This is a genomic window from Enterobacter sp. T1-1, from assembly GCF_000710795.1.
Lineage (GTDB): Bacteria > Pseudomonadota > Gammaproteobacteria > Enterobacterales > Enterobacteriaceae > Enterobacter > Enterobacter cloacae.
Genome location: NZ_JALW01000040.1, coordinates 1 through 57,671 on the forward strand (window position 1 = coordinate 1; position 57,671 = coordinate 57,671).

A 57,671-nucleotide genomic window follows, 5' to 3' on the forward strand; every position below is an offset into this window, starting at 1 on the left:
TTACAGGGACGTTACATCCGCCCGTCCCCGATAAGCCGGAAGGAATAAGCCGAAGGCACCGCGAAGCGGCGATTTACCGCCGGGAGCCCTGGCACGTTCACGGGTCATGTTGTTACAGAGTAGCAAGGAACATAAAGTGAACGGAATGACCTCCACAGCCGTATGTTCCCCCTCACCCCCGCCCTCTCCCAAAGGGAGAGGGAGCCGTCTGTGCAGGCATTATTTATGGGGATCCCTCAGCCCACAGGGAGAGGGTGGTTAAGAAGGAAATTACTTCTTGCTAATCTTATCCAGATACCCCATCACAAACGCCGAAAGCACAAACGTCAGATGGATAATGACATACCACATCAGTTTGTTGTCCGGGACATTCTTTGCGTCCATGAACACGCGTAACAGGTGGATGGAGGAGATCGCCACAATCGAGGCGGCCACTTTATTCTTCAGCGACGTGGCATCCATTTTGCCCAGCCAGCTCAGCTTTTCTTTACGCGCGTCGATATCAAGCTGGGAGACAAAATTCTCATAGCCAGAGAACATCACCATCACCAGTAAGCCCCCCACCAGCGTCATATCCACCAGTGACAGCAGAACCAGAATCAAATCTGCTTCGGCAATGGAAAAGATGTTCGGCAGAACATGCAAGATTTCCTGGAAGAACTTAATCGTGAGCGCAATCAGCGCCAGCGAAAGGCCAAAATAGACGGGTGCCAGTATCCAGCGCGAGGCGTACATAGCGTTTTCAAAGAAGCGTTCCATAAAGTCCTGTCTGCAAACGAAACCAGCACTCAGTATATCGCAACGGCGCTGACTGTTTGCAACAACTAACCATTACACGTTGTCAGGATCCACCTCAGGGCGCGCATACTCCGGCCAGACCAGCACCACCAGCTCCGGATAGGCTTCCAGGCTGAACTCGCGAAAGCACTGACGCAGGTTTAATACGTCTAAATCGGAATACGAGACCTTCTCACCATTCAGACAGCGCTTTTTGATATTGTCGTAATATTTATAGACCGCTGAATTCAGGTCACTGCAGCGACGCTGCGCTTCAAACAGGCCCGGCGTGTCATTAATTTCCGACATTTTCATCCGCTTTATTGTCGCGTGCAAAAAGTCGATATATTCATGGTTCACCCGCCAGTACCAAACCGGCGTCACCGAGTTCATCAAAACAGAGAAATGGTCTTCACCTTCCTCTTTAGTCATCAGTTCAGGCTGTGGGGTTTCACTGGTGTCTTTCGACTCTTTCGTTTTATTGAACTCCTGCATCAATAAAAGAACACCAGCGGTCAGTAATAGTAATGTAATGACCGTAAAAAAGATGCTGTTCATGGGTTGGCTCCATTTTTTTTGATTTTAAAATTGCCTCATGATATTGTCAACGAATCTCACGCCTTTATCTTCCCCACCTTGTTGAAATTAAAGGAAATTAAAAAATGTTGCCCGACTATCTCGTCCCGGCTAAGTACCACATCACGCCTGTGGAACAGCAACCGACGGAAGCAGAAAAAGAGGCTAATTTCACTCAGGGAAAAAGAAAGCTCGCTGATTTTGAACCAGACATATTAATTGGTGTTTCCCGTAGCGGCAAATCCCGTAATATGTTGCTGGAAGAGCACGATCGTCATATAAAGGATCGGTTATTTCGCGCCATCAAAATTGAAGCCTTGGTCCACCTGTTGAATGACCTGCAGGCAGAAGGCGAAATAGATGCCCAGAAACTAAGCCAAATAATGGCCGAAAAGACCAAAGAAATAAATGAAGCGGGCAATGAAATTTGGCTTAATCTAATTACGCGAGAAAAAAACAACCCAATTTTTTATAACCTGGGGGAAGATTAATGTGAAAGACGTTAAAGATAACGATGTTTATTTGACTTTAGATGAGAAAAAAAGTGACGAATTTATCTTAAAGCAAAATCTCGAGGCTTTGCGTAACACCAAAAACGCCGAGATGACGCGTATTACCCAGGATCTGGTTTCCATTCCGGCGACGCTGGTGCGCCTGAAATGGCAGAACCGCCGCGAGATTTATCCCTTACAGGTCAAGGAAGAGATTTACGGCGCCGTGATGAATGCCATCATCGAACAACGGCCCGAGCTGAAAGAGAAGCTTCTGGGGCGTCTGGAGGCCAATTATCAGTATCTGCTGGCCAGAGAAACCGCGACCCTGCGCCTGACGCGCAAACTGTCCGACGGCGAGTATCGTACCTCAAACGTCACCAGCGTCGCGCTTGACGAGGACGCGCTGGCAGCCCTCTCTCCCGCGTCGACGGATAACAAACACGAATAACCCGACAGGCATAAAAAAAGCCGGCTTTCGCCAGCTTCTTCGTTATTTCGCGGCCGCTTTCTCTTCGCCGACCAGCCCAATCTTCAGATAACCCGCCTGATGCAGCGTATCCATGACCTTCATCATGGTCTCGTAATCAACGGTTTTATCCGCACGGAAGAAGACCGTCGTGTCTTTCTTACCGCCAGTGAGCTGATCCAGCACCGGGATGACAGAGTCAGCCGTCACCGGGTCGTTGCCGAGGAACATCGATTTATCTGCTTTCACCGACAGATAGATGGGCTTTTCCGGGCGCGGCTGCGGCTGGCTGGACGAGGCAGGCAGGTTTACCTTCACGTCGACCGTCGCCAGCGGCGCAGCAACCATGAAGATAATCAGCAGAACCAGCATAACGTCGATAAACGGCGTCACGTTGATTTCATGCATTTCGCCGTTATCGTCCAGATTTTCATTAAGACGCATTGCCATAATTCATTAACCTACGCGCAGTTTGGACGCCGCGTGCACCGGTTTAGCGGCACTGGCATTCAGATCAAGATCGCGGCTTTGCAGCAGCAGAACCTGCGCGGCGACGTCACCGAGGGTGGCTTTATAGCTGCCAATCATGCGCGCGAAGACGTTATAGATAACCACCGCAGGGATCGCCGCAACCAGACCGATAGCGGTCGCCAGCAGCGCTTCGGCGATACCCGGTGCAACTACCGCCAGGTTCGTCGTTTGGGTTTGCGCAATCCCGATAAAGCTGTTCATGATGCCCCAGACCGTACCGAACAGCCCCACGAACGGCGAGATGGCCCCGATGGTCGCCAGATAACCATTGCCCCGGCCCATATGGCGACCCACGGCGGCGACGCGACGCTCCAGACGGAAGCCGGTACGTTCTTTAATACCTTCGTTATCTTCACTGCCTGCGGAGAGTTCCAGCTCGTTTTGCGCTTCGTTAACTAACAGGGTGGTCAGGCTTTTCGCGTGGAAGGATGAGGTCATGTCAGACGCCTGATCCAGAGAGCGGGCTTCAGCCAGCTGCTGTTGCTCACGCTTGAGGCGGCGCTTCTGAGAAATCAGCTCGGCGCTCTTGCCAAAGAAGATAGCCCACGTGATCACGGACGCCAGAATCAGGCCGATCATCACAATCTTAACCACGATGTCAGCATGATGATACATGCCCCAAACGGAGAGATCCGTCTGCATCAAATTATTACCCACTCTGTATCTCCAGGACGCAAATCACAAAATCTGAACGTAATAATATCAAAACATCGTCGAATTGATAGTCGTTCTCATTACTATTTACATAGTGCCGCAATTTTCGCTCATATTCCTTGCGCTTACGCAGTAAAAATTTCTTATGCGGTTTTTTGCTAATATTTTCTGCTTATTCGATAAGCATCCGGGTGCAGATTTTCACATTCGTGGTAGTCTGGACGTCCAGACGTATAAAAACAGGGTTAGCGAACATGACCAAGAAGCATCTTGATACCACGCTGGTACAGGCCGGGCGCAGCAAGAAATATACTCAGGGTTCGGTGAACAGCGTGATCCAACGGGCCTCCTCGCTGGTGTTTGATACCGTAGAGGACAAAAAAATCGCCACGCGTAACCGCGCCAAAGGCGGGCTGTTTTACGGACGTCGTGGCACGCTAACCCACTTCTCACTGCAGGAAGCCATGTGCGAGCTGGAAGGCGGCGCAGGCTGCGCGCTGTTTCCGTGCGGTGCGGCGGCAGTCGCCAACACCATTCTGGCGTTCGTGGAACAGGGCGACCATATTCTGATGACCAACACCGCCTATGAACCGAGTCAGGATTTCTGCACCAAAATCCTCTCCCGACTCGGCGTAACCACGGGCTGGTTCGATCCGCTGATTGGCGAAGGCATCGCAGAGCTTATTCAGCCCAACACGCGCATTGTGTTCCTGGAATCTCCGGGTTCGATCACCATGGAAGTACACGACGTGCCGGCCATTGTGAAAGCCGTGCGCAGCAAAGCGCCAGAGGCGATTATCATGATCGACAACACCTGGGCGGCGGGCGTGCTGTTTAAAGCGCTGGAATTCGACATTGATATCTCCATTCAGGCGGCGACCAAATATCTGATTGGCCACTCAGACGGGATGATCGGCACGGCCGTGTCTAACGCCCGCTGCTGGGATCAACTGCGGGAAAATGCCTACCTGATGGGGCAGATGGTCGATGCCGATACCGCCTACATGACCAGCCGAGGCATCCGCACGCTGGGGGTGCGCCTGCGTCAGCATCACGAAAGCAGCCTGAAGATAGCTGAGTGGCTGGCGCAGCACCCGCAGGTTGAGCGCGTCAACCATCCGGCACTGCCGGGCAGTAAAGGGCATGAATTCTGGCAACGAGACTTTACGGGCAGCAGCGGTTTGTTCTCATTCGTTCTAAAAAAACGGCTGAATAATGACGAGCTGGCAAGCTATCTGGATAATTTTACCCTCTTCAGCATGGCCTACTCCTGGGGCGGGTTTGAATCCCTGATCCTGCCTAATCAGCCGGAGCAGATTGCGGCCCTGCGCCCTGGCGGTGAAGTGGACTTCAGCGGCACCCTGATTCGCCTGCATATCGGTTTAGAAAACGCGGACGATTTAATTGCCGATTTAGCAGCAGGGTTTGCGCGTATCGTGTAGAGTGCTGGCAAACATGTACTCCATGGATGCTTTTGTGGACACCGCCACCAGAAAAGTCTGCATTAGTTGCGCCCGCGATCAACCCCATCGGGCAAATAAGGGAGTACAATAGTGCTATATCTGTTGTTCCACAGGAAAGTCCATGGCTGTTATTCAAGATATTATCGCGGCGCTCTGGCAACACGACTTCGCCGCACTGACCGATCCTCACGTTGTAGGTATCGTCTATTTCGTGATGTTCGCGACCCTGTTTCTGGAAAATGGATTACTGCCAGCCTCATTTTTACCCGGTGATAGCCTCCTTTTGCTTGCGGGGGCGTTAATCGGTAAAGGTGTCATGGACTTCGCGCCGACCATGGTGATCCTCACCTCCGCGGCAAGCCTGGGCTGCTGGCTGAGCTATCTGCAGGGCCGCTGGCTCGGCAACACGCGCGTCGTGAAGGGCTGGCTGGCGCAGCTACCGCATAAATACCATCAGCGTGCGACCTGCATGTTTGACAGGCATGGCCTGCTGGCCTTGCTGGCCGGGCGTTTTCTGGCCTTTGTTCGCACCCTGCTGCCCACCATGGCAGGCATTTCCGGCCTGTCGAACCGCCGCTTCCAGTTCTTCAACTGGCTGAGCGCGTTGTTATGGGTGGGTGTCGTTACCACTCTCGGCTACGCGCTGAACATGATCCCGTTTGTGAAGCACCATGAAGACCAGGTAATGACCTTCCTGATGGTGCTGCCGATGTTCCTGCTGGTGGCTGGACTGGTGGGAACGATTGCGGTGGTGATTAAGAAGAAGTACTGCAGTGCATAAATAAAAGCCGGGTGGCGCTATCGCTTACCCGGCCTACGTTTGCCGTCAGACTCCCTGCATGGTTCGGATGCGTGACGCATCCTCTCCCGGCGTGACGCCGAAGTAGCGCTTAAACTCCCGACTAAACTGCGACGCACTCTCATACCCGACCCGCATCGCCGCCGCGCTGGCCTTCATGCCGTCGTGGATCATCAGCATCCGCGCCTTATGCAGCCGGTAGGTTTTGAGGTATTGCAGCGGCGAGGTGCTGGTCACCGACTTAAAGTTGTGGTGAAACGCCGAGACGCTCATGTTCGCTTCCGCCGCCAGCTGGTCAACGCTGAGGTTTTCCGTGTACTGGCTTTCGATGCGCTTGAGCACGCGGCTTATCAGGCTGAAGTGGGTCTGCCGACTGACCAGCGCCAGTAGTGCCCCGCCACCCGGCCCCAGCAGCACATGATAGAGAATTTCGCGGATGATTTGCTTACCCAGAATACGCGCATCCAGCGGCCTCTCCATCACGTCCAGCAGACGCTCAATGGCACAGAGGATCTCCTCTGACAGCGTGGCTGAGTTAATGCCGCTCGCCGCCATCGACGGCTGGAAAAGCTCGTCTTCGCCAATGTCCATCAGCAGCTCCTGTAGCTGAAGAATATCGACATTCACGCGGATCCCCGCCAGCGGTACCTCCTCTGTCGCGAAGGTTTCACATTCGAAGGGTAAAGGTACTGTCAGCAGCAGATATTCATTGGTGTCATAACGGAACACGCGTTCATTGATATAACCAATTTTATGGCCGGAAAAGAGAAAAACGATGCCCGGCTGATACATCACCGGCGTCCGCGTTCCCGGCTGCGTCCCGTAGAGCAGGCGAATATCCGGCAGCAGTTCGCCTGGGTTATTTTGCTTATCAATCAGTCTCTTAATCTGCGAAGTGAGCTGAAGACAGATGGCTTCACGGTTCATTTAGCGTTACTCCGGGTACGGTTTGCGACCCTCACAGTCTGCGCATTTTCCTGACGTTTCTCCAGTGCTCTGTAGAAATGGGCAAGACATCGGCAGGAATGTGCATTGAGAGGATATCCCCGGGCAGCCACAATGTGCAGCATCAGGTAGCCATCCGCGCCGCCACGATTTTTCACCCACGATAGGGAACGAGCCATGAATAATTTTAATCTCCACACCCCAACCCGCATCCTGTTTGGTAAAGGCGCTATCGCCGATCTGCGTGCACAGATCCCCGCTGACGCCCGCGTGCTGATCACCTACGGTGGCGGCAGCGTGAAAAAAACAGGCGTGCTGGATCAGGTTTACAGCGCACTGGAAGGTCTGGACGTGCGCGAGTTTGGCGGTATCGAGCCAAACCCTTCTTATGAAACGCTGATGAACGCGGTGAAAATCGCCCGCGAAGAAAACATCACCTTCCTGCTGGCTGTCGGCGGGGGGTCCGTGCTGGACGGCACGAAGTTCATCGCCGCGGCAGCACACTACGCCGACGGTATCGATCCATGGCATATCCTGGAAACCCGCGGCAGCGACATTAAAAGCGCGATCCCGATGGGCTCCGTGCTGACCCTGCCAGCCACCGGTTCTGAATCCAACAAAGGCGCGGTGATCTCCCGTAAAACCACCGGAGACAAACAGGCCTTTATGAACGAGCACGTTCAGCCCGTATTCGCGATCCTCGATCCGGTGTACACCTACACCCTGCCCGCGCGTCAGGTCGCGAACGGCGTGGTCGACGCCTTTGTTCACACCGTTGAGCAGTACGTGACTTATCCGGTGGATGCCAAAATTCAGGATCGTTTTGCGGAAGGCATTCTGCTGACGCTGGTCGAAGAGGGTCCGAAGGCGCTGAAAGAGCCAGAAAACTACGACGTGCGTGCCAACGTGATGTGGGCTGCAACGCAGGCCCTGAACGGGCTGATTGGCGCAGGCGTGCCGCAGGACTGGGCAACCCACATGCTGGGCCATGAACTGACGGCGATGCACGGTCTGGATCACGCCCAGACGCTGGCGGTGGTTCTGCCGGCCCTGTGGAACGAAAAACGTGATACCAAACGCGCCAAACTGCTGCAGTACGCGGAACGCGTCTGGAACATCACCGAAGGTTCTGACGACGCGCGTATCGATGCGGCAATCGAAGCGACCCGCAACTTCTTTGAAGGCCTGGGCGTGCCGACGCGTCTGTCCGGCTATGGTCTGGATGGCAGCTCTATCCCTGCCCTGCTGGCTAAACTTGAAGAACACGGCATGACTCAGCTGGGCGAACATGGCGACATTACGCTGGACGTTAGCCGTCGTATCTACGAGGCGGCGCGCTAAGCGTTTTTGGCATCCTGCCTTTCGTTTTTTGACATTTCGTCCAGACTTAATGCACACCCCATCGCCGGAGTCCCCCTCCGGCGATGCGCACCTGAAGGAGGAAAAATGGCAAACCAAACCGTAATCAAGCTGCAGGACGGCAACGTGATGCCCCAGTTGGGGCTAGGTGTATGGAAAGCCGGTAACGACGAGGTCGTCTCCGCCATTCATAAAGCACTGGAAGTCGGCTATCGGTCCATTGATACCGCCGCCGCCTACAAAAACGAGGACGGCGTGGGGAAAGCACTGGCCAGCGCCGGTATGCCCCGCGACGACCTTTTTATCACCACCAAACTGTGGAACGACGACCAAAAGCGCCCGCGCGAAGCGCTGCAGGAGAGCCTGGATAAACTCCAGCTCGATTTCGTCGATCTGTATCTGATGCACTGGCCGGTTCCGGCTATCGACCATTATGTTGATGCCTGGAAAGGGATGATTGAACTGCAAAAAGAGGGGCTGGTGAAAAGCATCGGCGTCTGTAACTTCCAGGTTCATCACCTGCAGCGTCTGATTGACGAAACGGGCGTTGTGCCGGTGATTAATCAGATTGAACTGCACCCGCTGATGCAGCAGCGCCAGCTTCACGCCTGGAACGCCACGCACAAAATCCAGACCGAATCCTGGAGCCCGCTGGCTCAGGGCGGTGAAGGGGTGTTCGACCAGAAAATTATCCGCGATCTGGCGGATAAATATGGCAAAACCCCGGCGCAGATTGTCATTCGCTGGCACCTGGACAACGGCCTGGTGGTGATCCCGAAATCGGTCACGCCATCGCGCATCGCCGAGAACTTCGACGTCTGGGATTTCCGCCTGGATAAAGATGAGCTGGGCGAGATTGCGAAACTGGATCAGGGCAAGCGTTTAGGGCCCGATCCGGATCAGTTTGGCGGTTAATCCCCTCACCCTGCCCTCTCCCCGAAGGGGAGAGGGTGTTCAAGTTCCCTCTCCCCTTCGGGGAGAGGGTTAGGGTGAGGGGTGAGGGCATCATCGTTATCCGATCTTACGTTTTCCCGCTTTTTTCGTCCCCGTAGCCCTACCATTCGAACGCTGATGCACAATCGGCGTATGCTTGGTCAGCGCCGGGCGCGTATGGCGGTTCTGGCGACGCGCTTCGCGCATCTCATCCAGCGTTGGTGCCGGCACCAGACAGTCGCGACGCGAGCCAATCAGATGCTTTTTCCCCATCTCTTCCAGCGCCTGGCGGATCAGCGGCCAGTTAGCCGGATCGTGGTAGCGCAGCAGCGCTTTGTGCAGACGACGCTGTTTATCCCCTTTCGGCACCACCACGTCTTCACTCTTGTAACCAATTTTACTCAGCGGGTTTTTGCCGGTGTAGTACATGGTTGTGGAGTTGGCGAGCGGTGACGGATAGAAGTTCTGCACCTGATCCAGACGGAAGCGACGCTGTTTCAGCCACAGCGCCAGGTTCACCATGTCTTCATCGCGCGTACCCGGGTGGGCGGAGATGAAGTACGGGATCAGGTACTGCTCTTTCCCTGCCTGCTTTGAGTAGGTATCGAACAGCTGTTTAAAGCGATCGTAGCTGCCCATCCCCGGCTTCATCATTTTCGACAGCGGGCCTTCTTCGGTGTGCTCCGGCGCAATCTTCAGATAGCCACCGACGTGGTGCGTCGCCAGCTCTTTGATGTAACGCGGATCTTCCACAGCGATGTCGTAACGTACCCCGGAGGCAATCAGGATTTTCTTGATGCCCTTCAAATCACGCGCGCGGCGATAGAGGTTGATCGTCGGCTCGTGGTTGGTGTCCATATGTTCGCAAATGCTCGGATAGACACAGGAGAGACGGCGGCAGGTTTGCTCCGCGCGCGGCGATTTACAGCGCAGCATGTACATATTGGCCGTTGGGCCGCCGAGGTCGGAGATCACCCCGGTAAAGCCAGGCACGGTATCGCGAATGGCTTCGATCTCGTTGATGATCGAATCTTCAGAACGGCTCTGAATAATGCGCCCCTCGTGCTCGGTAATGGAGCAGAAGGAGCAGCCGCCGAAGCAGCCGCGCATGATGTTGATCGAGAAGCGGATCATCTCATACGCCGGGATACGGGCGTTGCCGTACGCCGGGTGCGGCACGCGTTTGTACGGCAGCGCAAAGACGCTGTCCATCTCTTCGGTGGAGAGCGGGATCGCCGGAGGGTTGATCCAGATAAAACGCTCGCCGTGCTTCTGCATCAACGCACGCGCACAGCCGGGGTTGGTTTCATGGTGCAGAATACGGGACGCGTGGGCGTAGAGCACCTTATCGGCTTTCACCTTCTCGTAGGACGGCAGCAGCACATAGGTCTTTTCCCACGGTTTCGGGCGCGGCGGCTGCACGACGATAGCCTTCGCTTCCGCTTTCTTTGGCTCAACCGGTTTGTTATCGGCGCACGGCAGATCTTCGCCATACGGGTGCGGGATAGGATCGATTTTGCCCGGCATATCGATGATGCGGGAATCCACCCCGCGCCAGCCCGGCAGCGCTTCTTTCACCATGATGGCGGTGTTGCGCACGTCGCGGATGCTGCTTACCGGCTCGCCCTGCGACAGACGGTGCGCCACTTCTACCAGTGGGCGCTCGCCGTTACCGTAAATCAGCATGTCGGCTTTGGAGTCCACCAGCACCGAGCGGCGCACGGTATCAGACCAGTAATCATAGTGCGCGGTACGACGCAGGCTCGCCTCGATGCCGCCCAGGATCACCGGCACATCTTTCCAGGCTTCTTTACAGCGCTGGGTGTAGACCAGCGTGGCGCGGTCAGGGCGTTTACCCGCCACGTTATCCGGTGTGTACGCATCGTCATGGCGCAGCTTACGGTCGGCGGTATAACGGTTGATCATCGAGTCCATGTTGCCGGCGGTCACGCCGAAGAACAGGTTCGGTTTACCCAGACGCATAAAGTCGTCTTTGCTGTTCCAGTCTGGCTGGGAGATGATCCCCACGCGGAAGCCCTGCGCTTCAAGCATGCGGCCGCAGATGGCCATACCGAAGCTCGGGTGGTCAACGTAGGCATCGCCCGTGACCAGAATGATATCGCAGCTATCCCAGCCCAGTTGGTCCATCTCTTCCCGGGACATCGGCAGGAACGGCGCCGGTCCAAAGCAGGCCGCCCAGTACTGGGGCCACGAGAAAAGGTCACGATCCGGCTGGATCAGGGAAATTGCGCTCATAATGCTTCCGAAGAAAAAATAGACAAAAGGAGCCGGATTATACGCTGTTCATCCGCCAGATTTGAAGAAAAGGATGCAAGAGGCAGACAGATATTCACAGAAGTCGTTAAAATACAGCGCCCTGATTATTTTGGCTCATAATATTCACTCTAACTTCCGGTGATTTTCCCCCGGAACAGGTTCTTGCGCGGAGTTCTGTTGTGAAGTTCAACGATTCGTTACATGTCTCCCAGCTGCGGGTTGTGCTTCATCTCTGCGGGTTTCTGGTTCTTCTGTACAGCCTGTCTATGCTGCCGCCGATGGTTATCGCTCTGCTGAATAAAGAGCGAACCTATTTTGCTTTTTTGACCACCTTTTTGACCTTTTTCAGCCTCGGCGGCCTGGCCTGGCGGGCAACCCGTCACGCCGGTATACAGCTACGCACCCGCGACGGATTCGTGATTATCGTCCTGTTCTGGCTGCTGTTCTCATTAATCAGCGCCATGCCGCTCTGGATGGACGATGGTCTGCAACTCTCCTTTGCTGACGCACTTTTTGAAGGCGTTTCCGGGATCACCACCACGGGCGCAACGGTGATCGGCGACGTTAGCGCCCTGCCCAAATCGTACCTCTATTATCGCGCGCAGCTCAATTTCATTGGCGGGCTGGGCGTCATCGTGCTGGCCGTCGCGGTCCTGCCGCTGCTGGGCATCGGTGGTATGAAGCTGTACCAGTCAGAAATGCCCGGCCCGTTTAAAGAGGAGCGTCTGACGCCCCGGCTCGCCGATACCGCACGCACCCTGTGGGTCACCTATCTGGCGCTGGGCATAACCTGCACGCTGGCGTACTGGCTGGCGGGGATGCCCTTTTTTGATGCCGTTTGTCACGGGCTCTCCACCGTATCCCTGGGCGGCTTTTCAACCCGCAGCGAGAGCATCGGTTTTTATGACAGCCACGCGATTGAGCTTGTCGCCGGCACCTTTTCGCTGCTTTCGGCGTTTAACTTTACCCTCTGGTATGTCGCCCTTGTAAGACGCACGCTGAAGCCGATTCGCCGCAGCCCGGAGGTGAGATTCTTTCTGGCCGCTGCCGCGGTGCTTATCGCCATTACCGCCTGGCAGGTCTGGCACGCGGGAATGTATAACCCTCTCGACAGCCTGGTGCACGCCTTCTTCCTGGCAAGCTCAATGATGACCGATAACGGCCTTTCAACGGCCGATTACGCCCACTGGCCTGCCCACACCATATTCCTGCTGCTGAGCGCCAGCTTCTTTGGTGGCTGCGTGGGTTCGACCTGCGGTGGGATTAAGGCCCTGCGTTTTCTGATGATGTTCAAGCAGAGTATTCAGGAGATGAATCAGCTGGCGCATCCGCGGGCGCTGCTGACCATCAAGGTTGGCAACAGCGTGGTGAATGAGCGCGTCCTGCGTTCAGTATGGAGCTTCTTCTTTCTCTACGTGATGATCACAGGCTTTTTCGTCTGGGCGCTCAATCTGATGGGCTATGACCTGTTTACATCATTCGCGACGGTAGCTGCCTGTATCAACAATATGGGGCTGGGCTTTGGCGAAACGGCATCAACCTTCGGGACGTTAAAGGAAGAAGCCAAGCTGTTGATGTGCGCGGCGATGATCTTAGGACGTCTGGAAATTTATCCGGTGTTGATCCTGTGCTCGCGCTTTTTCTGGCGGGCATAACGCATTCCCGGCGCACCGGGAATGCTGTGCTTACGGCGCCGGGTTAACCAGCATTTGCCCTACGGAGCCCCTGTCCATCATCTCCAGCGTCTGGCTGTGGAACAGGAACGGGAAGTGCGGCCAGGAAGGCTGGCCGTAGTAGACAAGCAGTTCAACCTGACCATCCACCCAGACGGTGTCTTTCCAGCCCCTGTCTTCCGGGAACGGCATCGCGCCGTTCACGTTGCGGATCAGGAATGACACACCTTCAATATGGAACGACTGCGGCATGTCGGAGCGAACGGTCCAGCGCTCCCAGGTGCCCTGCTGGGCGGTAATGTCGATACGGTTAACGTCCCACAGCGCGCCGTTGATGCCCGGGTCGTCGCCGAGGCTGATATCACGGCTGCGTACCGGCGAACCGCTCATGATCTCCTGCGGCAGCAGGCGCATGGGCAGGCTGTCGGTCACCAGCGGCAGGAGACCGGTTGGGCGCAGGGTCAGCACCAGCGTGGAGACCAGAATGCTCGACGGCTCAAAGAAGCCACGAATGCGATCCACAATGCTCGCCGCTTCGCCGCAGGTCACCGAGACTTCATCGCCGTTGGTCATATCCACGAGGATTTCACGGCGTTCACCCGGGGCAAGCGCCAGCTGTTTAACGGACACCGGCGCGGGTAAAAAGCCCTGGTCGCCAGAGATCACATGCAGCGGGCGGCCATCGCTCATCTGCAACAGATAGCGGCGCGAGTTAGAGGCGTTCAGCAGACGCAGGCGAACCCAGCCGCGCGAGACTTCGACATACGGACTTTGCGCGCCGTTGACCAGCAGCGTGTCGCCAACAAAGCCACCGCTACCCGGCTCGCTGTATTCCGGTGTGCCAAAGTTATCCAGACGCTTGTCCTGGATAATGACCGGGAAATCATCCACGCCGTAGTGGTTTGGAATGGGCAGAGATTTACTGACCTCGTCTTCTATCAGCCACATCCCGGCCAGGCCGTTATAAACCTGCTGGGCAGTGCGGTTAGGGGTATTAGCGTGATACCACAGCGTCGCCGCGCTCTGACGGATCGGCAGCACGGGAGCCCAGTCGGCGTTAGGCGACATCATGCGCGCGGCCCCGCCAATCAACGGGCCGGGAACCTGCAACCCGCTGATGGTCATCGCCACATTTTCAGGCGTGCGGTTGCTGTAGATGAGCTTTACGTCATCGCCATTCCACACGCGGATGGTCGGCCCAAGGTAGCGCCCGTTAATGCCCCAGACCGGTGCGCGGGTTCCCTGGGTAAACGACCAGTGGCTTCGCTGTAGCGTCAGGAATAGCGGCTGCCCGCGACGGGATTCAATCAACGGCGGAATGGGCAGCGGCTGTTGCTGCCCGGCGGCGCTGGCTGTCAGCGGCATCGCACCCGCACAAAGGGCGATCCCTGAAGCCTGAATAAACTGACGCCGACTGAGTGACATATAAGCTCCATCTGAAACGACTAACAACGCGGGAATTCGTTTTCCCTTTTAACGCCGGATTAGATCTTCCCGGCGGCTTCTCTCTCTGCGACTTCTTTGTCGAGCTGAGCAATATGCTGAACCATCAGTTCACGGCAGTGCGCTGCCAGCTCGCGGACCTGATCTTTACCGTATTTGCTGGTATCGACCGGCGGCAGCATCTCGACAATCACCAGCCCGTTATTCAGGCGGTTAAGATTAATCTTATTCGATGTATTGGAAACACACACGGGAATAATTGGAACGCCCGCCGCAATTGCGGCATGAAACGCCCCGGTTTTAAACGGCAGCAGACCGCGACCGCGGCTGCGCGTGCCTTCCGGGAACATCCAGATAGAAATGCGGCGCTTTTTGAAGTGGTTCACCACTTCCGCAATGGTACCGTGCGCTTTTGCGCGGTTATTACGGTCAATCAGCAGGTTACCCGTCAGCCAGTAGAGCTGGCCGAAAAAGGGGATCCACAGCAGGCTCTTCTTACCCACCGTCACGGTCGGCGGCAGCACGATGTTAGAGGCGGTCACCATATCGTAGTTATTTTGATGGTTTGCGATATAGATGGCGTTACCGAAATTCTCCGCCCCTTCCGGCAGACGCTTTTCAACCTTCAGGCCAAACAGCGGCGCAAGACGACCAAACATGTGGCCGAAGGTGGCGACATGCTTCGGGTTACGCGGGCTGAACAGGCAATAGATGCAGCCGAAAACACAGACCAGAATGCAGTAGATAACGGTAAGAATAAGACGAACAATGTATAGCATAGCGACCTCTGAAGCCCTGACAGCTGACAATTATACTTCACCTGTGGCCAGGTAAGGACTTTATTACGAGCGCGTATTGTTAATCGCAACGCACGAATTAACAACGGTTTTACGGGAAATTTTATTGGATATCCCCCTCCGGAACAGAGGGGGATCGAAACGCGTTACTCTTCGCTGTCGCCCGCGCTGCTGCGTGCAGGAGAATCGATCTCCACGCGGTCGATACGCTGCAGGCCGCGCATCAGCGAACCGCGGCGTCCGCGCTCGCCCACCACCTTCTGCAACTCTTCCGGACGCAGCTTGATTTTACGCTTGCCGACATGAATGGTCAGCGTGCTCTGCGGCGGCAGAATGAAGAGATGCGCCAGGCCATCTTCACCTTTCGCGGCTTCCGCCGACGGGATGTTGATGATCTTATTGCCCTTCCCTTTCGACAACTCCGGCAGGTCACTGACCGGGAACATCAGCATGCGCCCGGCAGACGTGATGGCCAGCAGCATGTCGCTCTCGTTCTCAACCACCAGCGGCGGCATAACGTGCGCGTTATCCGGCAGGCTGATCATGGCTTTACCGGCACGGTTACGTGACACGAGATCGTTAAAGGTACAGATAAAGCCGTAACCCGCATCAGAGGCCAACAGCAGTTTCTGGTCGTCGGCTTCCATCAGCATGTGGTCAACCGTCGCCCCCGGCGGCAGCGTCAGCTTGCCGGTCAGCGGTTCGCCCTGACCACGCGCGGAAGGCAGCGTGATCGGATCGATGGCGTAACTGCGGCCCGTGGAGTCAATAAACGCCACCGGCTGGTTGCTCTTGCCTTTCACGGCCGCCTTGAAGCTGTCGCCCGCTTTGTAGCTCAGCCCCGGCGCATCGATATCATGGCCTTTGGCGCTACGCACCCAGCCGCTCTGGGACAGGACGATGGTGACCGGCTCTGAAGGCTGCATGTCATGCTCGTTCATCGCCTTCGCTTCTTCGCGCTCATGCAGCGGAGAACGGCGGTCGTCGCCGAAGGCATCGGCATCGGCCTGCAACTCTTTCTTCAGCAGGGTGTTCATTTTGCGTTCGGACGCGAGGATCGCCTGCAGCTGATCGCGCTCTTTTTCCAGCTCGTTCTGCTCACCGCGGATCTTCATCTCTTCCAGCTTAGCGAGATGGCGCAGCTTCAGTTCGAGGATCGCTTCGGCCTGGGTTTCACTGATACCAAAGCGCGACATTAACGCGGGCTTCGGCTCGTCCTCGGTACGGATGATCTCAATGACTTCATCGATATTGAGGAACGCCACCAGCAAACCTTCGAGAATATGCAGGCGCTTAAGCACTTTCTCCAGACGGTGGTTCAGACGACGGCGCACCGTATCGCGACGGAAGGTCAGCCATTCGGAGAGGATCTCCAGCAGGTTTTTCACCGCCGGGCGTCCGTCCAGACCGATCATGTTCAGGTTGATGCGGTAGCTTTTTTCCAGGTCGGTGGTGGCGAACAGGTGGTTCATCACCTGCTCCATGTCCACGCGGTTAGAGCGCGGCACGATCACCAGTCGGGTTGGGTTCTCGTGGTCGGATTCATCGCGCAGGTCGTCCACCATCGGCAGCTTTTTATTGCGCATCTGGGAGGCGATCTGCTCCAGCACCTTGGCACCAGAGACCTGATGCGGCAGCGCGGTGATCACCACGGCTCCATCCTCTTTGGTCCACACCGCGCGCATGCGCACGGAGCCACGGCCATTCTGGTAGATTTTGCGGATTTCCGCACGCGAGGTGATGATCTCAGCTTCGGTCGGGAAGTCCGGCCCCTGAACGATATCCAGCAGCTCGTCCAGCGAGGTTTTCGGCTGTTCAATCAGGGTGATGGCGGCTTTCGCCACTTCACGCAGGTTGTGTGGCGGGATGTCTGTCGCCATACCGACCGCGATACCGGTGGTGCCGTTGAGCAGGATATTCGGCAGACGCGCAGGCAGCATTTTCGGCTCCTGCAGCGTGCCGTCGAAGTTTGGCACCCAGTCCACCGTCCCCTGGCCGAGTTCGCCCAGCAGCACTTCGGCATATTTAGACAGGCGGGATTCGGTATAACGCATCGCCGCGAAGGATTTCGGATCGTCCGGAGCCCCCCAGTTCCCCTGACCGTCCACCAGCGGGTAACGATAAGAGAACGGCTGGGCCATCAGCACCATCGCTTCATAGCAGGCGCTGTCGCCGTGCGGATGGTATTTACCCAGTACGTCACCGACGGTACGGGCGGATTTCTTGAACTTGGCGGTGGCGTTCAGCCCCAGCTCGGACATCGCATAGACGATGCGACGCTGAACGGGCTTCAGGCCATCCCCGATAAACGGCAATGCCCTGTCCATGATGACGTACATGGAGTAGTTCAGGTAGGCGTTTTCCGTGAATTCATGTAGCGCGAGGCGCTCTGCCATATCGCTCATTACGTGTGATTCCTCAACTCAGAAACCGATGGGTTTCAGGCAATATTGCCGCAGATACTACCCTATCTGGCGAGTTGAGTCACAAAGAAAAAGGGCCGGATAAGCGGCCCTTTCTGGGTTATTTCGTCAGCTTGATAACCTGCTTCACGTCGATTTCAAATTCGTTCCAGTCTTTATCGACCTTACCCTGCAGCTCGACTTTATCTTGCGGGGACACGGTCACACCGTTCCAGCGCTTATGATCAATCTCAACCACCACCGTGCCAGTCTCGTCGCGGAAGGTGTAGCGGTCATCGGACAGGCGTTCGGTGATGTTCCCGCGCAGCTTCACCCAGGCGTCGTCCTTCAGATCTTTGACTTTCGCGGCCGTTGTCAGGTTGGCGTTGTTATCAACAAAACCGCCTGCCTGCGTCTGAGTCTGGGGTTGGGTAGCTGATGGGCCCGTAAAACCGCCCTGAGCAGCGAAGACCGGTGCGGTGGTCATCATCATGATAGCAGCCATTGCAGCGAATTTTTTCATATTCATCTCTCCCTTTAATGTGGTGTCGCAATCCATTAAACAGGGTAATCCTTAACAACTTCTTAAGGGGAAAATTTATATTTTTTTACTGTACAGCAGGCGGATCCAGAGGGTTTACTGACGCCATCAAGGAGGGGATATGCGCATTTTACTGGTAGAAGACGACAAGCTGATTGGCGATGGCATCAAAGCGGGCTTAAGCAAAATGGGCTTCAGCGTGGACTGGTTCACCGACGGAAAAACCGGCCAGGCGGCGCTCTGTTCTGCCCCTTACGATGCGGTGGTGCTTGACCTGACGCTACCGGAGATCGACGGTCTGGCAATCCTGCGCGCCTGGCGCGAAAGCGGGCGCAGCGAGCCGGTGCTTATCCTGACCGCGCGGGATGCGCTGAATCAGCGCGTCGAGGGGTTACGCCTGGGGGCCGATGATTACCTCTGCAAACCCTTCGCGCTGATCGAAGTGGCCGCCCGCCTTGAGGCGCTGGTGCGTCGCAGCCACGGTCAGACGCGCAGCGAGCTGCGTCATGGCAAAGTGACGCTCGACCCGACAAGCCTCGTCGCCACGCTGGCGGGGGAAACGCTGGCCCTCAAGCCCAAAGAGTTCGCCCTGCTGGAGTTACTGATGCGCAATGCGGGCCGCGTCCTGCCGCGTAAAGCGATCGAAGAGAAGCTCTATACGTGGGACGATGACGTCTCCAGTAACGCCGTGGAAGTTCACGTCCATCATCTGCGGCGTAAGCTGGGCAGCGAATTTATCCGCACGGTTCATGGTATCGGCTATACCCTGGGTGACGCATGAAACTGAGCCTGAAACTCCGTCTGACGCTTCTTTTTCTGCTGCTGTCGCTGACGGCCTGGTTTGCCGCAAGCCTTGTCGCCTGGCAGCAGACGACCCACAAGCTCGATAAGCTGTTTGATACCCAGCAGATGCTGTTTGCTAAACGGCTGCTGACGATGGATCTGGATGAAATACGCGCTCCGGAGCGGATGCGCGAGATCCCCAAAAAAGTGAAGCACGGTCGCCTGGACGACGATGCTCTGGCCTTCGCCATTTACGCTACCGACGGCACGATGATCCTCAATGACGGGGAAAACGGCCGCGACATCCCGTATCACTATCGCCGCGATGGGTTTGATGACGGCAGGCTCAAAGACGACAACGATGACTGGCGTTTCTTATGGCTGTCCTCGCCGGACGGGAAGTACCGCGTGGTGGTCGGTCAGGAGTGGGAATACCGGCAGGAGATGGCGCTGGATGTGGTCAGCTCGCAGCTGACGCCGTGGCTGGTGGCGCTACCGGTGATGCTGCTGTTGCTGATTGTCCTGCTGAGCCGGGAGCTTAAGCCATTGAAAAAACTGGCGCAGACGTTGCGCCTTCGCTCACCGGATGCCACCGACACTCTGCCGACACAGGGCGTGCCATCAGAAGTGCGCCCCCTTCTGGATTCCCTGAACCACCTCTTTACCCGAACCCAGGAAATGATGAGCCGCGAGCGCCGCTTTACCTCCGATGCCGCGCACGAATTACGTAGCCCGCTGGCGGCCCTGAAGGTGCAAACCGACGTGGCGCAACTCTCTCTGGACGACCCGCAGGCGCAGGAAAAAGCGCTCTCGCAGCTCCACGCGGGGATCGACCGGGCATCCCGGCTGGTGGATCAACTCCTCACTCTCTCGCGTCTGGATTCTCTGGAAAATCTCGACGATGTCGAACCGATAAAGATGGCCGATTTGCTGCAATCAGCGGTTCTGGACATCTGGCATCCGGCGCAGCAGGCGGGTATCGATGTTCGCCTGAACATCAACGCCCCGCAGGCTGAACGCACGGGTCAGCCGCTGCTGTTGAGCCTGCTGGTGCGTAACCTGCTGGATAACGCCGTGCGTTACAGCCCGCGCGGCAGCGTGGTTGACGTTACGCTGGACGCCCGTTGCTTCTCCGTACGCGACAACGGACCAGGGATCGCCCCCGAGGCGTTGGCCCGTATTGGCGAGCGTTTTTATCGTCCACCCGGCCAGGATGCCACGGGCAGCGGGCTGGGGTTATCGATTGTAAAACGCATTGCTGCCCTGCACGGTATGCGCGTTTCACTGGATAATGCTGCGGAAGGCGGCGTTGACGTGAAGGTGTGCTGGTAAGGGATTATTGCATTTAACGCAAAAGACTTTGCACATTTTGCTCATTTTACCGTATCGCCCTCGCGCGTAGAATACTCGCCATACTCTCATCGACGAGGACAAATAATGAGCAACATTCTGATTATCAACGGTGCGAAAGAATTCGCCCACTCTAAAGGCCAGTTGAATGACACCCTGACCGAGGTCGCGGACGGCTTCCTGCGCGACGCCGGGCATGATGTTAAGGTTGTGCGCGCAGACAGCCATTACGACGTGAAAGCCGAAGTGCAGAACTTCCTGTGGGCTGACGTGGTTATCTGGCAAATGCCGGGGTGGTGGATGGGCGCACCGTGGACCGTGAAAAAATACATGGATGACGTGTTCACTGAGGGCCACGGTTCACTGTATGCCAGCGACGGCCGTACCCGTTCCGACGCGTCTAAAAAATATGGTTCAGGCGGCCTGATTCAGGGTAAGAAATATATGCTCTCCCTGACCTGGAACGCCCCGCTGGACGCGTTCACCGATAAAGATCAGTTCTTTGAAGGCGTAGGGGTAGACGGCGCATACCTGCCGTTCCACAAGGCTAACCAGTTCCTCGGCATGGACCCGCTGCCGACCTTTATCGTCAACGACGTGATTAAAATGCCTGACGTCCCGCGCTATATCGCAGAATATCGCAAGCATCTGGCTGAAATTTTTGCTTAACTGGTAACCTGGAATTAGAAGGAGTTAATTATGCTTACCGTTATTGCTGAAATCCGTACGCGTCCTGGCCAACATCACCGCCAGGCGGTGCTGGATCAGTTCGCGAAAATTATCCCCACCGTACTGCAAGAAGAAGGCTGCCACGGCTATGCGCCGATGGTTGACGCCGCAACCAGCGCCAGCTTCCAGGCCACCGCGCCGGACTCCATCATCATGGTTGAGCAGTGGGAAACCGTGGCGCATCTCGAAGCGCACCTGCAGACAGCACACATGAAAGCGTGGAGCGATGCGGTAAAAGGTGACGTGCTGGAAACCCACATCCGTATTCTGGAGCAAGGGGTGTAAAACCTGCCTTCCCTCTCCTTTCGGAGAGGGAAATATCTCTGACCTGCTATGCTTATTCTGACTTCATGATTAACAGGAGGATGGAATGGGACTTTTTAACTTCGTAAAAGAAGCAGGCGAAAAGCTGTGGGACAACCTGACCGATCATAAAGGCCAGAGCGACAAAATCACCGAGCATCTCAAGAAACTCAACATTCCCGGCGCGGATAAAGTGCAGGTCAACGTTACCGACGGTAAAGCCAGCGTAACGGGCGACGGGCTGACCCAAGAGCAGAAAGAAAAAATCCAGGTCGCCGTCGGCAATATTGCGGGCGTCAGCGAGGTGGAAAACAACATCACCGCCACTGATGCCAAAGATGAAGCCACCTACTATACGGTGAAATCAGGCGACACCCTCAGCGCCATCTCCAAAACCGTGTACGGGGATGCCAACCAGTACAACAAGATTTTTGAAGCGAACCGCCCGATGCTCTCCAGCCCGGACAAGATTTATCCCGGCCAGACGCTGCGTATCCCTAAGGCGTAACCCACACGTCGGGGGCGTGCCCCCGACCTTTTACCAGTACGGCTTCCAGCTCTGGGTGAACCGCACCAGTGCCTCAACGTAGAAGTAATCGCCCCAGCTCGCACACTCATCCACGCCTTTGTTGCTCGCCAGGTGATAGACAGCGTGCTTAAGCAGCCCGCTCCCCTTCTCGTCTTTGCCCATCAGATAGTGCTTTGTCAGCGACGACATAATCCCTTTAGCCCAGTCCAGATAACGTTCACGATCCGGATCCGTGACCGGCAACTGTTTTACCAGCTCCAGCAGCCCGCAGACGGCAATGGCCGCCGAGGAGGAATCCCGCAGTGCATCTGTCCCCAGCAGCGCCAGATCCCAGTGGCAGACATAATCCTCCGGCAGACGATTAAGAAAGTAGTTTGCCAGGCGTTTTGACAGCACAATCATCGTCTTATCGCCGGTATAGAGATAGCTCAGCATAAAACCGTAGATCCCCCACGCCTGCCCGCGGGACCAGCAGGAGTCGTCCGCGTATCCTTGCTGCGTGTTGCCGTAACGAGGCGCGCCGGTAACCACATCCATGTAGTAGGTGTGGAACGTCGAGGCATCTTCACGAATCAGGTACCTGGCGGCCTGCATCACGTGGGCTTTTGCGGCGTCAGCAAAGCGCGCGTCGCCGGTTTGTTCCGTCGCCCAGTAGAGCAGCGGCAGATTCATGTTGCAGTCGATTATCATCCGTCCGGCCTGCTCCGGGTCTGACAGATCGCCCCAGGCCTGAATAATCTTCGCCTTCGGGTGAAAGCGCTCCAGCAGGGCTTCAGCCGCCAGCAGGGCGAACCCGCGCGCCTCGCGGTTGCCGGTCAGTCGCCAGGCCGCCACGCAGGAGAGCGTATACAGGAACCCCAAATCATGAGTGTTGGTATCATTACGCCCGGCGATGCGCAGGCCAAACGAGCGCACGTGTTTTTCAGCCATCTCGCGGAACGTTGTCTCACCGCTCATCTCCCACGCCAGCCATAGCTGACCGGTCCAGAAGCTGGTGGTCCACTCCACATTCTCCGTCAGCGGATAAACCCCGTTCTGGCAGGTTTCTGCCGGGAATCGGTCACCAAACGCCACCAAATGACGGCTAATCAGCTCAAGCACGTGGCTGCGGGCAGAGCTGAGTTCATCACGTAATGTCCGCGATTCAACGGGGACAGGAATAGCCTGCAGGTGTTCCTCTTTGATACGACTTAACATGTTTCGGGTCCTTTAAATTACCGGGATGAGGGTTCTGCTGCGTTCAGCGAGCGGGTACCGCGCCATTTGCTCTGGCAGGCGGATAACGTAAAGGCAGAGATAAACGTAAAGGTCAGCGCCGTGGCCCCCATAATGATATAGGTGTGCTCAAAGCCGATGCGGTCATACAGATAGCCGGCAGGCGAAGAGACAACCACGTTGCCCACGTAGAGCATGGCCTGATAGCCCAGCAGATACATGGTGGCGTTAACGCGTTTATCGAAATGCTCAGCAATATATTTAAAGACCGATACCAGCAGCAGACATATTTCCAGGCCATACAGCGGTTTCAGTACGGAAATTAACAGATGGGAATCGCACAGGCCGGAAATAATCAGTCGCGCACCGACCACCAGCCCGACAATTAACAGCCCACGCTTGGCACCAATACTATTCACCAACAGCGGGATCACCATATACATCACAAATTCCATACCCGACTGTACGGTTCCCAGATAACCGAACACCGCGTTACCCTGGTGAATATCATCAAAGAACGTGACGAAATAGCGTGAGAACTGCTGCTCGGCAATAAACATCATCCACGCCACGCCCGCCACATACAGGCAGAACGCCCAGAACTTGCGGTTACGCAGCAGAGCATAGACATCCGCAGGGGCGATTTTCTCTTTGGTCAGCACCTCGCTGGCGTGAGCGGAGTTAGTGTTCACTTTCAGGCTCACAAGGACGATCAGCATGATGATGGATGCGACGCTGCCCAGAATAAAGTTATACGCCGGAGAGAGATTAAACAGCAGACCGGAGAACGAGGACGCCACGGCCCAGCCAAGCGATCCCCACATGCGAATTTGCCCGAACTCCATACCGTTTAAACGGCTAAAGCGGTCAGAATAGGATTCACACGCCGCCACGCCCGCGTACCAGGCAAAGCTTAAATAGAGCGCGCCAATGATGATCCCCACCAGAGTATTGGACATCAGCAGCGGCTGATAAACATAAATAAAGAACGGCGCCATCAGTGCGGACATGGCAACCACAAAATAGAGCAGATATTTACTCATGCCGATCTTATCGAGAATATAGCCGTAGATCGGTTTAAGAATGACTGAGAAGACACCGTTGACCGCAAAGACAGTGCCAATTACCGAGCCGCTGAGATTCGCCTTTTGGCCGAGCCAGATGGCTAATAGCCCAATACTGGCAGACCAGGTAAAGAAATAGAGAAATATAAAGCTGCTGATTTTATAATATTCGGTTCTGTTCGTTGTAGATGCACTTTTCATATCATCCTCGCCGACGTGTAGGGTCAGATTTTTTATAATGTGAACGACAGCTTACGTTCGCCTCCGGGTTCGCGGATCGCGACCTGGTCAGGGGTCATCTTCAGTTCAGGTGCCAATGCCGCGGGGGGTTTCTCGCTGGCCACGACGGCGCAACAGAGCCAGCTCTCTCCCTGAGGGAGATCGGTTTTTAACAGCGGAATGGATGCGCATTCCGGGAACATAATGCTGCTGTTCGGCGGCGTGACGATGCTGTCTGGCTCCCGGGCAATGGCCGGGGAGAGATCGACAATCACGCTGCTGCCGTTGCTGGCCGTCAGGTAACAGCCACGCTCATGAATGTGGTGTTCGGTTTTCATCACCGCAAAACCGCCCTCCACTGCCTGAAGGGTGCGAGCGCTGTTAATGCGGTGCAGACGCACGTGCCACTCGCCAAAGGGAATTTGCCAGGTTTCGACATGGACATCATGCCAGGGTGACCAGCGTGAATAGAGGTAGTTCTCATCCACCCGCACCTCCGCGCATTCGCGACGCCCGCGGAAGTAGTTATCCCCCTCCGCCAGCAGTAACATCGAGTCGCAGGCGGCATGTTTCAGGCCAAAGCGCCCCCGCTCGAGGGTGAAGCCAAAGCGGCTTGAGTACGCAAATTTGGTGTATTTGGCTTCGGTGTTGACGTAGTTATTCAGCTCAAGCTGACCGGCAGTGAGCATCGTGACGTGCTGTGAGTTATCCGCATGCATCAGGATGTGCTGCGCTGGGTGGACCACGCGTTTTTCCGCCAGCGAGGGGAGCGGCTGCTCTTCTGCCTGCCAGAACGGGTGTGACTCCGGCAAGGCCAGCATCAGGTACGTTTTCAGCGCCCAGTACGGTGAGCCGGGGGCGTTATAATCCTCGCACATCACCAGGTTGGGATAAGTAAAACCGAGGGTCAAAATACCGTCGCGATCGGTCATCGGCTGCCGCTGCCACCAGCGAAGATGGCGCAGTACAATGCCCTTCACGATGCCCGGCGAGAAGACATTCAGCCCGGAAAAGGCCACGGCGCTCCAGAAAGCGACCATCGCGAAGCGATAGGTGAGGCTCCGGCCAAACGGTACCGACGCGCCGTCGGCGGCAGACCAGTAAATAAAATCTTCGGCGAACTGACGGGCACGCTCGCGTAACACCTCCGCCCTTTTTTCATCACCGCCGAGGGTGGCATAAATCAGGCCGTAGAAGTGGAACGCCATTGAGATGTAGTAATCCTTCGGGCGGCCCGGACCGTCAGAATACCAGCCGTCACCCAGATAATACGCCTCCATCATCGCAAACCGACGGTCGATGGCGCGCGGATCATACGGCAGCCCGGCACATTTGAAGCCAAGCTGCACCATAATCGCAAAGTAGTTCCAGTTGCTGTCCGGCATCTGCGCATCGGTGATCTGGTTGAGCCACGCGTGCAGGTTCATTACCTCACGTTCACTGAAGCGGCAGGTAAGCTTATCCCCCAGCAGCGCCAGCCCCAGGCCGTAAGCCGCCATCTCCACCAGACGCTGGTCGTACGGGCCGGTTTTCCCCCAATAGCCCGGGCTCTGCGGATCGGTGCCGAGCTTAATGGCGGTCAGGTACTTCTCACTAAACGGCTCGTCCCCGCCGCCCGCCATCAGCGGAAACAGACCCCACAGCGCGCGGGATAGCCCTTCCATCTGCGCAATCTCCGTGGGGTAATGCGCACAGGTTTCTCCCAGCGAGAACCGGGAACAATCCTGCGGAAAGGACTTATCCAGCGCGCCCAGCAGGTCATGTAACGACGCCACTACCTCCTGGCGCGAAGACAATGGATTTGATTTTTTAGACATACGCTCGCCCTCGTCATCAACTGCGACGAAGGATAGTGAATCCGCAAGGGGGATAAATGTTAGCCACGTCACAGCCGTGAAGGCTAAATAAACCTCCAGTTGAGAAAATTTAAAAAGGTGGTTTATAACGAGAAGATAACGGCAGAAAATTGAGTTTTATTGCACTATGCGCGACACGCCCACCTCCGACCGGCTGGAACTGATCACCTTAAATGACACCGTCGTGTCATTCAGCCGTCTGTTTGCCAATACCGTGCGTTACCATCACTGGCATCAGTGTCTGGAGATTCTGTATGTGGAAGAAGGATTTGGCGTCGCCATTGTCGATAACCGTCACTACACCATGCGCCCCGGGCGGCTGTTTTTCTTTCCGCCGTTTACCCTGCATAAAGTGAGGGTGGATGAGCAGGCAGAAGCGATTTACAGACGTACCATTATTCATCTCGACCCTCACGCGGTGCTTACAGCCCTGCGCGATTTTCCCCACACGCAGCAGCGGCTGCAGAAACTTTCTGCCCGGGGCGCGGGAGCGTGGGTCGCCGATCTGGCGCACTGCCATCACCATGTCGATCATCTGCTCGGCTGTTACCCGTCGCCTTTAACCCGCGAGGGAATAGCCGCGCTGTTGATTGGTTTATTCGCCATGCTCCCGGACGATAATGCCCGTGCGCCGGGCAGTAGCCTTGGGCTCGCCAGCCAGGTGATGTTCTGGCTGGACGAACATTACCAGGAGAAATTTCGCCTGGACGCCCTGGCAGAAACGCTGGGGAAATCCCGCAGCTACGTATCGCGAAAATTCCATGCGGAGACGGGCGAGAAGATCCATGATTACCTGAATACGCTAAGGCTGCGCAAGGCCTGCGAGCGCCTGCTGCACAGCGAGGCGAGCGTACGCGAGATTGCCACGCAGGTGGGATTTTCCGACGTGACGTGGTTTATCAGCGCGTTTAAGAAGGGGATTGGCGAGACGCCGTTGCAGTACCGGAAGAACCATGCTGACCGATAAACGACGTGAGCGCCCGGCATGCTTTAACCGCTCTTCTTCCCCGGCTTTAACCCACGATGAAACTCGTTGATGCGCTTCATGGATTTGATGGTGCGCTGCGGCTCGGTGGAGGCGACGGACAAAATAATCATCTCCAGGCACAGCAGCACCGTACCGTGCAGCGGGATTTTGCCCTTTTCTCCGCCGCGCGGCACATGGATCACCACGCTGGCCTCTTTGCTGAAGCGTGAGTCCAGGGCGTTGGTCAGCAAAATCGTCGGGATCCCCAGACGTTTGGCTTCCCGCAGCGTGGTTTGTCCTTCCCGGTGTGCAGATTTTTGCGCCATCATCACCAGCACATCGCCGCGCTGGAGCGCAATCAGCTGTTCGGCAAGACCTATCCCGGTGCGGTTGAGCGGCATGGCGGGGAGCCCCATCCGGCAGAATAATCTGGCGGTGTACTCGGCCAGAATGCCGGAGGCACCAATGCCGAAGATCGCCACCTGCCTGGCCTGTGCCAGCAGCGACACCGCCTGCGCCATCGCATAGCGGTTGTGCGGTTGCGACAAGACCTCACAGGTGTGCTGATGCCCTTCCAGCACAAAATCGATGCTCGCGTTGACGTCGCTGGTGAGCGTGTTAACCGTCGAGGAGATCTTTTCGCTGGACGTCACCACCGGACCAAACCACTGCTCCAGCGTCTGCTTCAGATCGCGCAGCCCGGCAAAACCCAGCGCCTGGATCGCGCGGACCACGGTGGCGTCCGAGGTTTTTAGCAGCGTGGCGATTTCCATTGCCGTCTGCTCCATCACCGCTTCCCGGTTCTCGTTGATGTAGCGCGCCACCTGCAGCAGACGCGGCGTCAGATGATGCGCACGCGCGCGAAAGCGCTCCCCGTAAACATCCACGCGCCCTTTCTCTTTACGGATCACGGTGATACCTCCGGCAATGGCCGCCCGGCAATCTGCGACTGTACCTGCGCGGCCATCAGCCCTAAAGAGGCGAAGGAGTTCGAAATGGCCTCTTCGCGTGAAATCAGCACGTAGTGGCCGGTCCGACAGGCGTTCAGGAACTGGCACCAGCCCGGCATCACCGCCTCCATCGCCGCCAGCTCGTCCTGCGGTTTACCCCCGGTGTCGCCGCGCCAGGTGGCAAAGACAAAATCGGCGTCCAGCTCCGGCAGACGTTCGGCGCTGACGTCAATCCGTCCCCCTTCAGGAATACTCTCAATCAGCGGCGGGAAGGTAAATCCGGCGTCACGCAGCACGCGGCCTAAAGAGTGGTAGCTGTGCATGGCATTGATTTTTCCCTGGTTAGCCTGAATCACCGACACGGTGATTTTACGCGTATCGATGGTCGCCTTCAGCGCCTTGATTTGCTCCTGATAGCGGCGCTCCAGGATTTTCAGCCGCGCCTGCGTACCGGTGAGCTGCGCCAGCTTGCGGTAGATCTCCGGTGCACCGCCGTCGAGATGGTCGATACTCACCGTCGGGGCAATCTTCTCCAGCTGTTCCACCGGCGTGTTGCGGGTCGGCTCAGTGATGATCAGATCGGGTTTGGCGGCAGCAATGGCTTCAATGTCGATATCCGCCGTGCCGATGAATTTGATGTCGGAATTATCGAAATCCACCCCCGTCAGCATGCCGCTTGCGCGCAGAAAATGGCTGCCGTCCGGGCGTGTGCGGCCGTGGCTGGCGACGGGCGGTACGCCAAGCTCAATCAGTGGAATGGTGATATCCAGGTCGTGCAGCGAGACGATCCGCTTCGGGTGAAGCGGCACCTCCACCTTACGCCCCAGATCGTCAGTGAACGTCTGCGTCGGCTCCGCCGCACTCACCGCAAACCCTATCAGCAACAGCATCGAAACAAGTACGCGCATCTTAGTCCTCTAAAATCTGTCCCGACGCTGCCAGAGCAGCAGCAGGAAAAACGGTCCGCCAATCAGTGAAATCACAATCCCCGCCGGTAACTGCAGCGGCAGGAATGCCAGCCGCCCGACGGTATCCGCCAGCAGCACCAGCAGCGCACCCAGCACGGCACTGCCCATCAACAACGCAGTTTGTCCACCGCGCAGTACCAGACGCGCCATATGCGGCGCAATCAGCCCCACAAAACCAATACTCCCCACGCAGGAGACACAGGCCGCCGTTAACACCACTGGCGCGAGAACGCGCAGTAGCGCTAATCGTGCGGTGCGAACCCCGAGCCCCGTTGCGGCGTGGTTGCCCAGCAATGCCACGTCAGCCGCGCGGGCGGTAAAGAGCAGCAGCGCAAACGCCGGGGCCGCCCAGGCTGCGGCGATACCAACCAGCGTCCAGTTTGCCGCGTGCAGGCTCCCCGCCAGCCACAGCATCGCCGTCTGCACATCGCGCACGTCGGCGGTGGTCATAAAGATCCCCATTGCCGCAGAGAAGGCCCATGAGACGCCAATCCCAATCAGAATAAAACGCGGACGCGAGATATCGCGGGCCAGCGCCACCACCAGCAGCGCGGTAAGGAGTCCACCGACCATCCCGACCAGCGGACGCCAGGCCAGCCCCAGCGCCGGGAACTGAAAAATCAGCAGCAGCACCGCCGCGCTGCAGCCCTCTTTCACACCAATAAGCCCCGGATCGGCCAGGCCATTGCGGGTGATGGACTGCATCGCCGCCCCCGCCATGCCCAGCATCGCGCCGCTTAAAATGGCCATCAGCAGCCGTGGCAGGCGGATATCCATCACGATATAGCGCGCATCCGCCTCCAGGGGTTCTCCGGAGAACAGCGCGCGCCCGATGGCGGAAATGGGGATGGGAAGTGAACCGTGCGTCAGGCCAAACCCCAGCAGAAGAACGCCCATTAGAGCAATAAGCGTAACGCGCGCCACTGCCGCCGGGCGTACCTGCCCGGAAAACGGCCCGACACGCCATGCAAGCAGTCCGGCCCGGCTCATTTGAACATCCTTGATGCCATCAGGATAAAGAGAGGAGCCCCCACCAGCGCGGTCATGATCCCGGTCGCCAGCTCATACGGCGTAAACAGCGTACGGGCCGCGATATCCGCCAGCAGTAACACCAGCGCCCCGCACAGGGCAGAAAGCGGCACCATCACGCGTAAGTCCACCGACACCAGACGGCGGATCAGCTGTGGCACGACCAGGCCAATAAAACCAATCGGCCCGGCAATGGAGACGGCTGCGCCGCAAAGCAGCGCAATCGCCAGCAGAGCCAAAAGGCGAGTTTTGAGCAGCGACACGCCCAGCCCCTGCGCCATCCGGTCGCCCAGGGCCAGCATATTGAGCGATGGCGACAGCCAGAGCGCCAGAGCGAACCCCACAGCGGCAACCCAGGATGCGCTGCGAACGATCTCCGCGTTAAGCCCGGCAAGATCTCCCGCCAGCCAGGTGCGCATGGCAAGCAGCGTCTGTTCATCCAGAATCAGCACCGTGGCGGTAATCGACGACGCAAACGCCGACATCGCCACGCCGCATAAGGTAATTTTCATCGGCGTGAGGCCGGTTCGCCCTGAAGAGGAGAACGTCAGCACCAGCATAAACAGCGCGGCGGCACCGACAGCGGCAATCAGCGGGCGGCCAAACGGCAAGGTAAACCCGAGCGCGCTGGTCAGCACCACTGCCAGCGCCGCCCCCGCGTTAAGCCCCAGAATATGCGGCTCGCCCAGCGGGTTACGGATCACCGACTGTAACAACACGCCCGCCACGCCCAGCGCCGCCCCGGTGACCATGGCGGCAGCCAGCCGTATCAGGCGTAATCTGACAATCACGTTGTGATCGAAATTGCGCGGGTCGAAATGAAGCAAGGCCTGCACCACCGTCTGGGGAGCAATGACACGCGCACCGATACCCAGGTGGGCAATCGCGCCCATCACCAGCAGCAAGGCAAACAGCAGGAAAGCCAGTGACGTTCGCATCATGATTTTTCCGCCGCCTGGCGGAATGGCATAAAGAACGGCTTACCGGTCAGCGGATTAACCGACATATGGACATCGACATCAAACACTGCTTTGATGAGTTCCGGCGTGCAGACGTCGCCTTCATGCAATACCCCCTCGACTTTGCCCTGGCGTAAAAAGACCAGGGAATCGCCATAGTTGACGGCGAAGTTGAGATCGTGGAGCACCACCACCACCGTACGGCCATGCTGGCGGGTCAGGGTATGCAGCAGCTCGAGGATCTCCACCTGATAGCGGAGATCGAGAAAGGTTGTCGGTTCATCCAGCAGGATATAGGGCGTTTGCTGCGCCAGGGCCATTGCGATCCAGCAGCGCTGGCGCTGGCCGCCGGAGAGGCTTTCGACGGGCTGATGTGCAAACTCTGCCGTACCGGTCAGGTGCAGAGCCTCTTCAACGGCCTGCTCGTCTTCATCGCTCCACTGGCGCATAAAATTTTGCCAGGGAAAACGGCCGCGTGATACCAGCTCAAACACCGTCAGCCCTTCCGGCAGCAGCGGAGATTGCGGCAGGATCCCCAGCTGGCAGGCTACCGCTCTGGTTGGTTGCTCGTGAATGGCTTTGCCATCAAGCAGTGCGGCCCCGCCAAGCGGCTGCAGCAGACGCGCGATAGTGCTCAGTAGCGTGGATTTTCCACAGCCGTTCGCCCCTACCAGCACGGTCATTTTCTGCCGGGGGATCGCAAGGGAGATATCATCGACGATGATTTTTTTCTGATAGCCCGCGGAGAGGTTCTCCAGAACCAGCCCCGGTTTATGGGTGTTGTGCGCCACGTGAATGCCAACTTAATAAAAAATCGAACAAATAAAAATAAAACTCATTCTCTTTTGAAAGTTTGCCGCTGCGCCATGTAGTAGTCAAGGGGATAAACACCCTGATAAAGCCAGGGTTAAATAACAGGTACTACAGCGCCGCTTTTATTATTTATTTAATTATTTTCAATGAATTACATGCAATCCACTTATATCAGGACGGGAGGTTTTAGCCTGTAGTCGATTTTTGCGTTTTTCCATTTACTACTACATTGCCGCATGATTGAATGATTCTCAATTACATGTTCGATGCCACATGGCTAACGAGCAGACAATTAAGGGCAATGACTCATACATTCTTCCGCGCCCTTCATGCGCGGGATCTTTTGGGAAAACAGATGTAATGGCTACGTTCACACCTTCTCTCTCTGGGGTAAAAGGGCGCGCGCTCTTTTCACTGCTGTTTATGGCACCGCTGGTGCAGGCAGCCGACACCGCAACGGCTAACGACGGCGAAACGCTGACCGTCACCGCCGATCCCCATGCCGTGGCTGAGGCCACAAACGGCTATCAGCCGCTTAACACCTCCACCGCCACGCTAACCAACATGCCGATGCTGGATATTCCGCAGGTGGTGAATACCGTCAGTGATAAAGTGCTGGAAGATCAGCACGCTACTTCGCTTGATGAAGTCCTTTATAACGTCAGCAACGTGGTGCAGACCAACACCCTGGGCGGTACGCAGGATGCGTTTGTGCGCCGGGGATTTGGCGCGAACCGCGACGGGTCAATAATGACCAACGGTCTGCGCACCGTGCTGCCGCGCAGCTTTAATGCCGCGACCGAGCGCGTGGAGGTGCTGAAAGGGCCGGCCTCAACGCTGTATGGCATTCTCGATCCTGGCGGCCTGATCAACGTGGTTACCAAACGCCCGGAAACCCGCTTCGGCGGCTCAATTTCCGCTACCTCCTCAAGCTTTGGCGGCGGCACCGGGCAGGTTGATGTCACCGGCCCGATTGACGGCACGCGGCTGGCGTATCGCCTGACGGGCGAGTATCAGGATGAAGATTACTGGCGTAATTTTGGCAACGAGCGCAGCACCTTTATCGCCCCGTCGTTGACCTGGTTTGGTGATGATGCCACCGTGACCGTGCTCTATTCACATCGCGACTATAAAACGCCGTTCGATCGGGGAACCATTTTCGATCTCAACACCAAACAGCCGGTAAACGTGGATCGTAAAACCCGCTTTGACGAGCCGTTTAACGTTACCGACGGGCAGTCCGATCTGGCGCAACTGAACGCCGAATACCGTCTCAACAGCCAGTGGACCGCGAAGTTTGACTACAGCTTTAGCCAGGATAAATACAGCGATAACCAGGCGCGCGTGATGGCCTATGACGCCAAAACGGGTAACCTGACCCGCCGCGTGGATGCCACCCAGGGCTCGACTCAGCGTATGCACAGTACGCGTGCGGATCTGCAGGGGAACGTGGATATCGCGGGCTTTTACAATGAGATCCTGACCGGTGTGTCGTATGAGAATTACGATCTGCTGCGTACGGACATGATGCGCTGTAAGAACGTTAAAGATTTCAATATCTACCATCCGACCTACGGCAATCTCAGTAAATGCACCACCGTCTCCGCCGCTGATAGCGACCAGACGCTCAAACAGGAAAGCTACTCCGCCTACGCGCAGGACGCCCTGTATCTCACCGATAAGTGGATTGCCGTTGCCGGGCTGCGTTACCAGTATTACACCCAGTATGCGGGCAAGGGTCGCCCGTTCAATGTGAATACCGACAGCCGCGACGAACAGTGGACGCCGAAGCTGGGGCTGGTCTACAAGCTCACGCCATCCGTCTCGCTGTTTGCTAACTATTCCCAGACGTTTATGCCGCAATCATCCATTGCGAGCTACATTGGTGACCTGCCGCCGGAAACGTCTAATGCTTACGAAGTGGGGGCTAAATTTGACCTGTTCGATGGCATTACCGCCAACATTGCGCTGTTTGATATTCACAAGCGCAACGTGCTGTACAACGAAAGCGTGGGGGGTGAAACCATCGCCAAAACCGCTGGCCGCGTACGCTCGCAGGGAGTGGAGGTGGATCTTGCCGGATCGCTGACTGAGAATACCAATATTATCGCCAGCTACGGCTACACCGATGCCAAAGTGCTGGAGGATCCAGACTACGCGGGTAAGCCCCTGCCGAACGTGCCGCGTCATACCGGTTCCCTGTTCCTGACTTACGACATTCATAACGCGATCGGCGGGAATACCCTGACGCTTGGCGGCGGTGGGCACGGCGTGAGCCGTCGTTCAGCGACCAACGGTGCGGATTATTATTTACCGGGATACTTTGTTGCCGATGCCTTTGTGGCCTACAAAATGAAGCTGCAGTATCCGGTGACGCTGCAGGTGAACGTGAAGAACCTGTTTGATAAAACCTACTACACCTCGTCCATTGCGACCAACAACCTGGGCAACCAGATTGGCGACCCGCGCGAAGTGCAGTTTACGGTGAAGATGGCGTTTTGATGTAAAAAAGCCCGGTGGCGCTAGCGCTTACCGGGCCTACGATTGCTATGGCTGAGGCATCAGGCCTCAATATCCGCCATATCGCCTTTCTCCTGCAGCCAGTTGCGTCGGTCTTCCGAGCGTTTTTTGGCCAGCAGCATATCCATCATGGCGTTGGTTTGCTGTTCATCTTCATCGCTGATGGTCAGTTGAACCAGACGACGGGTGTTAGGATCCAGCGTGGTTTCGCGCAGCTGCATTGGGTTCATCTCGCCCAGCCCTTTAAAGCGCTGAACGTTTGGTTTGCCCTTCTTGCGCTTGAGCTGCTCCAGCACGCCCGCTTTCTCTTCTTCCGTCAGCGCGTAGTACACCTCTTTGCCGAGATCGATACGGTAGAGCGGCGGCAGCGCGACGTAGACGTGGCCGTTTTTCACCAGCGTGCGGAAGTGCTTCACGAAGAGTGCGCACAACAGCGTGGCGATGTGCAGACCATCGGAGTCCGCATCCGCGAGGATACAGATTTTGCCGTAGCGCAGCTGGCTAAGATCTTCGCTGTCCGGATCGATACCGATCGCAACAGAGATATCATGCACTTCCTGCGAGGCCAGCACTTCATCGGACGAGACTTCCCAGGTATTCAGGATCTTACCTTTAAGCGGCATGATCGCCTGGTATTCACGGTCGCGCGCCTGCTTGGCCGATCCCCCTGCCGAGTCCCCTTCCACCAGGAACAGCTCGGTACGGTTAAGATCCTGCGCGGTACAGTCCGCCAGCTTGCCCGGCAACGCAGGGCCGCTGGTGAGCTTTTTACGCACCACTTTCTTCGCCGCACGCAGACGACGCTGCGCGCTGGAGATCGCCATTTCCGCCAGCATCTCTGCAGCCTGAACGTTCTGGTTCAGCCACAGGGTGAAGGCATCTTTGACCACGCCGGAAACAAAGGCTGCGCACTGACGCGAGGAGAGACGCTCTTTGGTTTGCCCGGCAAACTGCGGATCCTGCATCTTCACGGAAAGCACGTAGGCGCAGCGATCCCAGATATCTTCCGCCGACAGCTTCACGCCGCGCGGCAGAATGTTGCGGTATTCGCAGAATTCACGCATCGCATCCAGCAGACCCTGACGCAGCCCGTTAACGTGTGTACCGCCGAGCATGGTTGGGATCAGGTTGACGTAACTTTCGGTCAACAGCTCACCGCCTTCCGGCAGCCACAGCAGCGCCCAGTCCACCGCTTCGGTGTCACCGGTGAAATTACCGACGAACGGTTTTTCCGGCAGCGTCGGCAGGCCGTTTACCGCTTCGCACAGGTAGTCGTTCAGGCCGTCGGCATAGCACCAGCTCTGCTCGGTATTGTTGACGTTATCTTTAAACGTGATTTCCACGCCAGGGCACAGCACCGCTTTGGCTTTCAGCAGGTGCGTCAGGCGAGAAACGGAGAAACGTGGGCTGTCGAAGAAGCTTTCGTCAGGCCAGAAGTGGACGCTGGTGCCGGTGTTGCGTTTACCGCACGTGCCGACAACCTGCAGATCCTGCACTTTCTCGCCGTTTTCAAACGCGATGTTATACACCTGGCCGTCGCGGCGAACGTTCACTTCCACGCGCTTAGACAGGGCGTTAACCACGGAGATCCCCACGCCGTGCAAACCACCGGAGAACTGGTAGTTCTTGTTGGAGAACTTACCGCCCGCATGCAGTCGGCAGAGGATCAGCTCAACGGCCGGTACGCCCTCTTCCGGGTGGATATCCACCGGCATGCCGCGACCGTCGTCGATAACTTCCAGCGACTGATCGGCATGCAGGATAACGTCGACGCGTTTGGCATGGCCTGCCAGCGCTTCGTCGACACTGTTATCAATAACTTCCTGGCCCAGATGGTTTGGGCGCGTCGTATCGGTGTACATCCCCGGGCGGCGGCGAACCGGCTCAAGCCCGGTGAGTACCTCAATGGCATCAGCGTTATAGGTTTGCGTCATGATTTAAACTAGCAATTCGCATTGATTGTCAGAGGCTGTGCAGTCCAAGAAAATCGACAATCTGGGTGAAATGATCTTCAAAGCCCGTGAAAGCATGGTTTCCGCCCTCTTCTATAGTCTGGCGGCAGGAGGCGTAATACGCCACTGCCTGGCGGTAATCCAGCACTTCATCACCCGTTTGTTGCAGCAGCCAGATCAGGTCCGGTGCTTCAAGCGGGTCGACCTGCATAACTTTGAGATCGTAAATATGGCGTGACTCTAGCACATATTGTTGGCCGGTGTAGGGGTTCTCGTTTTCGCCAAGAAAGTCCCGCAGCAGCTCAAACGGTCGAACCGCCGGGTTAACCACAACGGCGGGCAGCATAAAGCATTGCGAGAGCCATGTGGCGTAATACCCTCCCAGCGAGGAACCCACCACGCCGAAAGATTCGCCGCCGTGTTCCAGAACAATGGATTCCAGCATCTCCGCCGCCTCTGCCGGATAAGGCGGCAGCTGCGGGATAATCATCTCAACGTGCGAATGATGCTCGCTCAGCCACTGGCGTAACTGTGTCGCTTTGGCAGATCGCGGCGAGCTGTTGAACCCATGCAGGTAGAGGAGCGTAGACATCAATAGCCTTCTGAAGCAGTATCGGGGCGGAATTGCGCGCCTGCCAGACGGCAGACTTCCGTGGCCAGTGAACCATCCGCATGCAGTTCCAGCCAGCGCCAGCCCGGCGCGATGGTATCCAGGGTAAAGTTCGCGCAGTGCGGCTTAAACTGAACGCAGGTCGACGGCGTCGCCAGCAGACGGCGGCCATTCCAGTCGAGATCCTGTTCCTGATGAATGTGTCCGCACAGCAGATTCTTCACGCGCGGGAATTTCACCAGCACGCTATCCAGGGCGGCAGAATTGCGCAGGCTGTGTTGATCGAGCCAGCTACAGCCCGCCGGAAGCGGATGATGATGAAGCAAAAGCAGCGTATGTCGTGCCGGTTCGGCGGCCAGTTTGGTCTCCAGCCAGTCGAGCTGAAACTCGCTTAACTCACCGTGCGGGACGCCAAACACCTGGCTGTCGAGCAGCAGGATCTGCCACTGCTCACCGGCAAACACACACTTCGCCGGAGAGATCCCCGCCTCCTGAAGAGAGCTGTACATCGCAGGCTGAAAGTCGTGGTTGCCCGGAAGCCAGACGCACGGCACGCTAAAGCTCGCGATGCCTTCAGCAAAATGCTGGTAGGCCGCGGAGGATTGATCCTGCGCCAGATCGCCCGTTGCAACGATCAGATCGCAGGCACGATTTTCAGCGTGAATAGCGCTAAGTACAGCCTGATAACTCTCCCAGGTGTTCACCCCCAGCAGCGTTTCATGCTTTTCGGCAAAAAGGTGAGTATCGGTGATTTGTAATATCCTGACTGGTGCCCCACCAGCAACAGTCAGGTTCAACAGGCTTTCCAAATGGTGTCCTTAGGTAGGTTTATGACGCTAACAAACCGGAATCGCCATTGCTCCATGTGCTAAACAATATCTTAGCCAGTCGGCTAAAAACTGGTTAATTTGATGCTTTTCGTCGCGTTGATGCAACTTTTTATTCGGGTAATCATACCGCGCTTTAAAACGAAAGATCTGCTGACTTGAACACACTTCAGCGACCATCGCGTCGTGGTAGAGCCGCACCGTCATTGACGGCAGGCTCCAGTAGCTAATGCTGGGTGCCGTTTGTTCGATTTCCACCAGCGTAGTGTAGCGCGTTGATTCTGTTATCGTTAATCGATACTGCGCGTTGCTCACCTGATAGCTTACCGTTTCGCCGGGTGCGTCGTTTCTCGGCAGCAGGCGGCGCAATTGTGCGAAATTGGTTTCGCACAGGCGCATCATTTCTGGGAAGTCAGGTGTATAACGCTTCATTTTTTCCACTCGTTTCGTAATGTCTGATAATGCAGTTGCAGCCATTGCAGGGCGATGACAGACGCTGCGTTGTCGATTTTCCCCTCTTCTACCCACTGGTAAGCCTGCTCCCGACTCACCACATGAACCCGAATATCTTCGTTTTCATCTGCCAGGCCGTGGATCCCATCCGCGGTCGTGGCGTCCACTTCGCCCACCATGATGGACAAGCGCTCGCTGGTGCCTCCCGGACTGGCCAGATAGCTGAGCACCGGTTTTGTGCGGCCAACGATCAGCCCCGCCTCTTCCAGCGCCTCGCGGCGGGCAACGTCTTCAACCGACTCGCCCTCTTCGATCATGCCGGCGACCATCTCCAGCAACCACGGGCTTTCACTGACGTCATACGCCGCAATGCGAATCTGCTCAACCAGTACGACTTCATCACGCACTGGGTCAAAGGGTAGCAAGACTGCTGCATGCCCGCGCTCAAAAATTTCGCGCCTGATTTCGCCGCTCATCTCACCGTTAAACAGGCGATGCCTGAAACGGTAAAGTTCCATTGAAAAAAAACCGCTATAAAGCGTTTCTCGTGCAATAATTTCTACATCGTTTTTGGCGAATGTCACGGGCAACTTATCTGGTTTTTGCATGAGTCGAGTCCTGGTAGCAATGGTGATGAAATTATGAATTTCAAGGCTGTTTGGCTGCCGTTTGCAAGGCTATATGGTAGATTGGTGCAAATTAACGCCACATGGCACATTACGCCAACCTTTTGGTGTGGATGATTCTGTTAGAATCGGCAATTATTTTTAATTAGATCAGCGCTAATACTGCTTCACAACAAGGAATGCAAATGAAGAAATTGCTCCCCATCCTTATCGGCCTGAGCCTGACGGGCTTCAGTGCAATGAGCCAGGCGGAAAACCTGTTACAGGTCTACCAGCAGGCACGTCTGGGCAACCCTGATTTACGTAAATCAGCGGCCGATCGTGATGCTGCGTTTGAAAAGATTAACGAAGCGCGTAGCCCACTGCTGCCGCAGTTAGGTTTAGGTGCAGATTATACCTACAGCAACGGTTTCCGCGACGCTAACGGCGTTAACTCCAATGCTACCAGCGCCTCACTGCAATTAACACAGACGCTGTTTGATATGTCCAAATGGCGCGCACTGACCCTGCAGGAAAAGAGCGCGGGTATCCAGGATGTGACCTATCAGACCGACCAGCAAACGCTGATCCTGAACACGGCGACTGCGTACTTCAACGTGCTGAGCGCGATTGACTCGCTCTCCTATACTGAAGCGCAGAAACAGGCAATTTACCGTCAGTTAGATCAAACCACCCAGCGTTTCAACGTGGGCCTGGTCGCCATCACTGACGTGCAGAACGCCCGTTCACAGTACGACAGCGTACTGGCCAACGAAGTGACCGCGCGTAACAACCTCGACAACGCGCTGGAATCTCTGCGTCAGGTCACCGGTAATTACTATCCAGAACTGGCTTCCCTGAACGTAGATAACTTCAAGACCGATAAGCCGCAGGCGGTGAATGCCCTGCTGAAAGAAGCAGAAAACCGCAACCTGACCTTACTGCAGGCGCGTCTGAGCCAGGACCTGGCCCGCGAGCAGATTCGTCAGGCACAGGATGGCCACCTGCCAACCCTGAGCCTGAGCGCCTCCACAGGCGTGTCTGATACCAGCTACAGCGGTTCTAAAACCAACACCGCCCAGTATGACGACAGCAACCAGGGCCAGAACAAAGTCGGCCTGAGCTTCTCACTGCCGCTGTATCAGGGCGGTTTGGTGAATTCTCAGGTGAAACAGGCGCAGTACAACTTCGTTGGCGCAAGCGAGCAGCTGGAAAGCGCCCACCGCAACGTGGTGCAGACCGTGCGCTCTTCGTTCAACAACGTGAACGCTTCTATCAGCAGCATCAACGCGTATAAACAGGCCGTTGTGTCTGCCCAAAGCTCCCTGGATGCAATGGAAGCTGGTTACTCCGTCGGTACCCGTACCATTGTTGACGTGCTGGACGCGACCACCACGCTGTATAACGCGAAACAGCAGCTCTCCAGCGCACGTTACCAGTACCTGATTAACCAGCTGAACATCAAGCAGGCGCTGGGTACGCTGAACGAGCAGGATCTGCTGGCGCTGAACAATGCGCTGGGTAAACCGGTCTCAACCTCGCCGGACAGCGTGGCACCGGAGAACCCGGAGCAGGTTGCTGCGGTTGATAACTTCAACGCTAACAGCAGCGCGCCTGCTGCACAGCCAGCCGCTGCGCGTACCAACACCGGCAGCAATCCGTTCCGTCACTAAGAGTGTCATCAGGCCCACTGCGGCCTGATGCCCTCACCCCAGCCCTCTCCCACAGGGAGAGGGAGCATCTGAATCACATCCGAACGTAAGCCAACGTAAAGATCCCCCTGATTCCGACCCTCTTCGCTTCATTTTCAACCACTCATCCTCTATCCTGAGCGTTATAACCACTGGGTCCTGGAAGACAAATATGAAACGGACAAAATCCATAAATCACGCTTCGTTCCGCAAAAGCTGGAACGCGCGTCACCTCACCCCTGTTGCGCTGGCGGTTACCGCTGTCTTTATGCTGGCAGGCTGTGAGAAAAGCGATGAAACGGTTTCTCTGTATCAAAACGCAGAGGACTGCTCAGCCGCAACCGGTAACGCGGCAGAATGTAAGACCGCCTATAACAACGCCCTGAAAGAAGCGGAACGTACCGCACCGAAATATGCCACACGCGAAGACTGCGTGGCAGAGTTCGGTGAAGGCCAGTGTCAACAGACACCGGCTCAGGCGGGAACGGCGCCAGAAAATCAGGCGCAGGCTCAGTCCAGCGGTAGCTTCTGGATGCCACTGATGGCCGGCTATATGATGGGCCGCCTGATGGGCGGCGGGGCGGGTTACCAGCAGCAGCCGCTGTTTAGCTCGAAAAACCCGGCCAGCCCGGCCTACGGCCAATACACCGATGCCAGCGGCAAAGGCTATGGCGCAGCAACGCCTGGCCGCACCGTGACCGTACCGAAAACGGCGATGGCTCCGAAACCGGCTACCACCAGCACCATCACCCGCGGCGGGTTCGGTGAATCTGTGGCGAAACAGACCAGCATGCAGCGCAGCGCGACGGGTACGTCAACTCGCTCAATGGGCGGCTGATCATGGAACGAGTCAGTATCACCGAGCGCCCGGACTGGCGCGAAAAAGCGACCGAATACGGTTTTAACTTCCACACCATGTATGGCGAGCCGTACTGGTGTGAAGACGCTTATTACAAACTGACGCTCGCCCAGGTGGAAAAACTGGAGGCGGTGACGGCAGAGCTCCATCAGATGTGCCTGAAGGTCGTTGAGAAAGTCATCGACAGCGACGAGCTGATGGCTAAATTCCGCATTCCGAAGCACACCTGGGGCTTTGTGCGCCAGTCGTGGAAAACCAGCCAGCCCTCGCTCTATTCTCGCCTTGATCTGGCGTGGGATGGCGTGGGTGAACCTAAGCTTCTGGAAAATAACGCCGATACACCAACCTCTCTGTATGAAGCGGCCTTCTTCCAGTGGATCTGGCTGGAAGACCAGATGAACGCCGGAAACCTGCCGGAAGAGAGCGACCAGTTCAATAGCCTGCAGGAAAAGTTGATTGAGCGTTTCGCCGAGCTGCGTGAACAGCACGGTTTCAACCTGCTGCATCTCGCCTGCTGCCGTGACACGGAAGAAGATCGTGGAACGGTTCAGTATCTGCAGGATTGTGCTGCCGAAGCGGAAGTCGCCACCGAGTTTCTCTATATAGAGGATATCGGTCTGGGCGAGAAAGGTCAGTTTACTGACCTGCAGGATCAGGTGATCAGCAACCTGTTCAAACTCTACCCGTGGGAATATATGCTGCGTGAGATGTTCTCCACCAAGCTGGAAGACGCTGGCGTGCGCTGGCTGGAGCCGGCATGGAAGAGCATCATCTCCAACAAAGCCCTGCTGCCGATGCTGTGGGAAATGTTCCCGAACCACCCGAACCTGCTGCCGGCATACTTTGCGGAAGATGATTATCCGCAAATGGAAAAATATGTCGTGAAGCCAATCTTCTCCCGCGAGGGGGCAAACGTCTCCATTATCGAAAACGGTAAAACGCTGGAAGCGGTTGAAGGGCCTTACGGCGAAGAAGGGATGATCGTCCAGGCGTTTTATCAGCTGCCGAAATTTGGCGACAGCTATACGCTGATTGGCAGCTGGCTCATCAACGATCAGCCTGCCGGGATTGGCATCCGCGAAGATCGCGCGCTGATCACGCAGGATCTGTCACGGTTCTATCCGCATATTTTTGTTGAGTAGAGTGCGGCCTGATGCCCTCTCCCACGGGAGAGGGTGTAAACACTAAAAACGGCAACCGCAGGTTGCCGCTTTGCTTTTATTACCCCACCTGCACCGACAGCATACTCAAACTCCCCATCTCAATACCGTCGACCGGGATCGTCACCGGTTCCTGGCCATCCCACGCACCAAGAACGTACAGCAGCGGCAGGAAGTGTTCCGGCGTTGGGTTAGAGAGCGAACCGCCTTCGTGATCCAGATAGTTCACCAGCGGATGCTGCTCAACCGGGCCTTGCCAGGTCAGATTGTCTTTGACGTAATCGTTAAAGGACGTTGCCCATGGGTAAGGCGTATTTTCACCGTGCCAGCGCGCCGTGCGCAGGTTATGTACCACGTTTCCGCTTGCCACCAGCATAATGCCTTCATCACGAAGCGTAGCCAGCTTGCGGCCCATCTCCATGTGCCAGGCTGCCGGTTTAGTGCTGTCGATACTCAACTGCACCATCGGGATGTCGGCGTCCGGGTACATTTTTATCAGCACGCCCCATGAGCCGTGGTCAAAGCCCCAGGCCTCTTGATCCAGCGCGACCGGGACAGGTGCCAGCAAATTCACCAGCTTCTGTGCCAGCTCGGGCGAGCCGGGGGCCGGATAATGCGTGTCGTACAACGCCTGCGGGAAACCGCCAAAATCATGGATTGTTTTTGGCGCCTCCATGGCGGTTACGCCAGTGCCACGGGTGAACCAGTGTGCAGACACCACCACAATCGCCTTCGGACGCGGCAACGTCTCGCCCAGGTGACGCCATGTGCGGGTGTAGACGTTGTCTTCCAGAACGTTCATTGGGCTACCGTGGCCTAAAAACAGTGCTGGCATACGTGAAGAAGTCATGGTGATATCCTTACAGAAGGTGTCAATTTGATGGTGCTACATTACGCTTAACACGATGAAGATGAACGCAGATAAGCGTGAAGATCATCATCAGGAAATTTGAATGTAAGGAATATGTAAAACAGAGGTTCCCCTCTCGCTTTGGCCAACGTGAATTATTAGTATTAATGAGAATCATTATCACAAGGAGCATTGCATGTCCGTCCCCTTGATCCTGACCATCCTGGCGGGTGCCGCCACCTTTATCGGTGCGATCCTCGGTGTGCTTGGTCAAAAGCCGTCTAACCGCGTGCTGGCCTTTTCACTGGGATTTGCTGCCGGCATTATGCTGCTTATCTCTCTGATGGAGATGCTGCCTGCCGCACTGGGCACAGAAGGCATGTCTCCGGTACTGGGTTATGGCATGTTTGTTTTTGGTCTGCTGGGCTATTTTGCCCTCGACCGCATGCTGCCCCATGCACATCCGCAGGATTTAATGCAAAAAAGCGTCGCGCCGGTGCCGCAAAAGATTAAACGTACTGCCATCCTCCTCACGCTCGGCATCAGCCTGCACAACTTCCCGGAGGGTGTCGCGACCTATGTCACCGCCAGCAGCAATCTGGAGATGGGTCTGGGTATCGCCCTGGCGGTGGCCTTACACAATATTCCTGAAGGGCTGGCCGTTGCCGGGCCGGTTTATGCCGCCACGGGGTCAAAACGCACCGCCGTGTTCTGGGCCGGGATATCGGGAATGGCAGAAATTCTCGGGGGCGTACTGGCGTGGCTGATACTGGGAAGCCTGGTTTCACCGGTGGTGATGGCCGCCATTATGGCCGCAGTTGCGGGGATTATGGTGGCGCTGTCGGTTGATGAACTGATGCCGCTGGCGAAAGAGATCGATCCTAACAATAATCCGAGTTATGGGGTGTTGTGCGGAATGTCTGTAATGGGATTAAGCCTGGTGTTGTTACAAACGGCGGGTATTGGCTGAACGGTTGCGCTTCCTTATTTGAGGGAGCGCAATTTCTTTTCATGTCAGTGAATGCCAACTATCAGTATTAATGATATAAAGTCCGGCACCATACTTTCTAATCGCCATAGAATTCACTTAAGAAATATTATTTATAACTATTCCCCGTAAAATAATTACCGCTTCGTGTATTTAAAAAAACTCAAAAGATTGATGTCAATCACTATTTAAACCGAGCATTCTGGCTGTTGAGCAACAGCATTTTTCCCATTTATAATTTCAAATGATTTATTAATAGTTTCTAAATCCCCCATTTAGAAATGCTCACGAGATGAACCATATTGCGACTGGTATATTTCGACCGCTTTAATGAAATAAAAGTGTTGCAATATTAATTCATTAAAATTATTGCGCCATCCACTCTTAGATAAAGGATTATATCTTCATGTTTAACAAGACTATTCTGGCAGTTGCGACAACTGCATTGCTTTCTGGTCTGTCATTTACTGCTATGGCAGCAGATAACCAGGGCTCGGGGAAGATCACGTTCACCGGTGAAGTTATCAGTGCGCCTTGCTCTATCACCCCGGGAGATGAAAATCAGACGATTGAATTAGGAGAAGTCGCGGATAGCGTGCTGAACAGCGGTAAAAACTCGCTGCCGGTTGACGTGAATATCCACCTGCAGGATTGCATTCTCTCTTCTACCACCGGACAAACCACCACCACGATCGACAAAGTGAAGGTCACCTTTGCCTCCGCAAGTACCGATTCGACCGACACCAGCCTGATGAAAAACACGCTTGATGGCAACATCGGCGGTGCAACAGGTGTGGGCGTTCGCTTGCTGGATAGCGGCAGCAATAAAGTCACGCTGGGTACGCCGATTGAAGTGTCATTCCCTACCACAAATGCCTATCAGGAACTGAACTTCAAAGCCCGCATGGAACCGGTAGCTGGCAGCCAGGCTACCCCGGGTAACGTTCAGGCCCAGGCGAACTATATCCTTGAATATAAGTAATTTGATTGCCGTCTGAAAACGTAGCCGATGAAGGACTCATCGGCTTTTATGCCTTCTTTTTAAAAGCGAAACGGATTTATGCTAAAACACTCAGCGCATCAACTCTCCCGCCTCTCTGCTTTTATAAAGTATTCGCTGAGTGCCACACTTTACTCAGCTTTATTCGTGTTGCCTGTCTCCGCGGTTGAATTCAACACAGATATGATTGACGTTGAAGACCGAAGTAATATTGATATTTCCCAGTTTGAGAAAAAAGGCCACATCGCGCCGGGTAGCTATCTCGTCCGCATTCAGGTCAATAAAAACACGTTGCCTCAATCCGCAACAATGGAGTGGATCGCAACGGAAAACGAAAGCGGTTCGCAAATTTGTGTGAATGCCGGGCAGTTATCCGCTTTCGGACTGAGCACCGATTTTATTTCGCGGCTGCATTATTCTCAGGGCGGACATTGCCTTGATCTTTCGGCTGTTCCGGAACTGGGCTTTTCCCTTAATAAAGGGACGATGGTGCTTTCCGTCACCGTTCCCCAGGCATGGATGAAATATCAGGCGAAGAACTGGACGCCGCCGGAATATTGGGATGAAGGCATTGCGGGTGTTTTACTTGATTATAATCTCTATGGCAGCCAGTACGATCCGCACGGGGGCGACGACAGCCAGAATTTCAGCGCCTACGGCACGCTCGGGTTTAACCTCGGCGCGTGGCGTCTGCGTTCAGATTATCAATATAACCAAAACTTTCGTCACGGTGAGTCTACAGGCAGCGACAGCAGTCTGGCACGAACCTATCTCTACCGCCCTATCCCTTCGCTGTCATCAAAAGTGACGCTGGGGCAATATGATTTAAGCTCAGATATTTTTGATACCTTCCACTTTACCGGTGCATCACTGGAAAGTGATGAAAGTATGCTGCCGCCTGATTTACAAGGTTATGCACCACAAATTAACGGCATCGCGCAGACCAATGCCAAAGTGACCGTCTCCCAGTCTGGCCGCGTTCTTTATCAAACAACCGTCGCGCCGGGCCCGTTCACCATTTCAGACCTGGGTGAAACCTACCAGGGACAGCTGGACGTAGTGGTCGAAGAGGAAGATGGGCGCAAAACCACCTTCCAGGTGGGTTCATCCTCAATCCCCTTCCTGACCCGAAAAGGCCAGGTGCGCTATAAAACATCCATCGGTAAGCCCACCGCTACAGGCCATAACGACATCAATAACCCGCTTTTCTGGACAGGTGAACTCTCGTGGGGCTGGCTGAGTAATGTGTCACTGTATGGCGGCACCCTGCTGACGGCGGATGATTATCAGGCCATGACCACCGGTATCGGCTTCAACCTGGATTCGTTCGGCTCGATCTCTTTTGATGTGACGGGCGCCGAGGCCACGCTCCATCAGGGAAAAAATGAGACACAGCGTGGGTACAGCTATCGCGCCAACTACGCAAAACGTTTTGAGGCGACCGGCAGCCAGATCACCTTCGCAGGTTATCGATTCTCGGATAAAGAATATGTCTCAATGAGTGAATATCTCGCCTCCCGGGACGGAGATACCTCAACGACAAACGAAAAAGAGAGTTACGTTATCTCCTTCAACCAGTACCTTGATTCGCTGGCATTAAATACCTATCTCAACGTCACCCGTAACACCTACTGGGACAACAGCAGCAACACAAACTACTCCTTTTCGCTGAGCCGCAATTTTGATATCGGCAACTTAAGAGGTTTATCCGCATCGCTGGCGCTAAGCCGCGTGCACTGGGACGACAGCGACGAAAACCAGGTCTATTTCGCCTTCACCCTCCCGCTGGAGCAAAGTCGTAGCATTATGTACAGCTACCAGCGTTCAGGCGGCGACAGCGCGTCTCATATGGCTTCTTACTATGACGCCTCCGATCGCAACAATACGTGGAATCTCTCGGCCTCTACGACGGAAGACGATTTGCGCGAAGGCGAACCGTCATTGCGCGGCGGATACCAGCACTATTCTCCTTACGGACGCCTGAATCTTTCAGGAAGCGTTCAGCCCAATCAATACCGTTCGATCAGCGCGGGCTGGAACGGCTCGATCACCGCCACGCGGCATGGCGTAGCCCTGCATGATTACAGCCCGGCCAATAACGCCCGGATGATGATCGATGCCGATGGCGTTGACGGAATTGAGGTCAACAGTTCGCGCACGCGCACTAACGCATTTGGTATTGCTGTCGTCCCCTCACTCAGCAACTACACCACCTCCACGGTGCGCGTTAACAGCAACACGCTGCCTGATGGCGTGGATATAGCAACCTCCGTTATTCGCACCACGCTGACGGAAGGTGCCATTGGTTACAGCAAGCTGAACGCCACCACGGGCTACCAGATTGTCGGCATTATTCGACAGGAAAACGGTCAGTTCCCTCCTTTGGGCGTCAGTATCGTCGACAGCGCTACGGGTAAAGAGGTCGGTCTGGTTGCCGAAGAAGGGTTCGTTTATCTCAGCGGGATTCAGGAAAACAGTACGTTACGTCTCACCTGGTCTGACAAAGCGTGTGAAATCACGCCGCCGAACCAAAGTAACCTTAACGGTGACGCTATATTTTTACCTTGTAAAACAGTGCATTAATTCAGGATGAATAAAATGAACATCACGATGATTTCAAAAGGACTTATCTGTTTCCTTGGCACGTGCAGCTTTGCCTGGGCCACTGTATCGCCCGACAGAACACGCATCATTTTCAACGCCTCAGCAAAAAGCGTGTCGGTCAGACTGATAAACCAGAGTAAAACCGATCCTTATCTGGCTCAGTCGTGGATTGAGGATAAAGAGGGTAAAAAAACGCGCGAGTTTATCTCTCCTGTTCCGCCACTGTTGCGTATCGAGCCTGAGGAACAGGCGCAGGTTCGCCTGATGGCGCAGCAAAACCTCAGCCGACTTCCAGCCGATCGAGAGTCGCTGTTTTATTACAACATGCGGGAGATCCCACCCAAAGCCGAGCAGAAGAACGTGATGCAAATCGCCATGCAAAGCCGGCTTAAACTGTTCTGGCGGCCAAAAGCCATTGAGCTGAAGGAGGGCCAGTTTGTTCCGCTGGATAAGGTGGTTATATCCCGCGCCTCGGGTACGCTGCAGTTTAAAAACAGCAGCCCCTATTACATCACCGTGGGCTATATCGGCCTGAACGGTAAAACCTTATTGCCGGGCGCAGAGAGCGTAATGATTGAGCCGTTTGGTCAGGCCAGCCAGTCACTGGCTAAGCTGCCCGCTGAATTTCAGGTCGGCTATATCAGCGATTATGGCGGTCTGGAAATGTTTAAGGTGAGTTGTAACGCGATGCAGAGTACCTGCCAGAGCAAACCGGTGAATAAGGGATAATGATGAAAAAAATACATCTCGCGGTGATTGCCCTTTTATGTTTGTTCTCATCCTCCGCATGGGCGATGGACTGTTACAAAGATTCATTGGGCGGCCAAAGTCTGGTCACAACAACGCTCCCGACGTTCACGGTCCCAGCCAACGCCCCAGCCGGACAAAAAATTTGGGAAAGCGGCGATTTACTGGTGACGGTATATTGCGATCACGCCACCCGCGACAGTACAAAACCTGTCTCGCAGGATCCCTGGAGTGAACACGTTTATGCCTATATCCTGGACAGTTTTCATAACACCGATAGCCTGATGACCAACAATCCCTATCTGGCGTTTGGCGTAACCTATAACGGTATTGACTATGACATCCCCGATATCAAAATTGATACGGGAGCATGCCTTGATAAGCAGGATGATAAGTGGGGTGACTACAAGGAAGCAGCCTGCAATGGCGTCACAATTCAGAAAAACGTCACGTTTAGCGTGCGCTTTCGTCTCTACGTGAAGCTAAAAGCGATACCAAAACAGCAGTTTGACTATACCTTTCCCTCCGTCACCGTGCTGACGTTTGACGGTTCAGGCGGAATCAACACGCTTTCGAATGCAAAAAACCTGCATTACGACATTACCGGGCTTTCAAATATTCACTTCCTGGACTGCGGTGTGGATATCCGGATCTACCCTGAAAATCAGATTGTGAATTTTGGCCAGTTTACGGAGAGCGCAGTCAACGCCAACGCCGTCACCTCACCGTTTAGCATTTCGACAATCCGGGATGCCACTGCTGGTTGTTCAGAACAATTTGACGTAACGACCAGCTTTTACACCACCGATACGCTCTACGATGATACGCATCTGGACATGGGAAATGGTTTACTCATGCGTCTCATTGATAAAACCAATGGCGATGTGACGTACAACCAGTATCTTCCTTTTGCAACCTATCACCCTGATGATACGGAGACGACGCTGACGCACGACTATACGGCTGAGCTAACCCGCAAACCTGGTGAAGCCATTATTCCTGGACCATTCAGTAAAGACATTATTGTCAAAATCAATTATCAATAATTGATCAAAAAGCAGACCAGCATCTCCTGTTGGTCTGCTTTTTTAGCCCCTCGCCCTCTTTTTTCTGCGTAAGCCATTCACTTCAATAATTAATAAACGCATACTTAAAGTGTCTTTAATTATTTTTTAATCACGCATTGTTACAATTAGTTTTAGAATACAACCGCCTCAAACATCAATATCTCTTAAATATTATTCATAACAAGGATATTTCATGCGAAATATTTCAAAAACACTTTTGGCGGTTGCTTTAGGCTCTTTTATCTCTGGCAATGCACTGGCAAGCGATCAAGGCTCCGGTAAAATCACCTTTAAGGGCGTTATTATTGACGCACCATGCAATATTGCACCAGACAGTATTGATAAAGAGATTGAACTTGGCCAGTTCACCACGGCGGTGATGAATGTGAATAAAAAATCCACGGCGGTACCGGTTGATATCAACCTGGAAAACTGTCAGCTTGACGCTGCAGATGAAACCGCAACGCCCGTCACCAAAGTGGACGTAACCTTCAGCAGCACTGCAACCGACTCAGCCGATACCAGCCTGATGAGCAACACCTATGCGGGCGGCGCGCAGAACGTGGGCGTTCGTCTGCTGGATAATGCAGAGTCCCCTATCACGCTTGGTACGGCACAAACTGTCGATCTTTCTGCGGGTTCAACGACCCAGACGCTGCACTTCAAAGCGCAGATGGAAGTGGTCGATGGTAAAACAGCAACGGCAGGCCAGGTCGAATCTACCGCGAATTACATCCTGTTGTATAAATAAGCCCATACCGTTAATTATATTTCGGCTGGCAATATATTTGCCAGCCATTGCCGTAATTTTATTTGAGAGCTGAATGATGAAATACAGTGCATTTTCGATCATCATTGCTGGCTTTCTTACGCCTCTTCCACTGGCCGCCGTTGAATTTAATATTAACGCTATCGATAAAGATCAGCGTGGCAATGTTGATTTATCCCAGTTCAAAGATAAGAACCACGTTGCGCCGGGTCATTATTTCGTTAACGTTGCAATTAATAATACGCCACTCGCTAGCGGCTGGCAGTTAGCCTGGTATAAAAAAGACGATACAACGGAAGTCTGCATTCCGTCCGATCTGGCGGACACTTTTGGTCTGGACGATAAATACCGCAGCATGCTGACGGTTAACGCGGGCTGTGTCGACTTTTCCCCGCTGCCGCAGGTTCGTTTCAAGTTTATTCAGGCGACGCAAACGCTGGAAGTCACCCTACCTCAGGCCTGGCTACAGTACCGTTCCACCAACTGGATGCCGCCCGCGACCTGGGACAACGGTGTCTCAGGCGTGCTGCTGGATTACAATCTGTTTGCCAGCCGCTATCAGCCCGATGAGGGGTCAAGCAGCGATAACGTCAATACCTACGGGACCGCTGGCGCCAACCTGGGCGCCTGGCGACTGCGGGGAGATTATCAGTACGCCCTTAACCGTACGGAAGGGAGGTCGCAGAGCGATGGCCGCCTTTCTCGCGCCTACCTTTTTCGCCCTCTGCCTGCACTTGGCTCAAAGTTCACGCTGGGTGAGTCAGATTTTCAGTCGGATATTTTCGACGGATTTTCCTACACCGGAGCCTCACTGATCAGCGACGAGCGCATGCTCCCCTGGTCTCTGCGCGGCTACGCGCCACAAATTTCTGGTATCGCGCAGACGAATGCCACCGTGACCGTCAGCCAGGCAGACAGAATTATCTATCAAACCAAAGTCCCACCGGGCCCTTTCGTCATCCAGGATATCAACCAGTCCGTACAGGGAACGTTGGACGTCACCGTCGCCGAAGAAGACGGTCACACCAACACCTTCCAGGTTTCTGCTGCCTCTGTGCCTTTCCTGACGCGAAAAGGCCAGGTTCGCTATAAGCTGGCGGGCGGTAAACCCCGTCAGGACAGCTCGCATCAGGTCGAAAGCGAGGCCTTTTTAAGCAGCGAATTCTCCTGGGGCGTACTATCCCGAACATCCCTGTACGGCGGGCTCCTGAACAGCGGTAATGATTACCGCGCGCTGGCGGCAGGTATCGGGCAGAACATGGATATGCTGGGCGCGTTGTCATTTGATGTCACCCAGGCCAGCAGCCAGCACGAGGGGGAAGCAAAACAGACGGGATACAGTTACCGCCTCAACTACAGCAAGCGTTTCGATACCACCGGGAGTCAGCTCACGCTTGCCAGCTACCGCTACTCCGACAGCCGCTTTCTCAGCTATGCCCGCTTTCTTGAAAAAGACCAGGAGCACGCGGAAACGGAAAAACAGACGCTAAGCATCACTGCCAGCCAGTACATCCCCGCCCTGTCGCTAAACCTTTACCTTGGTATGCTGCGCCAGACCTGGTGGGACAGAGCCCCCTCCACCACCGGCACGCTCACGGCAGGATACAACTTCGACCTTGGCCGCTGGAAAAATCTTGGCGTGACGGCCTCATGGAGCAAAACACATTATCAGGATCAAGGCGATGACACGCAGGTTTACTTCTCTTTAAGCATCCCCCTCGATCCGGTTCATCGCCTCAATTACGATCTGAGAAACAGCGACACGACGCGTCAAACGCTCTCCTGGTATGACTCTTCAGACAGTAACAATACCTGGGGGATATCCGCTGGTACCGAGAGCGAAAAAACTGACTCCGGGGCGCAAGTCAGCGCGAATTATCAGCACTATGCCGGGACGGGAGATCTGAACCTGTCCGGAAGTTACAAGGCCCATGACTACCGTTCCGTCAGCGCGAGCTGGAACGGCTCGTTTACCGCAACCGCCCACGGGGCGTCGCTTCATCGCCGGAGCTACGGCAACGAACCGCGTGTGATGGTCAGCACGGAAGGGATCGGCAATATACCGCTGAATATGTCCCGCGATGCCACCAACATGCTTGGTATTGGCGTCCTGCCCGCCTTTTCGAGCTATATGCCCGCCAGCGTACAGGTCAATCTGAATAACCTGCCAGAGGGTGTCGATGTCGATAACCACGTCATTCGCTCCACCTGGACCGAGGGTGCAATCGGTTATCGGCTGATTGCCTCCCGTCAGGGTCAGGATGTTGCCGGGATCGTGCGTACCGCCAGCGGCACGCCGCCTCTCGGCGCCCAGGTGCGAGAGCAGGATTCAGGCAAAGAGGTGGGCATTATCGCCCAGGACGGACATATCTGGCTGGGGGCGGTAAAAGCTGAACAACACTTTATCGTCACCTGGGGAGACGATCAGCAGTGTCATTTCTCCCTGCCAGCTTCTCTCGACAACACTACGCAGCTGATGCTGCCCTGCCAGTAACTTATCATTATGAAATCATACGTTTATTTAACAGCATTCCTGTTTTGTGGCTCCGGCGTCTCGCAGGCGGCAATTAACCTGGACAGGACGCGCATCGTCTTTGTCGAAAGCGATAAAGCCAGCAGCCTGACCATTGAAAACCAGAGCAAATCGCTTCCCTACCTTGCCCTCGCCTGGGTGGAGGATCGGGACGGGCGCAAAGAGGACACCCATTTTATGGTCCTGCCGCCTATTCAGCGCATTGAACCCGGCGCCTCGTCACAGGTGCGGATCGTGAAACAGGCCGCGACGCAACAGCTGCCTGAGGATCGGGAAACGCTGTTTTATTTCAATCTGCGTGAAGTGCCGCCCAAAAGCGGGAGCCTGAAAGAGGAGCGCAGCGTCATGCAGGTGGCTATGCAGAGCCGCATTAAGTTGTTCTGGCGGCCGGACAGCATTCATAAAAAATCAGGTGAAGAGACGGAAATGCAGCTGTCGGTGACGCTGTCGGGCAAAACCATGCACCTGAAAAACCCAACGCCCTATTTCATTACGCTGGCGTGGCTGAGCAATAACGGAAAAACCATGATGCCAGGCTTCGACAGTCTGATGATTAGCCCGTTTGCGACCAGTACGCTGACGCTGAGTGAAACAGAAGGAACGGGCTACAGCATAGGTTATATTGATGATTATGGTGCGCTACGCAAGGTCAATTTAACCTGTACCGGGTCAACACCATGCGCGCTAACGCCGCGCAAGGCAGGGCAAAATGCGACATCTCGCTAAGCTTTTCCTTTTTATGCTGGTGATGTGCCCCCTTAAGCAGGCGCTGGCGCTGAACTGCTACCTTGGCACACAAAATGGCCCGGTGGAGCAAACCAAAACGGTGTCAGAATTCTCAATCCCCAGCACAGCAAAAGTTGGGCAAAAGATTTGGGAATCCAGCGATATCAAAATCCCCGTGTATTGCGACAGAAATACCGCGTCAAATCATGAGAACGAAGACGTCTTCGCCTGGGTGAATCCTTATCCGTCAATGTCGGATCCTTACTACGAACTCGGTGTAACCTACGAGGGTGCAGATTACGATGCCATCGGGCAAACCTACGGCGTGGATACCCGTCAGTGTCTGGACAACAACAGCCTGAGCAAATACACGGCCGAACAGTTAAAAGCGATGGGCTGGGAGAAATACATCTGTTCGGGGAATGCGTGGGATGTACATACCTCACGAACCTTTGCGGCACGCTTCAGGCTGTACGTTAAGCTCAAAGCGATACCGCCTCAGGGCTACGTCAGCACGCTTGGTGATTACATCGTCGTGCAGTTTGACGGCAAAGGCGGCGTAAATGCGCTTCCTGATGCCAAAAACCTCAAATACCACATTAACGGGCTGGAAAACATCAGGGTACTGGACTGCGGAGCGACGTTCAGTATTTACCCTGAAAATCAGGAGATCGACTTTGGCACCTTCAGCGCACGTGACATCGTCAATCAGGGCACGCGTACGCGAACGTTCTCGGTTAAAACCAGTAAAGTACAGGATGCGCAGTGTTCAGACGGATTTAAGATCGACTCGTCGTTCTATACCGATAGCGAGCTGACGGCCAATGATACGGCGTTGCTGATTGGTAATGGCCTGAAGCTGCGCATTCTTAACGGCACACAGCCCTACACCTTCAATCAGTATGACGAGTACGCTGATTTTACCGGTTCGGTGCTGCATTTCGAGACCACGTACACCGCTGAGCTTTCACGTGCAGAGGGAAAGGGTATCGATTCTGGCCCTTTTGAAACGGTCGTGCTGTTTAAAATTAACTATCACTAGATACAAAAAAGCCGGGTTTCCCCGGCTTTTTCATTCGTGCACCGTTCAGCTGGCTTTGCGCTCGTGCGCCTGACGGTACTCGATCAGATCTTCAATTGTCACGACCGGCATGTTGTGCAGGCGTGCAAAGGTGATGCACTCTGGTGCGCGCGCCATGGTGCCGTCATCGTTGGTCAGTTCACACAGTACGCCTGCAGGTTTGAAGCCTGCCAGCGTCACCAGATCGATGGTCGCTTCAGTGTGGCCACCACGGGTCAGCACACCGCCCGCCTGCGCACGCAGCGGGAAGACGTGGCCAGGACGGTGCAGGTCGGATGGCTTGGCGTCATCGGCAATTGCTGCACGGACGGTAGTCAGACGGTCAGCCGCGGAGACACCGGTGGTAACGCCATGCGCGGCTTCGATGGTCACGGTAAAGCCGGTACCAAAGGCGCTGGTGTTGTTTTCGACCATCATCGGCAGCTCGAGCTGCTTACGGCGGTCTTCGGTAATACACAGGCATACGATGCCGCTGCCGTGACGGATGGTCAGTGCCATCTGCTCAACGGTCATGTTTTCGGCGGCGAAAATCATGTCGCCTTCGTTTTCACGGTTTTCATCGTCAAGCACCATCACGCCGCGGCCTTCGCGCAGGGCATCCAGTGCATGTTCAACACGTTGAGTTGAAGTGCCAAAAGAGGAAAGTAGCGTCTGATTCATGGTAAAAAAACCTCATTAACATTATGGTTACCAGAATCAGGGCAGTCTTAGGAGCGCCGTATAAGCGGCAAAAAGATAACGTGAGCGGGCCCATGCCCGACTGGATCGTTACTCTCTCCCATCCGGACTTTAACCGTCGGCCCCGGAATTACACCGGATCTGCTGACCTTTGAGAGTTCACCCAAAGCGCTCGCGGGCTTTCAGCATGACGCTGCTTTACCGCCGGTGGGGAATTTCGCCCCGCCCTGAGAATAAGCGAGATAACTATAACGCTATTGATTAACCTGGGCAATGCATAAGCTTCAAACAAATCTGCTTTATCCTGGAGCATGACGCGCTACAATGTTCATCAACACCGTCTTATCAAGGGAAGCCACTATGATTGACCCGAAGAAAATTGAGCAAATTGCGCGTCAGGTTCATGAGTCCATGCCAAAAGGCATTCGTGAATTTGGTGATGACGTTGAGAAGAAAATCCGCCAGACGCTGCAGGCGCAGTTAGTTCGCCTTGATTTAGTGAGCCGCGAAGAGTTTGACGTGCAGACACAGGTTCTGCTGCGCACCCGTGAAAAGCTGGCGCTGCTGGAACAGCGTCTTACCGAGCTGGAAAACCGCAATACCCCGGAAGAAGTGAAGCCGGCACCAGCGATACCGCCGGTGGATGACCAGGCCTAAGTGCGGCCTGATGCCCTCACCCCTGCCCTCTCCCGGTGGGAGAGGGTGAAATAACGGGCCAACTGGCCCGTTTTTTACTGACTGTCTTTCTGGATCTTTTTGATGATGTTGGTGGTTGAACACCCGTCCTCAAAGTTGAGCACCATCACTTCACCGCCGTTGGCCCAGACCTCTTCGCTGCCCGCGATTTGCTCCGGTTTGTAATCGCCGCCTTTTACCAGCAGGTCAGGCAGAATGCCAGCAATCAGGCGCTGAGGCGTGTCTTCTTCAAACGGCACAACCCAGTCCACCGCTTCCAGCGCGCCGAGCACAATCATACGCTGCTCCAGCGGATTCACCGGACGCGTTTCGCCCTTCAGACGTTTGGTCGAGGCATCGCTGTTCACCGCCACAATCAGACGATCGCCCAGCTGGCGCGCATTCGCCAGATAAGAGACATGGCCCGCGTGCAGAATGTCGAATACGCCGTTGGTCATCACCACTTTCTCACCGCGTTTACGCGCGGCAGCAACGGCCACTTTCAGCTCTTCTTCCGTCATGACGCCAAAACCGGTATCGGCGCGGCCGCGCACGGCGTTTTCCAGTTCGATTGGCGAAACGGTAGAGGTCCCGAGTTTACCGACAACCACGCCCGCCGCGGCGTTCGCAAAGTAGCACGCTTCTTCGAGGGAATTACCCGCTGCCAGCGTTGCCGCCAGTACGCCAATCACCGTATCACCGGCACCGGTTACGTCGTACACTTCCTGCGCCTGGGTTGGCATATGCAGCGGCGCCTTGCTCGGCTGCAGCAGCGTCATTCCCTGCTCGGAGCGGGTCACCAGCAGTGCAGACAGCTCGAAGTCAGCGATGATCTTCATACCGCGCTCGACGATCTCCGCCTCCGACTTGCACTTGCCCGCCACCGCTTCAAACTCAGAGAGATTAGGCGTCAGCAGCGTTGCGCCGCGATAGCGCTCAAAGTCAGTGCCTTTCGGATCGATCAGTACCGGCACATTGGCTTTACGCGCCAGCTGGATCATCTGTTGTACGCTTGCCAGTGCCCCTTTGGCGTAATCAGACAGTACCAGCGCGCCGATATTGCCCAGCGCCTGATTAATGCGCTCGTGCAGCGGCTCAGGATCCACACCCTCAAACCCTTCTTCAAAGTCGAGGCGGATCAGCTGCTGGTTACGCGACAACACGCGCAGCTTGGTAATGGTCGGGTGCGTCGGAACAGAAACGAAATCGCACTTCACGTTCACGTCCGCCAGCGACTTGCTCAGCGCGCGCGCCGCATCGTCGATACCGGTGAGGCCCACCAGACGCGAATGCGCGCCCAGAGAAGCAATGTTCATCGCCACGTTTGCCGCGCCGCCAGGACGCTCTTCAATGGTATCGACCTTAACGACCGGTACCGGTGCTTCCGGGGAGATACGGCTGGTCGGCCCATA

53 protein-coding genes and 1 riboswitch (1 of these 54 running past the window's edge) are annotated in these 57,671 nt (G+C 55.5%); of the genes, 27 read left to right on the forward strand and 26 right to left on the reverse strand.

Annotation, left to right across the window (positions count from 1 at the left end; all coding sequences use genetic code 11):
* Positions 1–270 precede the first annotated feature (270 nt).
* Positions 271–759 carry a TIGR00645 family protein gene (locus AK59_RS0113540; protein WP_013098707.1) on the reverse strand — a complete coding sequence of 163 codons (489 nt, stop codon included), beginning with the start codon at positions 757–759 and terminating at the stop codon, positions 271–273.
* A gap of 72 nt (positions 760–831) precedes the next feature.
* On the reverse strand, positions 832–1,335 hold the full coding sequence (locus AK59_RS0113545) for an ESA_00282 family adhesion-associated protein (RefSeq protein ID WP_013098708.1): 504 nt from the start codon (positions 1,333–1,335) through the stop codon (positions 832–834).
* 104 nt (positions 1,336–1,439) lie between these two features.
* Here AK59_RS0113545 and AK59_RS0113550 point away from each other — a divergent pair, with 104 nt between their 5' ends.
* Both AK59_RS0113550 and AK59_RS0113555 read left to right on the forward strand, forming a co-directional pair.
* Entirely contained in the window at positions 1,440–1,844 is a 405-nt protein-coding gene (locus AK59_RS0113550; protein ID WP_020689505.1) for a hypothetical protein, read from the forward strand.
* 1 nt (position 1,845) lies between these two features.
* On the forward strand, positions 1,846–2,295 hold the full coding sequence (locus AK59_RS0113555) for a hypothetical protein (RefSeq protein ID WP_029883022.1): 450 nt from the start codon (positions 1,846–1,848) through the stop codon (positions 2,293–2,295).
* A 42-nt stretch (positions 2,296–2,337) separates the two neighbouring features.
* Here the strand turns inward: AK59_RS0113555 and exbD are convergent, their stop codons facing one another.
* Entirely contained in the window at positions 2,338–2,763 is a 426-nt protein-coding gene (exbD, locus tag AK59_RS0113560; RefSeq protein WP_029883023.1) for a TonB system transport protein ExbD, read from the reverse strand.
* Positions 2,764–2,769: 6 nt separating this feature from the next.
* Entirely contained in the window at positions 2,770–3,501 is a 732-nt protein-coding gene (gene exbB, locus AK59_RS0113565) for a tol-pal system-associated acyl-CoA thioesterase (RefSeq protein ID WP_013098712.1), read from the reverse strand.
* A 251-nt stretch (positions 3,502–3,752) separates the two neighbouring features.
* On the opposite strand from exbB, the gene metC reads away from it, so the two are divergent.
* Both metC and yghB read left to right on the forward strand, forming a co-directional pair.
* Positions 3,753–4,940 (forward strand): cystathionine beta-lyase, encoded by a 1,188-nt coding sequence (gene metC, locus AK59_RS0113570; RefSeq protein ID WP_013098713.1) that lies wholly within the window; start codon positions 3,753–3,755, stop codon positions 4,938–4,940.
* Positions 4,941–5,082: 142 nt separating this feature from the next.
* Positions 5,083–5,742, forward strand: coding sequence for a DedA family general envelope maintenance protein YghB (gene yghB, locus AK59_RS0113575; protein ID WP_013098714.1), 660 nt, complete (start codon positions 5,083–5,085; stop codon positions 5,740–5,742).
* Between the two features lie 45 nt (positions 5,743–5,787).
* Here the strand turns inward: yghB and AK59_RS0113580 are convergent, their stop codons facing one another.
* Positions 5,788–6,687 carry an AraC family transcriptional regulator gene (locus tag AK59_RS0113580; RefSeq protein ID WP_023619917.1) on the reverse strand — a complete coding sequence of 300 codons (900 nt, stop codon included), beginning with the start codon at positions 6,685–6,687 and terminating at the stop codon, positions 5,788–5,790.
* Positions 6,688–6,882: 195 nt separating this feature from the next.
* On the opposite strand from AK59_RS0113580, the gene yqhD reads away from it, so the two are divergent.
* Positions 6,883–8,046, forward strand: a complete 1,164-nt coding sequence (gene yqhD / locus AK59_RS0113585; protein ID WP_013098716.1) for an alcohol dehydrogenase — start codon at positions 6,883–6,885, stop codon at positions 8,044–8,046.
* Between the two features lie 105 nt (positions 8,047–8,151).
* Complete coding sequence (gene dkgA / locus AK59_RS0113590; RefSeq protein ID WP_029883024.1) at positions 8,152–8,979, forward strand: 2,5-didehydrogluconate reductase DkgA; 828 nt, start codon at positions 8,152–8,154, stop codon at positions 8,977–8,979.
* Positions 8,980–9,075: 96 nt separating this feature from the next.
* Here the strand turns inward: dkgA and AK59_RS0113595 are convergent, their stop codons facing one another.
* Positions 9,076–11,253 (reverse strand): YgiQ family radical SAM protein, encoded by a 2,178-nt coding sequence (locus tag AK59_RS0113595; RefSeq protein ID WP_029883025.1) that lies wholly within the window; start codon positions 11,251–11,253, stop codon positions 9,076–9,078.
* Positions 11,254–11,453: 200 nt separating this feature from the next.
* Here AK59_RS0113595 and AK59_RS0113600 point away from each other — a divergent pair, with 200 nt between their 5' ends.
* Positions 11,454–12,929: a TrkH family potassium uptake protein gene (locus tag AK59_RS0113600; protein ID WP_013098720.1), complete on the forward strand. Its 1,476-nt coding sequence runs from the start codon at positions 11,454–11,456 to the stop codon at positions 12,927–12,929.
* A 30-nt stretch (positions 12,930–12,959) separates the two neighbouring features.
* On the opposite strand, the gene ftsP is transcribed toward AK59_RS0113600, so the two are convergent.
* From ftsP to AK59_RS0113620, 4 genes are all read right to left on the reverse strand, one after another.
* On the reverse strand, positions 12,960–14,372 hold the full coding sequence (ftsP, locus tag AK59_RS0113605; protein WP_013098721.1) for a cell division protein FtsP: 1,413 nt from the start codon (positions 14,370–14,372) through the stop codon (positions 12,960–12,962).
* Between the two features lie 59 nt (positions 14,373–14,431).
* The gene (plsC, locus tag AK59_RS0113610) at positions 14,432–15,169 is read right to left on the reverse strand and encodes a 1-acylglycerol-3-phosphate O-acyltransferase (protein WP_013098722.1); all 738 of its coding nucleotides are present in this window, start codon (positions 15,167–15,169) and stop codon (positions 14,432–14,434) included.
* 164 nt (positions 15,170–15,333) lie between these two features.
* On the reverse strand, positions 15,334–17,592 hold the full coding sequence (gene parC / locus AK59_RS0113615) for a DNA topoisomerase IV subunit A (protein WP_020689495.1): 2,259 nt from the start codon (positions 17,590–17,592) through the stop codon (positions 15,334–15,336).
* 118 nt (positions 17,593–17,710) lie between these two features.
* Positions 17,711–18,112, reverse strand: coding sequence for a YgiW/YdeI family stress tolerance OB fold protein (locus AK59_RS0113620; RefSeq protein WP_020689494.1), 402 nt, complete (start codon positions 18,110–18,112; stop codon positions 17,711–17,713).
* A gap of 139 nt (positions 18,113–18,251) precedes the next feature.
* Between AK59_RS0113620 and qseB the strand changes: the two genes are divergently transcribed.
* The 5 genes from qseB to lysM all read left to right on the forward strand — a co-directional run bounded on the left by qseB (position 18,252) and on the right by lysM (position 21,803).
* Positions 18,252–18,911 carry a quorum sensing response regulator transcription factor QseB gene (gene qseB, locus AK59_RS0113625; protein WP_029883026.1) on the forward strand — a complete coding sequence of 220 codons (660 nt, stop codon included), beginning with the start codon at positions 18,252–18,254 and terminating at the stop codon, positions 18,909–18,911.
* Entirely contained in the window at positions 18,908–20,245 is a 1,338-nt protein-coding gene (qseC, locus tag AK59_RS0113630) for a quorum sensing histidine kinase QseC (RefSeq protein WP_029883027.1), read from the forward strand. The genes qseB and qseC overlap by 4 nt, the downstream gene beginning before the upstream one ends.
* A 105-nt stretch (positions 20,246–20,350) precedes the next feature.
* Positions 20,351–20,932, forward strand: a complete 582-nt coding sequence (locus AK59_RS0113635) for an NAD(P)H-dependent oxidoreductase (RefSeq protein ID WP_013098727.1) — start codon at positions 20,351–20,353, stop codon at positions 20,930–20,932.
* A gap of 30 nt (positions 20,933–20,962) precedes the next feature.
* Complete coding sequence (locus AK59_RS0113640) at positions 20,963–21,277, forward strand: putative quinol monooxygenase (protein WP_020689491.1); 315 nt, start codon at positions 20,963–20,965, stop codon at positions 21,275–21,277.
* A gap of 85 nt (positions 21,278–21,362) precedes the next feature.
* Positions 21,363–21,803 (forward strand): peptidoglycan-binding protein LysM, encoded by a 441-nt coding sequence (gene lysM / locus AK59_RS0113645; RefSeq protein WP_013098729.1) that lies wholly within the window; start codon positions 21,363–21,365, stop codon positions 21,801–21,803.
* A 30-nt stretch (positions 21,804–21,833) separates the two neighbouring features.
* Here the strand turns inward: lysM and AK59_RS0113650 are convergent, their stop codons facing one another.
* From AK59_RS0113650 to AK59_RS0113660, 3 genes are read right to left on the reverse strand one after another with little or no spacing between them, the layout of a single operon-like run.
* Positions 21,834–23,021: a glycoside hydrolase family 88 protein gene (locus AK59_RS0113650; protein WP_029883028.1), complete on the reverse strand. Its 1,188-nt coding sequence runs from the start codon at positions 23,019–23,021 to the stop codon at positions 21,834–21,836.
* A 17-nt stretch (positions 23,022–23,038) separates the two neighbouring features.
* Complete coding sequence (locus AK59_RS0113655; RefSeq protein WP_029883029.1) at positions 23,039–24,304, reverse strand: oligosaccharide MFS transporter; 1,266 nt, start codon at positions 24,302–24,304, stop codon at positions 23,039–23,041.
* A 32-nt stretch (positions 24,305–24,336) separates the two neighbouring features.
* Positions 24,337–26,139 (reverse strand): DUF2264 domain-containing protein, encoded by a 1,803-nt coding sequence (locus AK59_RS0113660; protein WP_029883030.1) that lies wholly within the window; start codon positions 26,137–26,139, stop codon positions 24,337–24,339.
* 166 nt (positions 26,140–26,305) lie between these two features.
* On the opposite strand from AK59_RS0113660, the gene AK59_RS0113665 reads away from it, so the two are divergent.
* Positions 26,306–27,145, forward strand: a complete 840-nt coding sequence (locus AK59_RS0113665; protein ID WP_029883031.1) for a helix-turn-helix transcriptional regulator — start codon at positions 26,306–26,308, stop codon at positions 27,143–27,145.
* Positions 27,146–27,168: 23 nt separating this feature from the next.
* Here the strand turns inward: AK59_RS0113665 and AK59_RS0113670 are convergent, their stop codons facing one another.
* The 5 genes from AK59_RS0113670 to AK59_RS0113690 are packed head-to-tail and all read right to left on the reverse strand — an operon-like array spanning position 27,169 to position 31,842.
* Complete coding sequence (locus AK59_RS0113670) at positions 27,169–28,056, reverse strand: MurR/RpiR family transcriptional regulator (RefSeq protein ID WP_029883032.1); 888 nt, start codon at positions 28,054–28,056, stop codon at positions 27,169–27,171.
* Positions 28,053–29,003: an iron-siderophore ABC transporter substrate-binding protein gene (locus AK59_RS0113675; RefSeq protein WP_029883033.1), complete on the reverse strand. Its 951-nt coding sequence runs from the start codon at positions 29,001–29,003 to the stop codon at positions 28,053–28,055. The genes AK59_RS0113670 and AK59_RS0113675 overlap by 4 nt, the downstream gene beginning before the upstream one ends.
* A 9-nt stretch (positions 29,004–29,012) precedes the next feature.
* On the reverse strand, positions 29,013–30,053 hold the full coding sequence (locus AK59_RS0113680; RefSeq protein WP_029883034.1) for a FecCD family ABC transporter permease: 1,041 nt from the start codon (positions 30,051–30,053) through the stop codon (positions 29,013–29,015).
* Positions 30,050–31,033, reverse strand: coding sequence for a FecCD family ABC transporter permease (locus tag AK59_RS0113685; RefSeq protein WP_029883035.1), 984 nt, complete (start codon positions 31,031–31,033; stop codon positions 30,050–30,052). The genes AK59_RS0113680 and AK59_RS0113685 overlap by 4 nt, the downstream gene beginning before the upstream one ends.
* Complete coding sequence (locus tag AK59_RS0113690; RefSeq protein WP_029883036.1) at positions 31,030–31,842, reverse strand: ABC transporter ATP-binding protein; 813 nt, start codon at positions 31,840–31,842, stop codon at positions 31,030–31,032. The genes AK59_RS0113685 and AK59_RS0113690 overlap by 4 nt, the downstream gene beginning before the upstream one ends.
* 382 nt (positions 31,843–32,224) lie before the next feature.
* Here AK59_RS0113690 and AK59_RS0113695 point away from each other — a divergent pair, with 382 nt between their 5' ends.
* On the forward strand, positions 32,225–34,366 hold the full coding sequence (locus AK59_RS0113695) for a TonB-dependent siderophore receptor (RefSeq protein WP_029883037.1): 2,142 nt from the start codon (positions 32,225–32,227) through the stop codon (positions 34,364–34,366).
* Between the two features lie 59 nt (positions 34,367–34,425).
* Here the strand turns inward: AK59_RS0113695 and parE are convergent, their stop codons facing one another.
* From parE to nudF, 5 genes are read right to left on the reverse strand one after another with little or no spacing between them, the layout of a single operon-like run.
* A complete protein-coding gene (gene parE / locus AK59_RS0113700; protein WP_013098740.1) occupies positions 34,426–36,318 on the reverse strand; it encodes a DNA topoisomerase IV subunit B in 1,893 nt (630 codons plus the stop codon).
* A gap of 28 nt (positions 36,319–36,346) precedes the next feature.
* On the reverse strand, positions 36,347–36,928 hold the full coding sequence (gene yqiA, locus AK59_RS0113705) for an esterase YqiA (protein ID WP_029883038.1): 582 nt from the start codon (positions 36,926–36,928) through the stop codon (positions 36,347–36,349).
* The gene (gene cpdA / locus AK59_RS0113710; RefSeq protein WP_029883039.1) at positions 36,928–37,755 is read right to left on the reverse strand and encodes a 3',5'-cyclic-AMP phosphodiesterase; all 828 of its coding nucleotides are present in this window, start codon (positions 37,753–37,755) and stop codon (positions 36,928–36,930) included. Before cpdA ends, yqiA begins: the two co-directional genes overlap by 1 nt.
* A gap of 27 nt (positions 37,756–37,782) precedes the next feature.
* Positions 37,783–38,205, reverse strand: coding sequence for a DUF1249 family protein (locus tag AK59_RS0113715; protein WP_003862516.1), 423 nt, complete (start codon positions 38,203–38,205; stop codon positions 37,783–37,785).
* On the reverse strand, positions 38,202–38,834 hold the full coding sequence (gene nudF, locus AK59_RS0113720) for an ADP-ribose diphosphatase (RefSeq protein ID WP_013098743.1): 633 nt from the start codon (positions 38,832–38,834) through the stop codon (positions 38,202–38,204). Before nudF ends, AK59_RS0113715 begins: the two co-directional genes overlap by 4 nt.
* A 203-nt stretch (positions 38,835–39,037) precedes the next feature.
* Here nudF and tolC point away from each other — a divergent pair, with 203 nt between their 5' ends.
* The 3 genes from tolC to AK59_RS0113735 all read left to right on the forward strand — a co-directional run bounded on the left by tolC (position 39,038) and on the right by AK59_RS0113735 (position 42,523).
* Complete coding sequence (gene tolC, locus AK59_RS0113725; protein ID WP_020689478.1) at positions 39,038–40,504, forward strand: outer membrane channel protein TolC; 1,467 nt, start codon at positions 39,038–39,040, stop codon at positions 40,502–40,504.
* A gap of 190 nt (positions 40,505–40,694) precedes the next feature.
* Positions 40,695–41,360 (forward strand): DUF1190 family protein, encoded by a 666-nt coding sequence (locus tag AK59_RS0113730; protein WP_013098745.1) that lies wholly within the window; start codon positions 40,695–40,697, stop codon positions 41,358–41,360.
* A gap of 2 nt (positions 41,361–41,362) precedes the next feature.
* On the forward strand, positions 41,363–42,523 hold the full coding sequence (locus AK59_RS0113735) for a glutathionylspermidine synthase family protein (RefSeq protein WP_029883040.1): 1,161 nt from the start codon (positions 41,363–41,365) through the stop codon (positions 42,521–42,523).
* 79 nt (positions 42,524–42,602) lie between these two features.
* Here the strand turns inward: AK59_RS0113735 and ygiD are convergent, their stop codons facing one another.
* Complete coding sequence (gene ygiD, locus AK59_RS0113740; protein WP_029883041.1) at positions 42,603–43,391, reverse strand: 4,5-DOPA dioxygenase extradiol; 789 nt, start codon at positions 43,389–43,391, stop codon at positions 42,603–42,605.
* 196 nt (positions 43,392–43,587) lie between these two features.
* On the opposite strand from ygiD, the gene zupT reads away from it, so the two are divergent.
* From zupT to AK59_RS0113785, 9 genes are all read left to right on the forward strand, one after another.
* Positions 43,588–44,361, forward strand: coding sequence for a zinc transporter ZupT (gene zupT, locus AK59_RS0113745; RefSeq protein WP_013098748.1), 774 nt, complete (start codon positions 43,588–43,590; stop codon positions 44,359–44,361).
* Between the two features lie 424 nt (positions 44,362–44,785).
* A complete protein-coding gene (locus tag AK59_RS0113750) occupies positions 44,786–45,361 on the forward strand; it encodes a fimbrial-like protein (protein ID WP_013098749.1) in 576 nt (191 codons plus the stop codon).
* Between the two features lie 78 nt (positions 45,362–45,439).
* Positions 45,440–47,962, forward strand: coding sequence for a fimbria/pilus outer membrane usher protein (locus tag AK59_RS0113755; protein ID WP_029883042.1), 2,523 nt, complete (start codon positions 45,440–45,442; stop codon positions 47,960–47,962).
* Positions 47,963–47,977: 15 nt separating this feature from the next.
* Positions 47,978–48,712, forward strand: a complete 735-nt coding sequence (locus AK59_RS0113760) for a fimbrial biogenesis chaperone (RefSeq protein ID WP_029883043.1) — start codon at positions 47,978–47,980, stop codon at positions 48,710–48,712.
* Between the two features lie 2 nt (positions 48,713–48,714).
* Complete coding sequence (locus tag AK59_RS0113765) at positions 48,715–49,776, forward strand: pilus assembly protein (RefSeq protein WP_081852454.1); 1,062 nt, start codon at positions 48,715–48,717, stop codon at positions 49,774–49,776.
* A 214-nt stretch (positions 49,777–49,990) separates the two neighbouring features.
* Entirely contained in the window at positions 49,991–50,548 is a 558-nt protein-coding gene (locus AK59_RS0113770; protein ID WP_029883045.1) for a fimbrial protein, read from the forward strand.
* Positions 50,549–50,621: 73 nt separating this feature from the next.
* Positions 50,622–53,060: a fimbria/pilus outer membrane usher protein gene (locus AK59_RS0113775; protein WP_032618574.1), complete on the forward strand. Its 2,439-nt coding sequence runs from the start codon at positions 50,622–50,624 to the stop codon at positions 53,058–53,060.
* A 9-nt stretch (positions 53,061–53,069) separates the two neighbouring features.
* On the forward strand, positions 53,070–53,825 hold the full coding sequence (locus tag AK59_RS0113780) for a fimbrial biogenesis chaperone (protein ID WP_029883047.1): 756 nt from the start codon (positions 53,070–53,072) through the stop codon (positions 53,823–53,825).
* Positions 53,809–54,867: a fimbrial protein gene (locus AK59_RS0113785; protein ID WP_029883048.1), complete on the forward strand. Its 1,059-nt coding sequence runs from the start codon at positions 53,809–53,811 to the stop codon at positions 54,865–54,867. Before AK59_RS0113780 ends, AK59_RS0113785 begins: the two co-directional genes overlap by 17 nt.
* Positions 54,868–54,912: 45 nt before the next feature.
* On the opposite strand, the gene ribB is transcribed toward AK59_RS0113785, so the two are convergent.
* Positions 54,913–55,566, reverse strand: coding sequence for a 3,4-dihydroxy-2-butanone-4-phosphate synthase (gene ribB / locus AK59_RS0113790; protein WP_008502964.1), 654 nt, complete (start codon positions 55,564–55,566; stop codon positions 54,913–54,915).
* Positions 55,567–55,672: 106 nt separating this feature from the next.
* Positions 55,673–55,823, reverse strand: a riboswitch (FMN riboswitch).
* Positions 55,824–55,944: 121 nt separating this feature from the next.
* Between ribB and ubiK the strand changes: the two genes are divergently transcribed.
* Entirely contained in the window at positions 55,945–56,241 is a 297-nt protein-coding gene (gene ubiK, locus AK59_RS0113795; RefSeq protein ID WP_013098757.1) for a ubiquinone biosynthesis accessory factor UbiK, read from the forward strand.
* A 74-nt stretch (positions 56,242–56,315) separates the two neighbouring features.
* Here ubiK and hldE read toward each other — a convergent pair whose 3' ends face one another.
* Positions 56,316–57,671 carry the 3' portion of a bifunctional D-glycero-beta-D-manno-heptose-7-phosphate kinase/D-glycero-beta-D-manno-heptose 1-phosphate adenylyltransferase HldE gene (gene hldE / locus AK59_RS0113800; protein WP_029883049.1) on the reverse strand. Its footprint extends 75 nt past the window's final position, so the window shows 1,356 of its 1,431 coding nt (coding positions 76–1,431); its start codon lies beyond the right edge, outside the window; it ends in the stop codon at positions 56,316–56,318.

Coding starts and splice junctions, on each gene's coding strand:
- AK59_RS0113540 (WP_013098707.1), bottom strand. CDS start 759: ATGGAACGCTTCTTTGAAAACGCTATGTACGCCTCGCGCTGGATACTG.
- AK59_RS0113545 (WP_013098708.1), bottom strand. CDS start 1,335: ATGAACAGCATCTTTTTTACGGTCATTACATTACTATTACTGACCGCT.
- AK59_RS0113550 (WP_020689505.1), top strand. CDS start 1,440: ATGTTGCCCGACTATCTCGTCCCGGCTAAGTACCACATCACGCCTGTG.
- exbD (WP_029883023.1), bottom strand. CDS start 2,763: ATGGCAATGCGTCTTAATGAAAATCTGGACGATAACGGCGAAATGCAT.
- metC (WP_013098713.1), top strand. CDS start 3,753: ATGACCAAGAAGCATCTTGATACCACGCTGGTACAGGCCGGGCGCAGC.
- yghB (WP_013098714.1), top strand. CDS start 5,083: ATGGCTGTTATTCAAGATATTATCGCGGCGCTCTGGCAACACGACTTC.
- AK59_RS0113580 (WP_023619917.1), bottom strand. CDS start 6,687: ATGAACCGTGAAGCCATCTGTCTTCAGCTCACTTCGCAGATTAAGAGA.
- yqhD (WP_013098716.1), top strand. CDS start 6,883: ATGAATAATTTTAATCTCCACACCCCAACCCGCATCCTGTTTGGTAAA.
- dkgA (WP_029883024.1), top strand. CDS start 8,152: ATGGCAAACCAAACCGTAATCAAGCTGCAGGACGGCAACGTGATGCCC.
- AK59_RS0113595 (WP_029883025.1), bottom strand. CDS start 11,253: ATGAGCGCAATTTCCCTGATCCAGCCGGATCGTGACCTTTTCTCGTGG.
- ftsP (WP_013098721.1), bottom strand. CDS start 14,372: ATGTCACTCAGTCGGCGTCAGTTTATTCAGGCTTCAGGGATCGCCCTT.
- plsC (WP_013098722.1), bottom strand. CDS start 15,169: ATGCTATACATTGTTCGTCTTATTCTTACCGTTATCTACTGCATTCTG.
- parC (WP_020689495.1), bottom strand. CDS start 17,592: ATGAGCGATATGGCAGAGCGCCTCGCGCTACATGAATTCACGGAAAAC.
- AK59_RS0113620 (WP_020689494.1), bottom strand. CDS start 18,112: ATGAAAAAATTCGCTGCAATGGCTGCTATCATGATGATGACCACCGCA.
- qseB (WP_029883026.1), top strand. CDS start 18,252: ATGCGCATTTTACTGGTAGAAGACGACAAGCTGATTGGCGATGGCATC.
- qseC (WP_029883027.1), top strand. CDS start 18,908: ATGAAACTGAGCCTGAAACTCCGTCTGACGCTTCTTTTTCTGCTGCTG.
- AK59_RS0113635 (WP_013098727.1), top strand. CDS start 20,351: ATGAGCAACATTCTGATTATCAACGGTGCGAAAGAATTCGCCCACTCT.
- AK59_RS0113640 (WP_020689491.1), top strand. CDS start 20,963: ATGCTTACCGTTATTGCTGAAATCCGTACGCGTCCTGGCCAACATCAC.
- lysM (WP_013098729.1), top strand. CDS start 21,363: ATGGGACTTTTTAACTTCGTAAAAGAAGCAGGCGAAAAGCTGTGGGAC.
- AK59_RS0113650 (WP_029883028.1), bottom strand. CDS start 23,021: ATGTTAAGTCGTATCAAAGAGGAACACCTGCAGGCTATTCCTGTCCCC.
- AK59_RS0113655 (WP_029883029.1), bottom strand. CDS start 24,304: ATGAAAAGTGCATCTACAACGAACAGAACCGAATATTATAAAATCAGC.
- AK59_RS0113660 (WP_029883030.1), bottom strand. CDS start 26,139: ATGTCTAAAAAATCAAATCCATTGTCTTCGCGCCAGGAGGTAGTGGCG.
- AK59_RS0113665 (WP_029883031.1), top strand. CDS start 26,306: ATGCGCGACACGCCCACCTCCGACCGGCTGGAACTGATCACCTTAAAT.
- AK59_RS0113675 (WP_029883033.1), bottom strand. CDS start 29,003: ATGCGCGTACTTGTTTCGATGCTGTTGCTGATAGGGTTTGCGGTGAGT.
- AK59_RS0113680 (WP_029883034.1), bottom strand. CDS start 30,053: ATGAGCCGGGCCGGACTGCTTGCATGGCGTGTCGGGCCGTTTTCCGGG.
- AK59_RS0113685 (WP_029883035.1), bottom strand. CDS start 31,033: ATGATGCGAACGTCACTGGCTTTCCTGCTGTTTGCCTTGCTGCTGGTG.
- AK59_RS0113695 (WP_029883037.1), top strand. CDS start 32,225: ATGGCTACGTTCACACCTTCTCTCTCTGGGGTAAAAGGGCGCGCGCTC.
- parE (WP_013098740.1), bottom strand. CDS start 36,318: ATGACGCAAACCTATAACGCTGATGCCATTGAGGTACTCACCGGGCTT.
- yqiA (WP_029883038.1), bottom strand. CDS start 36,928: ATGTCTACGCTCCTCTACCTGCATGGGTTCAACAGCTCGCCGCGATCT.
- AK59_RS0113715 (WP_003862516.1), bottom strand. CDS start 38,205: ATGAAGCGTTATACACCTGACTTCCCAGAAATGATGCGCCTGTGCGAA.
- nudF (WP_013098743.1), bottom strand. CDS start 38,834: ATGCAAAAACCAGATAAGTTGCCCGTGACATTCGCCAAAAACGATGTA.
- tolC (WP_020689478.1), top strand. CDS start 39,038: ATGAAGAAATTGCTCCCCATCCTTATCGGCCTGAGCCTGACGGGCTTC.
- AK59_RS0113730 (WP_013098745.1), top strand. CDS start 40,695: ATGAAACGGACAAAATCCATAAATCACGCTTCGTTCCGCAAAAGCTGG.
- AK59_RS0113735 (WP_029883040.1), top strand. CDS start 41,363: ATGGAACGAGTCAGTATCACCGAGCGCCCGGACTGGCGCGAAAAAGCG.
- ygiD (WP_029883041.1), bottom strand. CDS start 43,391: ATGACTTCTTCACGTATGCCAGCACTGTTTTTAGGCCACGGTAGCCCA.
- zupT (WP_013098748.1), top strand. CDS start 43,588: ATGTCCGTCCCCTTGATCCTGACCATCCTGGCGGGTGCCGCCACCTTT.
- AK59_RS0113750 (WP_013098749.1), top strand. CDS start 44,786: ATGTTTAACAAGACTATTCTGGCAGTTGCGACAACTGCATTGCTTTCT.
- AK59_RS0113755 (WP_029883042.1), top strand. CDS start 45,440: ATGCTAAAACACTCAGCGCATCAACTCTCCCGCCTCTCTGCTTTTATA.
- AK59_RS0113760 (WP_029883043.1), top strand. CDS start 47,978: ATGAACATCACGATGATTTCAAAAGGACTTATCTGTTTCCTTGGCACG.
- AK59_RS0113765 (WP_081852454.1), top strand. CDS start 48,715: ATGAAAAAAATACATCTCGCGGTGATTGCCCTTTTATGTTTGTTCTCA.
- AK59_RS0113770 (WP_029883045.1), top strand. CDS start 49,991: ATGCGAAATATTTCAAAAACACTTTTGGCGGTTGCTTTAGGCTCTTTT.
- AK59_RS0113775 (WP_032618574.1), top strand. CDS start 50,622: ATGATGAAATACAGTGCATTTTCGATCATCATTGCTGGCTTTCTTACG.
- AK59_RS0113780 (WP_029883047.1), top strand. CDS start 53,070: ATGAAATCATACGTTTATTTAACAGCATTCCTGTTTTGTGGCTCCGGC.
- AK59_RS0113785 (WP_029883048.1), top strand. CDS start 53,809: ATGCGACATCTCGCTAAGCTTTTCCTTTTTATGCTGGTGATGTGCCCC.
- ribB (WP_008502964.1), bottom strand. CDS start 55,566: ATGAATCAGACGCTACTTTCCTCTTTTGGCACTTCAACTCAACGTGTT.
- ubiK (WP_013098757.1), top strand. CDS start 55,945: ATGATTGACCCGAAGAAAATTGAGCAAATTGCGCGTCAGGTTCATGAG.